The 55,986-nt window shown below is 67.5% G+C and carries 53 protein-coding genes and 1 pseudogene (2 of these 54 running past the window's edge); 33 read left to right on the top strand and 21 right to left on the bottom strand.

From position 1 onward, the window contains the following. On the top strand, positions 1–444 hold the end of the coding sequence (locus tag N792_RS04575) for a S46 family peptidase (protein ID WP_191150527.1). Its footprint begins 1,647 nt before the window's first position; the window shows 444 of its 2,091 coding nt (coding positions 1,648–2,091); its start codon lies beyond the left edge, outside the window; it ends in the stop codon at positions 442–444. 321 nt (positions 445–765) lie between these two features. Here the strand turns inward: N792_RS04575 and N792_RS04570 are convergent, their stop codons facing one another. Beyond that, positions 766–1,188: a DUF3224 domain-containing protein gene (locus N792_RS04570; RefSeq protein ID WP_036192872.1), complete on the bottom strand. Its 423-nt coding sequence runs from the start codon at positions 1,186–1,188 to the stop codon at positions 766–768. 128 nt (positions 1,189–1,316) lie between these two features. Between N792_RS04570 and N792_RS04565 the strand changes: the two genes are divergently transcribed. The 7 genes from N792_RS04565 (at position 1,317) to N792_RS04535 (ending at position 8,362) form a co-directional block, all read left to right on the top strand. Further along, the gene (locus tag N792_RS04565; RefSeq protein ID WP_036192870.1) at positions 1,317–1,958 is read left to right on the top strand and encodes a histidine phosphatase family protein; all 642 of its coding nucleotides are present in this window, start codon (positions 1,317–1,319) and stop codon (positions 1,956–1,958) included. 38 nt (positions 1,959–1,996) lie between these two features. Then, positions 1,997–3,361, top strand: coding sequence for a bifunctional tetrahydrofolate synthase/dihydrofolate synthase (folC, locus tag N792_RS04560; protein ID WP_036192869.1), 1,365 nt, complete (start codon positions 1,997–1,999; stop codon positions 3,359–3,361). 90 nt (positions 3,362–3,451) lie between these two features. After that, complete coding sequence (locus N792_RS04555) at positions 3,452–4,489, top strand: SPOR domain-containing protein (RefSeq protein WP_036192867.1); 1,038 nt, start codon at positions 3,452–3,454, stop codon at positions 4,487–4,489. Between the two features lie 19 nt (positions 4,490–4,508). Then, a complete protein-coding gene (locus N792_RS04550; RefSeq protein WP_052103441.1) occupies positions 4,509–5,129 on the top strand; it encodes a CvpA family protein in 621 nt (206 codons plus the stop codon). Between the two features lie 96 nt (positions 5,130–5,225). Then, positions 5,226–6,695 (top strand): amidophosphoribosyltransferase, encoded by a 1,470-nt coding sequence (gene purF, locus N792_RS04545; protein WP_036192866.1) that lies wholly within the window; start codon positions 5,226–5,228, stop codon positions 6,693–6,695. A gap of 331 nt (positions 6,696–7,026) precedes the next feature. Further along, a complete protein-coding gene (locus tag N792_RS04540; protein WP_084105400.1) occupies positions 7,027–7,881 on the top strand; it encodes a ferritin-like domain-containing protein in 855 nt (284 codons plus the stop codon). Between the two features lie 16 nt (positions 7,882–7,897). After that, complete coding sequence (locus N792_RS04535; protein WP_036192865.1) at positions 7,898–8,362, top strand: COG3650 family protein; 465 nt, start codon at positions 7,898–7,900, stop codon at positions 8,360–8,362. A gap of 212 nt (positions 8,363–8,574) precedes the next feature. Here the strand turns inward: N792_RS04535 and lpxH are convergent. Continuing rightward, positions 8,575–9,309: pseudogene (lpxH, locus tag N792_RS04530) on the bottom strand (UDP-2,3-diacylglucosamine diphosphatase); the annotation flags it as partial. A gap of 632 nt (positions 9,310–9,941) precedes the next feature. Between lpxH and gltX the strand changes: the two are divergent. Together gltX and N792_RS04520 are read left to right on the top strand one after the other, a co-directional pair. Further along, positions 9,942–11,348 carry a glutamate--tRNA ligase gene (gene gltX, locus N792_RS04525; RefSeq protein WP_036192864.1) on the top strand — a complete coding sequence of 469 codons (1,407 nt, stop codon included), beginning with the start codon at positions 9,942–9,944 and terminating at the stop codon, positions 11,346–11,348. Positions 11,349–11,360: 12 nt separating this feature from the next. Further along, complete coding sequence (locus N792_RS04520) at positions 11,361–11,849, top strand: transcriptional repressor (protein ID WP_036192862.1); 489 nt, start codon at positions 11,361–11,363, stop codon at positions 11,847–11,849. A gap of 188 nt (positions 11,850–12,037) precedes the next feature. On the opposite strand, the gene N792_RS04515 is transcribed toward N792_RS04520, so the two are convergent. Further along, positions 12,038–14,251, bottom strand: a complete 2,214-nt coding sequence (locus N792_RS04515; protein ID WP_036192861.1) for a TonB-dependent receptor domain-containing protein — start codon at positions 14,249–14,251, stop codon at positions 12,038–12,040. A gap of 87 nt (positions 14,252–14,338) precedes the next feature. Between N792_RS04515 and N792_RS04510 the strand changes: the two genes are divergently transcribed. Next, positions 14,339–14,746: a MerC domain-containing protein gene (locus N792_RS04510; protein ID WP_036192859.1), complete on the top strand. Its 408-nt coding sequence runs from the start codon at positions 14,339–14,341 to the stop codon at positions 14,744–14,746. Positions 14,747–14,882: 136 nt separating this feature from the next. Next, positions 14,883–15,074 carry a 30S ribosomal protein THX gene (locus tag N792_RS04505; protein WP_036192857.1) on the top strand — a complete coding sequence of 64 codons (192 nt, stop codon included), beginning with the start codon at positions 14,883–14,885 and terminating at the stop codon, positions 15,072–15,074. A 137-nt stretch (positions 15,075–15,211) separates the two neighbouring features. Here N792_RS04505 and N792_RS04500 read toward each other — a convergent pair whose 3' ends face one another. Together N792_RS04500 and hutI are read right to left on the bottom strand one after the other, a co-directional pair. Then, a complete protein-coding gene (locus N792_RS04500; protein ID WP_036192854.1) occupies positions 15,212–16,423 on the bottom strand; it encodes a dipeptidase in 1,212 nt (403 codons plus the stop codon). A 53-nt stretch (positions 16,424–16,476) separates the two neighbouring features. Beyond that, positions 16,477–17,757 (bottom strand): imidazolonepropionase, encoded by a 1,281-nt coding sequence (gene hutI / locus N792_RS04495; RefSeq protein WP_052103476.1) that lies wholly within the window; start codon positions 17,755–17,757, stop codon positions 16,477–16,479. A gap of 64 nt (positions 17,758–17,821) precedes the next feature. Here hutI and N792_RS04490 point away from each other — a divergent pair, with 64 nt between their 5' ends. Further along, a complete protein-coding gene (locus tag N792_RS04490; RefSeq protein WP_036192851.1) occupies positions 17,822–19,165 on the top strand; it encodes a formimidoylglutamate deiminase in 1,344 nt (447 codons plus the stop codon). An 85-nt stretch (positions 19,166–19,250) separates the two neighbouring features. On the opposite strand, the gene N792_RS04485 is transcribed toward N792_RS04490, so the two are convergent. The 3 genes from N792_RS04485 to N792_RS04475 form a co-directional block, all read right to left on the bottom strand. After that, entirely contained in the window at positions 19,251–19,766 is a 516-nt protein-coding gene (locus N792_RS04485; protein ID WP_036192848.1) for a methylated-DNA--[protein]-cysteine S-methyltransferase, read from the bottom strand. Between the two features lie 25 nt (positions 19,767–19,791). After that, on the bottom strand, positions 19,792–21,402 hold the full coding sequence (locus tag N792_RS04480; RefSeq protein WP_224743912.1) for a DNA-3-methyladenine glycosylase 2: 1,611 nt from the start codon (positions 21,400–21,402) through the stop codon (positions 19,792–19,794). 343 nt (positions 21,403–21,745) lie between these two features. After that, positions 21,746–23,032, bottom strand: a complete 1,287-nt coding sequence (locus N792_RS04475; RefSeq protein ID WP_052103438.1) for an alkaline phosphatase family protein — start codon at positions 23,030–23,032, stop codon at positions 21,746–21,748. A 140-nt stretch (positions 23,033–23,172) separates the two neighbouring features. Here N792_RS04475 and N792_RS04470 point away from each other — a divergent pair, with 140 nt between their 5' ends. The 3 genes from N792_RS04470 (at position 23,173) to N792_RS04460 (ending at position 25,932) form a co-directional block, all read left to right on the top strand. Further along, positions 23,173–23,562, top strand: a complete 390-nt coding sequence (locus tag N792_RS04470; RefSeq protein ID WP_036192846.1) for a hypothetical protein — start codon at positions 23,173–23,175, stop codon at positions 23,560–23,562. A gap of 165 nt (positions 23,563–23,727) precedes the next feature. After that, the gene (hutU, locus tag N792_RS04465; protein WP_036192843.1) at positions 23,728–25,407 is read left to right on the top strand and encodes a urocanate hydratase; all 1,680 of its coding nucleotides are present in this window, start codon (positions 23,728–23,730) and stop codon (positions 25,405–25,407) included. A gap of 213 nt (positions 25,408–25,620) precedes the next feature. Beyond that, entirely contained in the window at positions 25,621–25,932 is a 312-nt protein-coding gene (locus tag N792_RS04460) for a hypothetical protein (RefSeq protein ID WP_052103436.1), read from the top strand. A 130-nt stretch (positions 25,933–26,062) separates the two neighbouring features. On the opposite strand, the gene N792_RS13960 is transcribed toward N792_RS04460, so the two are convergent. Then, the gene (locus N792_RS13960; RefSeq protein WP_191150498.1) at positions 26,063–26,290 is read right to left on the bottom strand and encodes a hypothetical protein; all 228 of its coding nucleotides are present in this window, start codon (positions 26,288–26,290) and stop codon (positions 26,063–26,065) included. Positions 26,291–26,382: 92 nt separating this feature from the next. On the opposite strand from N792_RS13960, the gene N792_RS04455 reads away from it, so the two are divergent. From N792_RS04455 to N792_RS04430, 6 genes are all read left to right on the top strand, one after another. Next, entirely contained in the window at positions 26,383–26,745 is a 363-nt protein-coding gene (locus N792_RS04455; protein WP_036192840.1) for a hypothetical protein, read from the top strand. Between the two features lie 11 nt (positions 26,746–26,756). After that, entirely contained in the window at positions 26,757–26,954 is a 198-nt protein-coding gene (locus N792_RS13710) for a YodC family protein (RefSeq protein ID WP_036192838.1), read from the top strand. Between the two features lie 758 nt (positions 26,955–27,712). Further along, complete coding sequence (locus N792_RS04445) at positions 27,713–27,970, top strand: type II toxin-antitoxin system prevent-host-death family antitoxin (protein ID WP_036192837.1); 258 nt, start codon at positions 27,713–27,715, stop codon at positions 27,968–27,970. Beyond that, entirely contained in the window at positions 27,958–28,278 is a 321-nt protein-coding gene (locus tag N792_RS04440) for a type II toxin-antitoxin system RelE/ParE family toxin (protein ID WP_036192835.1), read from the top strand. Before N792_RS04445 ends, N792_RS04440 begins: the two co-directional genes overlap by 13 nt. A 215-nt stretch (positions 28,279–28,493) precedes the next feature. Further along, positions 28,494–29,174, top strand: coding sequence for an HAD family hydrolase (locus N792_RS04435; RefSeq protein ID WP_036192833.1), 681 nt, complete (start codon positions 28,494–28,496; stop codon positions 29,172–29,174). Between the two features lie 120 nt (positions 29,175–29,294). After that, entirely contained in the window at positions 29,295–29,825 is a 531-nt protein-coding gene (locus N792_RS04430; protein ID WP_036192831.1) for a tetratricopeptide repeat protein, read from the top strand. Between the two features lie 76 nt (positions 29,826–29,901). Here N792_RS04430 and N792_RS04425 read toward each other — a convergent pair whose 3' ends face one another. The 5 genes from N792_RS04425 to N792_RS04405 form a co-directional block, all read right to left on the bottom strand. Next, positions 29,902–30,264, bottom strand: coding sequence for a DUF1428 domain-containing protein (locus N792_RS04425; protein WP_036192821.1), 363 nt, complete (start codon positions 30,262–30,264; stop codon positions 29,902–29,904). 180 nt (positions 30,265–30,444) lie between these two features. After that, positions 30,445–31,128, bottom strand: a complete 684-nt coding sequence (locus N792_RS04420) for a DUF2894 domain-containing protein (protein ID WP_036192819.1) — start codon at positions 31,126–31,128, stop codon at positions 30,445–30,447. Continuing rightward, entirely contained in the window at positions 31,118–31,780 is a 663-nt protein-coding gene (locus N792_RS04415; RefSeq protein WP_036192817.1) for an OmpA family protein, read from the bottom strand. Before N792_RS04415 ends, N792_RS04420 begins: the two co-directional genes overlap by 11 nt. Beyond that, entirely contained in the window at positions 31,777–33,876 is a 2,100-nt protein-coding gene (locus tag N792_RS04410) for a DUF802 domain-containing protein (protein ID WP_052103434.1), read from the bottom strand. Before N792_RS04410 ends, N792_RS04415 begins: the two co-directional genes overlap by 4 nt. A gap of 10 nt (positions 33,877–33,886) precedes the next feature. Beyond that, positions 33,887–34,615 (bottom strand): DUF3348 domain-containing protein, encoded by a 729-nt coding sequence (locus N792_RS04405; protein ID WP_036193039.1) that lies wholly within the window; start codon positions 34,613–34,615, stop codon positions 33,887–33,889. Between the two features lie 214 nt (positions 34,616–34,829). Between N792_RS04405 and N792_RS04400 the strand changes: the two genes are divergently transcribed. Together N792_RS04400 and N792_RS04395 are read left to right on the top strand one after the other, a co-directional pair. Further along, positions 34,830–36,185: a mechanosensitive ion channel family protein gene (locus N792_RS04400; RefSeq protein ID WP_156969289.1), complete on the top strand. Its 1,356-nt coding sequence runs from the start codon at positions 34,830–34,832 to the stop codon at positions 36,183–36,185. 8 nt (positions 36,186–36,193) lie between these two features. Beyond that, positions 36,194–37,516 (top strand): hypothetical protein, encoded by a 1,323-nt coding sequence (locus N792_RS04395; RefSeq protein ID WP_156969288.1) that lies wholly within the window; start codon positions 36,194–36,196, stop codon positions 37,514–37,516. A gap of 402 nt (positions 37,517–37,918) precedes the next feature. Here N792_RS04395 and htpG read toward each other — a convergent pair whose 3' ends face one another. Next, on the bottom strand, positions 37,919–39,814 hold the full coding sequence (gene htpG / locus N792_RS04390) for a molecular chaperone HtpG (RefSeq protein ID WP_036192811.1): 1,896 nt from the start codon (positions 39,812–39,814) through the stop codon (positions 37,919–37,921). A 181-nt stretch (positions 39,815–39,995) separates the two neighbouring features. Between htpG and N792_RS04385 the strand changes: the two genes are divergently transcribed. The 3 genes from N792_RS04385 (at position 39,996) to N792_RS04375 (ending at position 42,969) form a co-directional block, all read left to right on the top strand. Continuing rightward, a complete protein-coding gene (locus N792_RS04385) occupies positions 39,996–40,547 on the top strand; it encodes a LemA family protein (RefSeq protein WP_036192809.1) in 552 nt (183 codons plus the stop codon). Then, the gene (locus N792_RS04380) at positions 40,544–42,337 is read left to right on the top strand and encodes a DUF2207 domain-containing protein (RefSeq protein WP_036192807.1); all 1,794 of its coding nucleotides are present in this window, start codon (positions 40,544–40,546) and stop codon (positions 42,335–42,337) included. Before N792_RS04385 ends, N792_RS04380 begins: the two co-directional genes overlap by 4 nt. A gap of 161 nt (positions 42,338–42,498) precedes the next feature. Continuing rightward, a complete protein-coding gene (locus N792_RS04375; protein WP_232219993.1) occupies positions 42,499–42,969 on the top strand; it encodes an MgtC/SapB family protein in 471 nt (156 codons plus the stop codon). A 48-nt stretch (positions 42,970–43,017) separates the two neighbouring features. On the opposite strand, the gene upp is transcribed toward N792_RS04375, so the two are convergent. Continuing rightward, positions 43,018–43,653 (bottom strand): uracil phosphoribosyltransferase, encoded by a 636-nt coding sequence (gene upp, locus N792_RS04370; RefSeq protein WP_036192806.1) that lies wholly within the window; start codon positions 43,651–43,653, stop codon positions 43,018–43,020. Positions 43,654–43,726: 73 nt separating this feature from the next. Further along, positions 43,727–44,152, bottom strand: coding sequence for a VOC family protein (locus tag N792_RS04365; protein ID WP_036192805.1), 426 nt, complete (start codon positions 44,150–44,152; stop codon positions 43,727–43,729). 258 nt (positions 44,153–44,410) lie between these two features. Between N792_RS04365 and N792_RS04360 the strand changes: the two genes are divergently transcribed. Together N792_RS04360 and N792_RS04355 are read left to right on the top strand one after the other, a co-directional pair. Further along, entirely contained in the window at positions 44,411–45,394 is a 984-nt protein-coding gene (locus N792_RS04360) for a hypothetical protein (RefSeq protein ID WP_036192803.1), read from the top strand. Between the two features lie 235 nt (positions 45,395–45,629). Next, positions 45,630–47,357, top strand: coding sequence for a cytochrome c biogenesis protein DipZ (locus N792_RS04355; protein ID WP_036192801.1), 1,728 nt, complete (start codon positions 45,630–45,632; stop codon positions 47,355–47,357). On the opposite strand, the gene N792_RS04350 is transcribed toward N792_RS04355, so the two are convergent. Next, complete coding sequence (locus N792_RS04350; protein ID WP_036192800.1) at positions 47,344–47,646, bottom strand: GIY-YIG nuclease family protein; 303 nt, start codon at positions 47,644–47,646, stop codon at positions 47,344–47,346. The two genes, N792_RS04355 and N792_RS04350, sit on opposite strands and share 14 nt — an antisense overlap. A 111-nt stretch (positions 47,647–47,757) precedes the next feature. Here N792_RS04350 and N792_RS04345 point away from each other — a divergent pair, with 111 nt between their 5' ends. Beyond that, on the top strand, positions 47,758–48,852 hold the full coding sequence (locus N792_RS04345) for a COG3904 family protein (RefSeq protein WP_052103431.1): 1,095 nt from the start codon (positions 47,758–47,760) through the stop codon (positions 48,850–48,852). Positions 48,853–49,001: 149 nt separating this feature from the next. Then, positions 49,002–49,685: a BON domain-containing protein gene (locus tag N792_RS13395; protein WP_198025568.1), complete on the top strand. Its 684-nt coding sequence runs from the start codon at positions 49,002–49,004 to the stop codon at positions 49,683–49,685. A 182-nt stretch (positions 49,686–49,867) separates the two neighbouring features. On the opposite strand, the gene N792_RS04335 is transcribed toward N792_RS13395, so the two are convergent. Further along, positions 49,868–50,095, bottom strand: a complete 228-nt coding sequence (locus N792_RS04335) for an RNA-binding S4 domain-containing protein (protein WP_036192799.1) — start codon at positions 50,093–50,095, stop codon at positions 49,868–49,870. A 196-nt stretch (positions 50,096–50,291) separates the two neighbouring features. Between N792_RS04335 and dbpA the strand changes: the two genes are divergently transcribed. Together dbpA and N792_RS04325 are read left to right on the top strand one after the other, a co-directional pair. Continuing rightward, positions 50,292–51,686 (top strand): ATP-dependent RNA helicase DbpA, encoded by a 1,395-nt coding sequence (gene dbpA / locus N792_RS04330; protein ID WP_036192798.1) that lies wholly within the window; start codon positions 50,292–50,294, stop codon positions 51,684–51,686. A 341-nt stretch (positions 51,687–52,027) separates the two neighbouring features. Next, complete coding sequence (locus tag N792_RS04325; RefSeq protein ID WP_036192797.1) at positions 52,028–54,601, top strand: glucose/quinate/shikimate family membrane-bound PQQ-dependent dehydrogenase; 2,574 nt, start codon at positions 52,028–52,030, stop codon at positions 54,599–54,601. Positions 54,602–54,675: 74 nt separating this feature from the next. Here the strand turns inward: N792_RS04325 and N792_RS04320 are convergent, their stop codons facing one another. After that, positions 54,676–55,071, bottom strand: coding sequence for a DoxX family protein (locus tag N792_RS04320; RefSeq protein ID WP_036192796.1), 396 nt, complete (start codon positions 55,069–55,071; stop codon positions 54,676–54,678). Between the two features lie 88 nt (positions 55,072–55,159). Beyond that, a protein-coding gene (locus N792_RS04315) for a DMT family transporter (RefSeq protein ID WP_191150501.1) crosses the window boundary here: on the bottom strand, positions 55,160–55,986 show its 3' portion. The gene runs 124 nt beyond the window's last position; 827 of the gene's 951 nt are visible here — the last part of the coding sequence; the start codon falls outside the window, past its right edge — the gene reads right to left on this strand; its stop codon occupies positions 55,160–55,162.

The raw sequence follows: 55,986 nt of genomic DNA, 5'->3' as shown, positions 1-55,986 counted from the left end.
TCGCTGCGCATCACCTTCGGCAACGTGCAGGGCTACACCAAGCCCGATGGCACGCGCCTGCCACCGTTCACGACGCTGGAACAGGTCGCCGCCAAGGCCACCGGCGTGGAGCCGTTCAATGCGCCGCAGGCGCAGCTGGATGCGATCGCGGCGAAGCGTTACGGCGGTCTGGCCAGCGAAGAGCTGGGCACGGTGCCGGTCAACTTCATGGCCGACCTGGACATCACCGGCGGCAACTCCGGTTCGCCGGTGATGGACGCGCGCGGTGAGCTGGTCGGTCTGGTGTTCGACATGAACTGGGAAAGCGTCAGCTCGAACTGGGTGTTCGATCCGGCCATGACCCGGGTGATCGCGGTCGACGGCCGCTACCTGCGCTGGGTGATGCAGGAGGCGTTCCCGGCGCCGCAGGTGCTGCAGGAGCTTGGCGTGCCCGCGCAGAAATAAGGTTCTTCTCCCATCCAAGGGGAAAGCGCGACATCTGCGGGGTGGCCGGGGTGCCGGGAGCGAATGCCCTTGTGTGCGAAATAAAGGAGGAGGCACCGGCTTCATCGGTGCCGGGGGACATTCGCACACAAGGGCATTCGCTCCCGTCGTTCCAGCATGGCGGGGGTTCTAGAAGCGAAGGCCTGCAGGTCGCGCCCCGGCCCGTCTTCCCGACTTCCCCGAAGTCGGGAGATGAACCAGAAATAAGCCTCGCAAAGGGTGATTGCACGAACGCCGGTCGAATGACCGGCGTTCTTTTTTCACTTGCCGGCCGGGCTGGACTCAGGCCGATCCGGCGGTGTCCTCGTCCCCGAACCGGTATTCAAAGGTGTACAGGTGCCTGTCTTCGGTGACCTTGATCGCCATCTTCCCGCGCAACCCGGCCAGCTGGCCGGTGCCGGTGTCGGGCACCACGGTGACCGACAGCGACGCGGCGCCGCGGTCCATCGTGCCGCTGTGCTGCAGCACGAAACTGCCGCTGCGGCCGGCGAGCGTGCCGCGGACCCGTTCCATCGCCACGTAGCCCGCCGATCCCTGCGCGTGGGCGTTCGCCGCGCTGATCATCTCGACCGAGCTGGTGGCCTGCAGGTCGCCCTCGAACCGCTTGCTGATGCGGGTGCGGCCGAGCCGGACGTCATCGCTGGAGTCGTACGGCGGCTCGCGCTCGGCACTGACCTCGAAACTGCCATGGGCGTGGTGGTTCATCGTGGACCTCGGCTGTGCCAGAAAGCCGACATCCTGCACGCTGCCTGCCGATGCCGCCAGCGGCGCGGGAGTTGGGCCAGAATGGGCGCTGATCCCCGCCGCGCCAATACGCTTCGAGAACCGATGCCATGAAGATCCTGCTCGCCCGCCACGGCGAAACCAGCTGGAACGCCGAAGGCCGTTACCAGGGCCAGGCCGACATCCCGCTGTCCGCGACCGGCGAGGCCCAGGCCCGCGCGTTGGGCGAGCGCCTGCGCGATGTCGCGATTGCGCGCGCGGTGGCCTCGCCGTTGTCGCGCGCGCGCCGCACCGCCGAACTGGCACTGGGCGATCGCGCCGGGATGCTGACGCTCGATGCGGGCCTGGCCGAGATCGCCCACGGCACCTGGGAGGGGCTGCTCGCCAGCGAGATCCACGAACGCGATCCCGCCCGCCTGCTGGCCTGGCGCCACGAGCCGCACGAGGTGCTGATGCCGGAAGGCGAGTCGTTGCAGCACGTGTTCGATCGCGCCTGGCCCGCGCTGGCCCGGGCCGCCGACGGGATGGCCGCCGACGACACCCTGCTGGTGGTCGCCCACGACGCGGTCAACCGGGTGCTGCTGTGCCACGTGCTGGGCATCCCGTTCGGCCGGTTGTGGACGTTCCGCCAGGCGCCGACCACGCTGAACCTGCTCGAAGGGCCGGATGTCGATCACCTCGACGTGGTCCGCCTGAACGACTGCAGCCACCACACCCCGTTGTTTGGCGAGGCGGTGCATCGCGCGCTGTAAGCGCGGATCATGCGCATCCCCCTTTTTGGCCCGTTGCAATGAACCTGACCCGATGGCTCGAGCGGATCGAGCAGCTGCACCCCAAGTCGATCGACATGGGGCTGGAACGCGTGCGCGAGGTCGGCGGCCGGCTTGGACTGGGTCGACCGGCCCGCCAGGTGATCACCGTGGGTGGCACCAACGGCAAGGGCTCGACGGTGGCCTTCATCGAGGCGATCGCACGCGCGGCGCACTGGAAAGTGGGCGCCTACACCTCACCGCATCTGTGGGCCTACAACGAGCGCATCCGGATCGACGGCAAGCCGGTGGACGATGCCGGCATCGTCGCCGCGTTCGAGGCGATCGAAGCCGCCCGTGGCGACACCCCGCTGACCTATTTCGAGTACGGCACGCTGGCGGCGTTGTGGCTGTTCGAGCGTGCCGGGCTGGACCTGGCGATCCTCGAGGTCGGGCTGGGCGGCCGGCTGGATGCGACCAACCTGGTCGATCCGGACGTGGCGGTGATCACCACGGTGGCGCTCGATCACCAGGACTACCTGGGCGACGACCGCGAGGCCATCGGTACCGAGAAGGCCGGCATCGCGCGCGGCTGGAAGCCGCTGGTGCTCGGGGACGACGACCCGCCGTCGAGCGTGCTGCGTCATGCCTACGCGATCGGTGCGTCGGCGGTGCGGATCGGCTGCGACTTCTTCATCGATCGCGCGGCCGACGGCGATGGCTCCGACGACCGGGATCTGGATCTGGATCAGGACCAGGACCAGGACCAGGACCAGGACCAGGACGACGTGCCACCCGGTCGCTGGCGCTGGCGCGAGGTCGGTTACCGGGTCGACCTGCCGTTCCCGCGCCTGCTGGCGCCGGTGCAGTTGCGCAACGCCGCGGTTGCGATCGCCGCGCTGCGCGCGCTGGAAACACCGCCGGCGGATGCCGCCATCGTCGCCGGCGTGGCAGCCGCGGATCTGCCGGGCCGGCTGCAGCGCTTCGACTGCAATGGCGTGGAGGTCGTGGTCGATGTCGGCCACAACCCGCAGGCCGCGCACGAGTTGGCGGCCTGGCTGGAAGCGACGCCGACCGCCGGCACCACCCATGCGGTGTATGCCGCGCTGGCCGACAAGGACGCGATCGGCGTCGTGGCCGAACTGGCCGGGGCGGTCGGCTCCTGGCATCTGGCGGGACTGGTCGAGCAGGCGCCGCGCGGGACTGGTGTCGATGCGTTCGCCGCGCGCCTTGCCGGCACCGCGGCGGCATCGGGCGGCCGTCATGCGGATGTCGCGCACGCCATCGCCGCGGCCTGCGACGGGGCGAAACCGGGTGATCGGATCCTGGTGTTCGGCTCCTTCCACACCGCCTCGGCGGCGTTGGCCTGGCTGCAGGCCGAGGGCAGCTGCCGACCGCCTGAATGACGGGTTGAGGCGCACCGGACTGCGCCCCGGCGGGCTGCCGGCACAAGGGTATAATTCGTCGGGCATTTCTCCCGTTGCCTGCGAGATCCGATGGAACCTGCCCTGAAACAGCGCCTGATCGGCGCCGCCGTGCTGGTCGCGATCGCGGTGATCTTCCTGCCGATGCTGATCAAGGGCCCCGCGCCCGAGAGCGGCGTGTCGGACATTTCGCTGGATCTGCCCAGCGCTCCCAAGAACGGGTTCGAGACCCGTGAACTGCCCCTGGTGACGCCCGGTGCCGCCAGCGGCTCCCACGTGACCGGGCCGGATGCCGGGCCTGCAGCCGATCCCGACGCATTGCCCACGGTCGATACCCGCGCCGCGCGCACGGACGGCGCTGATGCCCAGCCGGGCGAAACGGAAACGGGCCGGCTTCCGGCATCGACGGCCGCCGGTGATTACGCGGTCAGCTTCGGCAGCTACGCCAGTGCGGCGGATGCCCAGCGGGTGGTCGCTGCCTTGCAGGCTGCCAGGCTGCCGGGCTACCAGGAGGCGACCACCAACAATGGCCGCACGTTGTACCGGGTGCGCATCGGCCCGTACGAATCCCGGGCCGCGGCAGAGGCGGCGCGGCTGCAGTCCGGCCAGGTGCGCGATGACGTCGGCGCGAAAGTGGTCGTGCTCAATGCGGTTCCGGCGGATGCCGCCGGTGCCGCGTCTTCCAGCGCCACGGCATCGACGGCCCCCTTGTCCAAGCCGGTGCCGTTGCCCGAGTCCAGCCCGGCCAAGAAGCCGGACGCGCCGGTTGCCGCCAAGCCTGCGGACGCGACGCCGGTCACCCCGCCGGCCGTCGCCAAGCCTGCGCCGAAGCCCGCCGCCGTGCCGGCACCATCGAAACCCGCCGCCGCGAATGTCGGCTTCGCCGTGCAACTGGGGGCGTTCAGCAACCAGGCCGAGGCGATCGCGCTGCGCGACCGCGCGCGCAGCCTGGGCCTGAGCGCGTTCGTCGAGTCGGCGAACACGGCGGAAGGCAAGTCCCTGACCCGGGTGCAGGTCGGGCCGGTGGCCGACCGTGCCGCCGCCGACCAGCTCAAGGCGCAGGCGGCCAGCAAGCTGGGCATTTCCGGCTTCGTGCGTCCGCACCCGTGAGGCGTGGCGTGACGCGGCAATGAGTGCGATCGATTGGGTGTTGCTGGCGATCGTCGCGGTGTCGGCCCTGTTCGGATTGATGCGCGGGCTGATCGGCGTGCTGGCATCGTTGGCGGCGTGGCTGCTGGCGGGCTGGGCGGCGTTCCAGTTCGGTGCGCAGGTCGCGTTGCTGCTGGCCAGCGATGGCGAGCCGGGCGCGGGCCAGCTGTTCGGCGGCTACGCGCTGGCCTTCATCGTGGTGCTGATGGTGGTCGGGCTGGTCGGCTGGATCGTGCGCAAGCTGGCGCACTCGGTCGGCCTGTCGGGGCTGGACCGGATGTTCGGCTTGCTGCTCGGGACGGCCCGTGGGGCCTTCATCGCCTGCGCGTTGCTGTTGCTGCTGGGACTGACCGAACTCCCGCGCGAAGCCTCGTGGCAGGCGTCGCGGGTGGTGCCGCTGTTCGTGCCCGGAGCGCAGTGGATGACCATCTGGTTGCCCGACTGGGTGGCCCGGCGGGTGGATCTGCACGGCGAGGCGGAAGGTGCGGCGCTGCTGTCGCCGGCCAGCCTGCCGATGCTGCCGGGGTCGACCTTGCCTGCATCGGATTTACCAGCACCAGAATTGCCAACGCCGGCCATACCTCCCACGCCCGGCGATTGATGCTTGCCCGCCCGCAACGGCAACAACCTGCACAACAACCCCTGTCGCCAGCGCGGCGACCATTGACCAATTTCCAGCCATCCAGGACCCACCACCATGTGCGGCATTATCGGAATCGTCGGCCACCACGACGTCGCGGCCCAACTCTACGACGGCCTCATGGTGCTCCAGCATCGCGGCCAGGACGCGGCCGGCATGGCCATCGCCAACGGCAATCGCTTGTTGCTGCACAAGGGCAATGGCCTGGTCAGCGACGTGTTCGACGACGAGTCGATGCGGCGGCTGGTGGGGCACGTCGGCATCGGCCACTGCCGCTACCCGACCGCCGGCAGCGAGGGCGATGACGAGGCGCAGCCGTTCTACGTCAACTCGCCGTACGGCATCGCGCTGGCGCACAACGGCAACCTGGTCAACACCGACGCGCTGCGCAGCGAGGTGTTCCAGCAGGACCGTCGCAACATCAATACCGAGTCGGATTCGGAAGTGCTGTTGAACGTGTTCGCGCACGAACTGGGCAGTCGCGAGGCGCTGTCGCCGGAGACGGCGTTCAAGGCGGTGACCGGCGTCTACCGGCGCTGCGTGGGTGGCTACGCGGTGGTCGCCACGGTGCTGGGCCTGGGGCTGGTCGCGTTCCGCGATCCCAACGGCATCCGGCCGCTGGTGCTGGGCAAGCGCACCGGCGTGGCCGGCGACGAGTACGCGGTGGCCTCGGAGTCGGTGGCGTTCGATCTGACCGGATTCAAGCGGGTGCGCGACGTACTGCCGGGTGAGGCGATCGTGATCACCGCCGACGGTGTGCTGCATGCGCGCCAATGCATCGAGCCGGGGGTGCACACGCCGTGCATCTTCGAGTACGTGTATTTCGCGCGGCCGGATTCGCTGATCGACGACATCTCGGTGCACAAGGCGCGGATGCGGATGGGGCAGAAGCTGGGCGAGAAGATTCTGCGCCTGCGGCCCGGACACGACATCGACACGGTGATCCCGATTCCCGATTCCTCGCGCGATGCGGCGCTGGAGGTCGCCCACGTGCTGGGGGTGAAGTACCGCGAGGGCTTCATCAAGAACCGCTACGTCGGCCGCACGTTCATCATGCCGGGGCAGGACCAGCGGGTGAAATCGGTGCGTCGCAAGCTCAATCCGATTCCGCTGGAATTCCGCAACCGGGTCGTGTTGCTGGTGGACGATTCGATCGTGCGTGGCACCACGTCGCGGCAGATCGTGCAGATGGCGCGCGATGCGGGCGCGCGCAAGGTCTACCTGGCCTCGGCGGCGCCGCCGGTGCGGTATCCGAACATCTACGGCATCGACATGCCCAGTTGCGAGGAGTTGATCGCGCACGGGCGCAGCGAGGAGGAGATCGAGACGCTGCTCGGGTGCGACTGGCTGATCTACCAGGATCTGGCGGATCTGGAGGAGTCGGTGTCGGGTCCGAAGCATCGGCTGGAGCATTTCGATTCGTCGTGTTTCAACGGCGAGTACGTGACGGGTGCGGAGGCCGACTATTTCGAGCGGGTCAAGCGTCTGCGTTCGGACGAGGCGAAGACGACGCGTCGGGCTTCGTAAAAGCGCGCGGTTGGTTTCATGGGTAGCGGCTGTGGGGGCACATTCCAAGTCGCTCCGCGATATTCGCTTGGTTGGAATGCGCCCCCACAGCCGCTTGGGTGGTTCGTCGGCGTTGAGGGTTATTGAGAGCCGGGCTGGTGGCGGTGTCGGGAGTTGGGGGGAAAACGCGCGGTGGGTTTCATGGGTAGCGGCTGCGGAGGCACATTCCAGGTCGCTCCACGATATTCGCTTGGTTGGAATGCGCCCCCACAGCCGCTTGGGTGGTTCGTCGGCGTTGCGGGTTCTTTGAGAATCGGGCTGGTGGTGGAGTCGGGTTGGGCCGGAAATGACGATGAATCTGTTTGAAGCGGCCCGCGGGTGTCTGGATGCGGACACGCCTGACGGGAAGGTCGAGGCGACGCTGGCTGCGGCCGAGGCGTTCGCGCGAGGGGAGCTGGCGATCCCGGACGATGCGCCGCCGGCGGAGTTGATCGACCTGCCGGGGCGTCCGGCGCGGCCGCGGTTGGTGCATCCGCGCGAGTTGCCCAAGCGTGGCCTGGGCAGTGACGAGGGCCGGGCGGCGTTCATCCATGCGATCGCGCACATCGAGTTCAATGCGATCGATCTGGCCTGGGATGCGGTTTACCGGTTCCGCGGGTTGCCGCCGGAATTCTATGCGGACTGGATCGGGGTCGCGGTGGACGAGGCGCGGCATTTCTCGATGCTGCGGGAACGTCTGCGGCAGTTGGGCCACGACTACGGCGACGTCGATGCCCACAACGGTCTGTGGGAGATGGCGGTGAAGACCGCGCACGACGGTTTGACGCGGATGGCGCTGGTGCCGCGGGTGCTGGAGGCGCGCGGGCTGGATGTGACGCCGGGGATGATCGAGCGGTTGCGCGGGCTGGGCGACGCGGCGACGGTCGCGATCCTGGAGCTGATCCTGCGCGAGGAGGTCGCCCACGTCGCTGCGGGTTCGCGCTGGTTCCGCTGGTATTGCGAGCGCGCGGGCGTCGAGCCGGGACCGACGTTTCGCCGGTTGCTGGCCGAGTACGCGCGCGACGTGTTGTACGGCCCGTTCAATCTGGAGGCGCGAAGTGCTGCGGGCTTCGATGACGAGGAGCTGGCGATGCTGCAGGATGCGATCGAGAACCGGGCGGTCACCGCGGCGGGCGCGTTGACTGCCTTTGCTCCACTTGATCGATAGCCCCAGGGAGATACCCATGTCGAAATTCCGTTCCATTTCGGTGTTGCTGGTTTCGGCGTGCGCGATGGTCGCGTTGACGGCCTGCCAGCCGCAGCCGTCCGCCCCCGCCGTAACCGCGCCGGCAGCGGCCGATGCTGCGACCGACATGGCTGAGGGCGCGATGCAGATGGATGCGCAGGACGCGTCGATCACGCAGTTCCACGCGCGCGGCAACGAGCCGTTCTGGTCGGTGACGGTCGATGGCACCGCGCTGACCTGGACCACGCCGGAGATGCAGCCGGGCAAATTGCTGGTGGCCGAGCGCAGCGCCGATGCCGACGATGGCATCCAGTTGACCGGCAGCGATGGTGGCAAGGCGTTCACGCTCGATATCCAGCGCACGCCGTGTCAGGACTCGATGTCGGGACAGGAGTTCGAGTTCACCGCGACGTTCACCTACGACGGCGAGGCAATGAGCGGCTGCGCCGGTTCCGGCTTGTGAGTTGATGCGAAGGGCGGCGAGATATTTCGTCGCCCTGCCCTCGGCAGTCTGGCGACGCTCCTGGGGGGCAGTGACTTCAAGTCATTGAAAGCAGAGGTTCTGGGGAGCTCGCTGTACTCGCCCTTCGGGTCGCCTTTACAAGACGATCTGCGCGCTCCGTGCTTGTCCCGCGGTTGCGGGAATGCCGAGCAGAATCCTCGTTGTTCAGATCCCTGACTCAGCGATTCCAGCGTGTGGCCGTCGCGGTTCAGCCGCAATACCGAGCCCTGCTCGTACCAGTCGCCCAGCACGATGCGTTCGCGCGGCGTGCCACCGATGTCGATCGTGTGCACGGCCGGGCGGTGGGTATGGCCGTGGATCAGGGTGTCGATGCCGAAGCGGGTGAAGGTGTCCGCCACTGTCGCGGCGGCAACGTCGGTGATGGTTTCCATCGTCCCCTGCGATTGCAGGCCGGACTGGTGCGCCTTGCTCGCCGCGCGCGCCTGCTGGGCGAATGCGAGGCGGGCGGCCAGTGGCTGCGCCAGGAACTGCGCCTGCCAGGCCGGGTTGCGGGTCTGGCTGCGGAACTGCTGATAGGCGAGGTCATCGGTGCACAGGGTGTCGCCGTGCATCAGCAGCGTGGGCCGGCCGTACAGCAGGATCACGCTGGGGTCGGGCAGGATCGCCATGCCGGCGCGGCGCGCATAGCTGTCGCCGAGGAGGAAATCGCGGTTGCCATGGATGAACGACACCGGCGTCCCGGCGTCCGCCACGGCCCGCAGTTCATCGGCCACGAACGCGCCGGTCTCCGAGGGATCGTCGTCGCCGACCCAGGCTTCGAACAGGTCACCCAGGATGTACAGCGCGTCCGCGCCGCGTGCTTCCTCGCGCAGGAAACGGCCGAACAGTTCGGTGATCTGCGGCCGTTCGGCGTCCAGGTGGAGATCGGAGATGAAGAGCGTGGTCATCGGGTCATTGTAGGGGGCGGGGGTGTACGAGATGCCCCGGGTGTACCGGGTGTACGAGGCGCCGGGTGCGCGGGGTGCCCGGGTGTTCGAGGTGCCGGGTGCGCGGGGTGCCCGGGTGTTCGAGGTGCCGGGTGCGCGGGGTGCGCCGCCGACTGGGCCGCGCTGCGGCCCTTTATGCCGGCTACGCACCCCGCATACCCGGCGATGCGACCTCACTGCAACCGCAACCGCGACAAGCGACAGCAACCGCAACCGCAACAGCGGCAGCGGCAGCGACAGGGCAGGTGGGTTGGCTTCCTAACCCCCATCTTCCAGAGATGCCGCGGATGAACAACCTACTGAGAGGTCACATCCAGTCATCGCGATGGTCTTGGCGACATTCGGTGTCCATGCAACCACTGGCACGCCAACGTAGACCAGTCGGAGCCGTGGGCGTGGGGGTACGCAGCCGGCATAAAGGGCCGCGCAGCGGTCCAGCCGGCGGAGTACCCCACGCCCGCGGCAGTCCCACGAGTGTGTCGACGGGAAATTGCCACAGCAGTCCCACCCTCTCAACGGGACGCCCAGCCCCACTCCAGGCCCTGCCAGGGCGGCTCCGGTAGAATCCGCCCTTTCTGCTACGAGCCTTCCGCATGACCTGCCGCACCCGTTTCGCCCCCAGTCCCACCGGTTACCTGCACATCGGTGGTGCGCGCACCGCGTTGTATTGCTGGCTGGAGGCGCGCCACCGCGGCGGCGAGTTCATCCTGCGCATCGAGGACACCGACCGCGAGCGCAGCACCCAGGCCGCGATCGACGCGATCCTGCAGGCGATGGAATGGCTCGGACTGGATTACGACGAAGGCCCGATCTACCAGACCCATCGGCTGGAGCGTTACCGCGAGGTGGCCGAGCAGCTGGTCGCGTCCGGTCACGCCTACTACGCCTACGAGACCAAGGCCGAGCTGGAAGCGATGCGCGAGGCGGCGATGGCCGCCAACGAGAAGCCGCGCTACAACGGTGCCTACCGCGACCAGGACGCCGGCTACCGCGACGACCCCAACCGCGTTATCCGTTTCAAGAACCCGCTCGACGGCGTGGTCGCGTGGGGCGACAAGGTCAAGGGCCGCATCGAGATCGCCAACAGCGAGCTGGACGACCTGGTGATCTTCCGCTCCGACGGTTACGCGACCTACAACTTCGCGGTCGTGGTCGACGACCTGGACATGCGCATCACCGATGTCGTGCGTGGCGACGACCACGTCAACAACACCCCGCGCCAGATCAACATCTACAAGGCGCTGGGCGCGGAGGTGCCGCACTTCGCCCACCTGCCGATGATCCTCGACCCGGAAGGCGCCAAGCTGTCCAAGCGCACCGGCGCGGCGGATGTCATGGAGTACCGCGATGCCGGCTACCTGCCGCATGCGTTGCTCAACTATCTGGTGCGGCTGGGCTGGTCGCACGGCGATCAGGAGATCTTCTCGATCGACGAGATGAAATCCCTGTTCGATCTCAAGGACGTCAACGCCAAGGCATCACGGCTGGACCCGGCCAAGCTCGGTTGGCTGAACCAGCAGTACCTGAAGAACGACGACCCGACCGAGGTCGGCAAGCATCTGGAATGGCACCTGCGGCAACAGGGTTACGACCTTGCCGCGGGCCCCGCGCCGGCGGACATCGTGATCGCCTTGCGCGACCGGGTGCAGACGCTGAAAGACATGGCCGAGCGTTCGGCGGTCTGGTTCGGCCCGCTGGTCGACTACGATGAGGCGGCCGTCGCCAAACACCTCAAGCCGGCTGCGCGCGCGCCGTTGGCCGATGCGCGCGACCGCCTGGCCAGGCTCACGCAGTGGACCGCCGACAGTGTCAGCGCGGCCCTGCACGAGACCGCCGCGGCGCTGGAGCTGGGCATGGGCAAGGTCGCCCAGCCGCTGCGGGTGGCCATCACCGGCACCCAGGTCAGCCCGGACATCGCCCACACCGTGTACCTGGCCGGGCAGGCCGAAGCGGTGAAGCGGATCGACGCCGCGCTTGAAAAAGTGCCTGCCGAGGCCTAGATCACAGAGGAGATGGAACGCATGTCCGCCTGCACCGACCCGAAACACCACGTCCACGATGGCGCTGCCTTCGTGCGTGAAGTGGTGCGGATCTGCAAGCAGCGCGGGTTGCGGCTGACCCCGATCCGCGCGAATGCGCTGCAGTTGATCGCCGACGCCGGCCGGCCGATGAAGGCCTACGAACTGCTCGACCAGATGAAGGAAACCCACGACGCCGCCGCGCCGCCGACGGTGTACCGCGCGCTGGACTTCCTGTTCGAGCACGGCTTCATCCACAAGCTGGCGTCGATCAATGCGTTCGTGGGCTGCCACCATCCCGGCGGCGAGCAGCACGCGGTGCCGTTCCTGATCTGCGACACCTGCCAGTCGGCGACCGAGCTGGAGGACGATTCCATCGTCGAGGCATTGGAGGCCCGCGCCCGCGCCCAGGGCTTCGTGCCGCGCGCGCAGACACTGGAAGTCCATGGCGTGTGCGCGCAATGCGCAGCAAAGCCGGATTGATCGGCTGCCCGATTACGCCGCGGTTGTTCCTGCAGGAGCGACGCAAGTCGCGAATGCACTGACGTCCGGTTTCGCCGTGCTGTCGCGGCTTATGTCGCTCCGACAAGAGCGCGCAAGTCGCGATCCGTAACGCCGGAACGACGTACGGATCGCGTGCTGCCACGGCAATGCCAGCCGCGTTGCTGGCCTCAGAAGAACGCGCGTACGCCGAAGGCGATGCCTCGGCCGGGCAACGGCGCCAGGTCCTTCAGGAACGAGGTGTGCGGGCGGGCTTCCTGGTCGAGCAGGTTGCTGCCGTCCAGGAATATCTCCCAGGCGTTGCCGTGCGCGGAGTCCTTGTGCCACGCCAGGTGCGCGTCGACCAGGGTGTAGCCGGGAGTAGTGGTTTCGTTGGCGGCCACGTCGTCCTGCTTCATGTAACGCACCGCGCCCACCGACGCGCGCCACGGTCCCCGGTTCCAGCTCAGTTCGCTGCCGATGCGGGCCGGGGCGATGCGCGGCAGGTTGCCGTCCAGGGCGATCCGCGCCGCGTGCCGGTGGGTATGCTCGCCATGGAAGACCTCCAGGTCGACGTCGCGACTGCCGCCGCCATCCAGCCGGCCGCGCACGATGTCGCCGAACAGGCGCAGGTCCCAGCCACCGCTGGCGTTGTCGGCCAGCGCGATCGTCGCGTCGGCCTCCATGCCGCGGAAGCGGGCGTTGGCCTGGTTCCACAGATGGACCGCGGTGCCGCCATCGGTCAGCACCGAGCCCGGCTCGCCCAGCGGCTCCAGCGTGCTCTGGTAGATGAAGTCGTCGTACTTGATCGCGTACGCCGCCATGCCGAGCTGCACCCGCTCGCTGTGCCAGCGCAGGCCCAGTTCGAGCCGGTTGGCGGTTTCCACGCCGAGCGAGTCGTCGCCGATCTCGATCGTGCCGGTGGCCACATGCAGGCCATTGGAGAACAGTTCCTCGGCGGTCGGCACGCGCTGGGCGCGATCCAGTCCCAGCGAGAAGTGGAACGAGTCGTTGAGTTCCCACTTGACCGCCGCCGACGCGCTCTTGGCCTCGAATTTGCGCGCGGTGCGGCGCTGTGGCGCCAGTGCCTGCGCGGCCGAGTCGATCTCGTTGCGGTCGTGGCGGGCGCCGAGCTCCAGCTTGAGCGGCCCGAATTCGCGCTCGCCGATCCAGAACAGACCGGTGGCGCTGCCCTGGGTGGCCGGCACGAAGGCCTCGGCACCGACCGCATCGAAATCGCGCCTGGACCATTGCGCGCCGAACGCGCCGCGCCAGCCGCCCCAGGGACGGTGCACCAGTTCCACGCGCGCCTCCTTGCTGCTGTTGTCGAACACCGTGCCGACCTCATCGCCTTCGAATTCGGTGTGGGTGTAATCGGTCTGGGCGAATTTCACCCGCAGCGTTTCGAACACGCCCAGCTCGTCCAGGCCGCCGCGCAGTTCCGAGCGGCGCTGGTCCATGACGATGTGGACGCCTTCGTCGCTGTGGCCTTCCCCGTCGTGGGCGTCTGCGTGGTCGTGGTCATCTCCGGCCTCGTGGGAGTGGCCCGGCACGCCGTAGCGGGTGTTGAACAGCGAGTAGCCGACGCCGAGAAAGCCGCGGTCGCCGATCCACGACACGCCCAGCGCACCGCTGTCGGTTCGCACCGCGCTGTTGGGCAGGGTGCCGGCCGTGGCCGGATCCGGGGTCTCGTCTTCCTCGGCCAGCAGGCGCGCGCTTTCGGCGAAACCGGGAATGTCGTAGTCGCCGGTTTCGCGGTGCAGCGCGTCGAAATGGAACACCACGTTGCCCGAGGCCGAGGTGCCATCGAGCCGCAGCATCCCGGTCCTCTCATTGTTGACGCTGCCGCCGCGCAACTCGGCGCGGCCGTGCAGCGGTTCGGCGGTCGCGGCCTCGGGGATGCGGCCGTCGATCACGTTGACCGCGCCGCCGATCGCGCCGCTGCCGTAGAGCAGGGTGGACGGGCCTTTCAGGACTTCGATCTGCTCGGCCAGGAACGGCTCGATGCTGACCGCGTGGTCGGCGCTGACGGTCGACACGTCGCCCGCGCCGAGCCCGTCGCTGAGCACCTGCACGCGGGCGCCGTCGAAACCTCGGATGATCGGCCGGCCCACGCCGGGGCCGAAGTACGAGGACTGCACGCCCGGCAGCTTGTTGACCGTCTCGCCCAGTGAATTGGCCTTGGCGGCATCGAGGCGTTCACCGGCCAGCACTTCCACCGGACGCACCAGATCCTCGGTGGTGCCCGGCAACGGCGTGGCGCGCACCTGCACCGCGGTCAGGTCGACCGGCTGGTGGTCGTGGCTCTGGGGCGATGACTCCGCAAAGGCGGGCAGGGCGACGGCAAGGGTGATGACGAGCGGGAGGGGGCGGAGAACATGACGGGAAACCGGGTGTTTGGGCATGAGTTCGGATAAAGTGGCGACTTGGGTGGATCGGAATGTTATATTATAACAATCAAGTCCCACCCCTCCCGAAAGTCACCCGCCCCCATGTCCCCACGCACCCATCGCTTGCTCGACCGACTCGGCGCCTACGGCTCGCTGCTGTGCGCCATCCACTGTGCGTTGCTGCCGGTGGTGATCGCACTGCTGCCAGCGCTCGGACTGATGAGCATGGGCAGCGACCGGTTCGAGCAGGCGTTCGTGGTGTTCGCGACCCTGCTGGGCCTGTTCAGCCTGATCCAGGGCTACCGCCGGCATGGTGTCGTGCGCGCGCTGTGGCTGCTTATCCCTGGGCTGTCGGTGCTGTGGCTGGCGGTGCTGTACCCGCCGCTGCATCAATCGCTGGTGCCGCATGCGATTGCGATGACCCTCGGCGGCACCCTGGTCGGACTGGCCCATGTCGCGAACCTGCGTTTGAACCACGGCCACCTCCACGACGCCAGCTGCACGCATTGAGTCCGCGGCATCGCGGGCTGCCATGTTAAGATCCGCAGCTTCCCGCGCCACGTGCGGCCCCGGCGCACCACGCCGGCGCCCGCGCCTCGTGTGCGGGTTTTTCAACAGTCCAAGTACCTAATCCGGGAGCAAGATCATGGGCAAAGGCGACCGCAAGACCGCCAAGGGCAAGCGCTTCAATTCCAGCTACGGCAACTCCCGTTCGGCCGTGACCAAGGCCACCGGCACCGCCGCCGCGCCAGTGGTGAAGAAGTCCGCAGCCGGCAAGACCGTCAGCAAGGCACCGGCCAAGAAGGTCGTGGCCAAGAAGACCGTCGTCAAGGAATAAGCATCGGCTTCAAGCCGGTGTGAGAAAAAGCCCCGCAATGCGGGGCTTTCCTTTTGGCGGAGACCGGACTCGTGCAGGTCTGCGTGCCCGTGTCGGGTCACCGGTGCCGGAGACAGCTGCCGCCCACGCAACGCACGTTACCGGGCGCCGGCTTCGATGGCGGCCCAGACCCGCAGCAGGTTGCCGCCGAGGATCTTGCGGATGTCCGCCTCCTGGTAGCCACGCGCCTGCAAGCCGTCGATCAGGTTCGGGAAGTCGGCCACCGTGCGCAGGCCGTCGACCAGCTCGCCGCCGACGCCGTCGAAATCCGAGCCGATGCCGACATGGTCGATGCCGATCAGCTGGACGGCGTAATCGATCTGGTCGAGGACCGCATCGATCGGCGTGGACGGTGCCGGATGGGCTTCCGCCCAGGCGGCGTCGAACGCGGCCCGGTCCTGCGCGGGCTTGCCGGCGGCGCGCAGTTCCGCGTTCTTGCGATGGAATTCGTTGATTGCGCGGAAGTGCGCCTGGGTGTCGGCGGCGCCCTGGGGATCCACGAAAGCGGTGCCGAACGGAATCTGGACGACGCCGCCCCGGTCGGCGATCGACTTCGCCAGCTCGTCGCTGATGTTGCGCTCGAAGCCGGGAGTGAAGTGGCGGAAGGCGGAGTGGCTGGCGATCACCGGGACGGTGCTGAGCGCGATCGCTTCACGCGCGGCTTCGTCGGAGACGTGCGAGACATCGACCATGATCCCGAGCCGGTTCATCTCGGCCACGACCTCGCGGCCGAAGGGGCTCAGCCCATTCCAGCGGCGCTCGGCGGCGTAGGACGAGTCGGCGATCCGGTTGGCCGCGCTGTGGGCCAGGGTGATGTAGCGCACGCCGCGGTCGAAGAAGAACTGCAGGTTGGCCAGGTCATCGCCCAGCGGCGCGCCGTTCTCCATGCCCAGCGGCAGCAGGACGCGGTTGCCCGCGCGCAGGCGGTCGACATCGCCGGGCGAGCGCAGCAGCGCGAAGCGGTCGGGGTGGCGTTGCGCCAGCGCCTCGACCGAATCGATCATTTCATTGGCTGCCTGCCAGGCGGTGCCGTCATCGTCCTGTTTGGCCGAGGTGTAGATCGACATGAACGCCACGTCCAGGCCGCCTGCGCGTGATTTCGGGTAGTCGAACTCACGTCCCGGCGCGTCCACGCCCAGGTCCATCCAGCGGTCGGTCAGCATGCCGGGCGCGTCGATGTGGGTATCGACAATCACCGCGTCCTGGGCGAGGGCGCGAGCGGCGTCGCTCGCTGCGGGCGGCGAGGGAGACTGTGCAAAACCGAGTGCCGGGACGAGTGCGAGCAGCAGGAAGGGCAGGGTGCGATGCATGGTGTCTCCAGGGTTGACGGGGTGTTGCGGGATAGGCCGAATCGCCGGCCGGCTCAAGATGCCTGCGTTGCGCGGCGCTCGCCGCCGACCCAGACCGCGCCGGCCAGCGCGCCGCCCAGCCAGTAGCCCAACTCGGCGGGGTGGCGGACGCGCCATTGCACGAAGTCGGCGCGCATGCCGACTTTCAACATGCCACGGTCGGCCAGTCCGAGTGCACGCGAGGCGTGGACGGTCGCGCCGCGCAGCGCTTCTTCGGGCGTCAGGCGGAAATGGATGCAGGCCAGTTGCATCGCCTGCCGCAGCGACATCAGCGGCGAGGTGCCGGGGTTGCAGTCGGTGGCGACGGCCATGACCACCTGGTGCTCGCGGAATGCATCCAGCGGCGGCAGCCTGGTCTCGCGCAGGACATGGAATGCGCCCGGCAGCAGCACCGCGACCACGCCGGCCTGCGCCATCGCCCGCACACTGGCGTCGCTGCTGTGCTCGACGTGGTCGGCCGACAAGCCATCGAATTCGGCGACCAGTCCGGCCCCGCCGAGGTCGCTCAGCTGGTCGGCGTGCAGCTTGACCGGCAACCCGAGCGCGCGCGCGGCGTCGAACACGCGGCGGGTCTGCGCCGGGCTGAAGCCGATGCCCTCGCAGAACGCGTCCACCGCGTCGACCAGCCCTTCCTCATGCAGGCGGGGCAGCCAGTCGATCACCGCGTCGATGTAGGCGTCCGGCCGGTCGCTGAACTCCGGCGGCAACGCGTGCGCGGCCAGGTAGGTGGTGCGCACGGTGATGCCCAGCTCGACCCCGATCCGGCGGGCGACGCGCAGCATCTTGCGCTCGTTGGCGAAGTCCAGCCCGTAGCCGGACTTGATCTCCAGCGTGGTGGCGCCGTCCGCCAGCAGTGCGTGCGCGCGGGGCAGCGACTGGCGCAGCAGCTCGTCCTCGTCGGCCGCCCGCACCGCCTGCACGGTGGACAGGATGCCGCCGCCGGCGCGGGCGATCTCCTCGTAGCTGGCGCCCTGCAGCCGCAGTTCGAACTCGCGCGCACGGTCGCCGGCGAAGACCAGGTGGGTGTGGCAATCGACCAGTCCGGGCGTGATCCAGCCGTCGGACTCGATCACCTCGCGCGCCAGCGATGACGGCGGGCCCGGCAACGCATCGCGCGGTCCCGCGTAGGTGATGCGACCGTCGCGCCAGCCCAGTGCGCCGTCGATGATTTCGCCGTAACCGCGGGCGCCGGCCAATGTGGCCAGCGAGGCTCCGATGATCAAGCCATCCCACCGCTCTGGTGTTGTGGGTTGCAAAGTGGATGCGTCCGCTGGCGTGCTGGCAGGTGTGTTCATCGAATCATTGTAGGGCGGTGCGCGACGGTCGCCAGATGCCGGAAGGCACGCCACAATCGCCGCCATGAGAACCCTTCCCAACGCCAGGATCTGGCACCCCGACGGCTGGCAGGACGGCATCAGGCTCGATGTCGACGCCCACGGCCACATCGTCCGCAACCCGCGGGGCGGCACCACCGCGCAGCGCGTGTTGCCGGGCATCGCGAACCTGCATTCGCACGCGTTCCAGCGCGCTATGGCGGGCATGGCCGAACGCCAGAGCGACCCGGCCGATTCGTTCTGGACCTGGCGCGAGGCGATGTACCGCTTCGCCGGACGCTTCACGCCCGACGCGTTGCAGGCGGTCGCCGCGCAGCTCTACAGCGAGATGCTGGAGGCCGGCTACACCACCGTCTGCGAGTTCCATTACCTGCACCACGCCCCCGACGGCAGGCCCTACGCCGACCCGGCGGCGATGTCGCGCGCGCTGATCGCCGCCGCGCACGAGGTCGGCATCCGCCTGACCCTGCTGCCGGTGCTTTACATGACCGGCGGCTTCGACGGCCGCGCGCTGGACGCGCGCCAGCGGCGTTTCGCCCACGACGTGGACGGCTACCTGCGCCTGCTGGAAACGCTGCGCGCCGAACAGAACAGCATGCTGCGGATCGGCTGCGCGCTGCACAGCCTGTGCGCGGTGCCCGAGCAGGCAATGCAGGAAGTCCTGCTTGCGTTGCCGGCCGACAGCCGGATCCACATCCATATCGCCGAGCAGACCGGCGAGGTCGACGAGTGCGTGCGGCTGCGCGGCGCGCGTCCGGTGCAGTGGCTGCTTGACCACGCCCCGGTCGATGCGCGCTGGACGCTGGTCCACGCCACCCACCTGGACGACGCCGAACTGGCCGGCATCGCGCGTTCGGGCGCGACCGTCGCGCTGTGCCCGACCACCGAGGCCAATCTCGGCGACGGCCTGTTCCGGCTGCGCGACTACATCGACGCCGGCGGGCGCTGGGGTATCGGTTCGGACTCCAACATCTCGGTCTCGCCGGTGGAGGAGCTGCGCTGGCTCGAATACGGCCAGCGCCTGGTCATGCGGCGACGCAATATCGCCGTGACCGAGCACTCCCCGAGCGTGGGCGAAACCCTGTTGCACGGCGTCGTCGCCAGCGCCGCGGATTCGAGCGGCCACCGCATCGGGCAATTGGCGAATGGCGAATTCGCCGACGCGGTGGTGCTGGATGTCGCTGCGCCGCAGTTCGCCGGCGTGCGCGACGAGGACGCGATCGACCGCTGGGTGTTCAGCGGCAACCGGCCGCTGGTGCGCGAGACCTGGGTCGACGGCCGCTGCGTGGTCGAGAACGGCCGCCATTTCCACGCCGACGCGATTGCCGCGCATTGCCGCGCCGAGGTCGAGCGGATGCTGGCGGAGTAGGCGGCGCGATGTGGGCCGCGAGCTGGACATCGTCGCGCGCGTCCGGTCGGTCGCGACTGACTTCGGGACGCAAGCCTCCGCATTCCTACAACGGCAGCGACCCGGTCACGAACAGGTCGGACCGCGGCAACGCACCTTCCAGCTCCAGCAGGAACTGCTTGGTCGGCAGGCCGCCGCCGAAGCCGGTCAGGCTGCCGTCGGCGCCGATCACGCGGTGGCAGGGCAGCACGATCGGCAGCGGGTTGCGGCCGTTGGCGGCACCGACCGCGCGCATCGCGGACGGCCGGCCGACGCGGCCGGCGAGTTGCGCGTAGCTGACGGTCTCGCCGTACAGAATCGTCGCCAGGGCGAACCAGACGTCACGCTGGAACTGCGTGCCGCGCGGTGCCAGCGGCAGGTCGAAGTGCTTGCGCTCGCCGCGGAAGTATTCGTCCAGCTGTGCGCGCGTCGCATCGAATACCGCGTGCCCGCCTTCCGCCCAGTCGTCGGTGCGCTTGATGCGGTGGCGCGATTGCTGGAACTCGACCAGTCGCAGGCCGTCGTCATCGGCGGCCAGCAACAGCGGGCCGACCGGGCTATCGATGGTGGTGTAGGTGGTCATGGGGTGCCTCCGGGTTCGGTCGTGTTCAACCGTTCGTCCGCGTCGGGCGGGGACGTGGTCTGGCAGGTGTCGGCTGGGCTGCTTTCGGCTGCGGCGCTGCCGGCTCGGGCACGGTGTCGCGCCACAGGTGGATCACCGAGTACGCGCGCCACGGACGCCAGGCCTCGGCGCGCGCGAGCAGCTTGCGCGCGCTCAACGGTGTCGCGTCATCGCTGGCGACGCGGCGCAGGATCAGGTCCTCGGCCGGGAACGCATCGGGATGGCCGAGCGCGCGCATCGCGATGTAGTGCGCGGTCCACGGACCGATCCCCGGCAGCGCGACCCAGCGCGCGACGAAATCCTCCAGCGTGCGTTCGGGCCGGAAGTCGACCCGGCCGTCGAGCAGCGCGCGGGCCAGGTGGCGGATCGTTTCGGCACGCGCACGGGTCACGCCGATCGTGGACAGGTCGGCATCGGCCAAGGCCGCGGGAGTCGGGAAGACGTGCTCCAGTCCCGGCGCGAACGGCGTCTCCAGCGGCTGCCCGTAGCGGTGCGCCAGGCGCGTGGCCAGCGTGCGCGCCGCGGCCACGCTGACCTGCTGGCCGAGCACCGCGCGCACCGCGATCTCGAAACCGTCCCAGCCGCTGGGCAGGCGCAGGCCGGGACGCTTCTGCAGCAAGGGCCGCAGCTTCGGATCGGCCGACAACGTGGCGGCGATGGTCTGCGGGTCGGCGTCCAGATCGAACATCCGCCGCAGCCGCGCGACGATCGACAGCAGCCGCGTCGAACCCACGCCGTGAACCTGCAGCCGCAACGCGTGGGCGTCGCCCGGCCAGGCGCTGATCCGCAGCCAGCCCGGTGGCGCCAGCGGGGTGTCGTCAGGCGGCGCGATCACCCGCGCATAACTGTCGCCGTCGACCGCTTCCACGCCGGGCAGCGCGCGGGTGCCGAGGAACGCGAGCATCGACGCGAAGTCGTATGGCGGGCGGTAGCCCAGCCGCAAGGTCAGTACCTGGTGTTCGTTGCTGTTGTCGTGGTCATGCGGAAGCTTGCGCAGCTCGCGCGGAGCCATCCGGTAGGCCTCCCGGAACGTGGTGTTGAAGCGACGCAGGCTGCCGAACCCGGCCGCCATCGCGACCTCGGTGATCGGCAGCGTGGTTTCGGTCAGCAACTGCTTGGCGAACAGCAACCGGCGGGTGCCGTGCACGCCCAGCGGGGCCGCACCGAGGCGGTCGACGAACAACCGCCGCAACTGGCGCTCCCCCAGCCCGACCCGTGCGGCCAGGGCCGCCAGCGGCGCATCGGCCAGTGCGCCCTGTTCGATCAGCTTGAGCGCGCGGGCGAGCGTCGCATCGCCCCGGTTGCCGTCGCCGTCACCGGGCGACAGCTCGGGCCGGCATCGCAGGCAGGGCCGGAAGCCGGCCGATTCCGCCGCCGCGGCGTTGCGGTAATAGCGGACGTTCTCCCGCTTCGGCACCGGCGCTGGACACACCGGCCGGCAATAGATCCCGGTGCTGCTGACGGCGGTGAAGAACAGGCCGTCGAAGCGTGCGTCCCGACTCAGCCGCGCCTGCTCGCACAGCCGCGGATCGGGCATCAGCGAGGCATCCGCCGGGGCAGCGGCATTTGCGATGACAGACGCGGTGGGCGAGGACATGGACGCAGGCTAGCACCGGAACTGGACGCAGACTCGCCGGATTCGGACATCAATGTGAAGCGCCCCGGCAGGTGGTTCCGGTCAGGGTTTGTCCTGCTGGACTTCCTTCGGTCGCAGGAGCGGCTTCAGCCGGGACCTCTACATACCACCTCGCCGCCGAGATCCGGCTCGAACGCACGTTTGTCGCCCGAATGATGGAGCGATCAAGGGGTTGCGTTGCCTGCGCGTTCGCGGCTTACGCCGCTCCTACGGTGATGGATCCGGTCAGGATTTCGTAGGAGCGATGTCAGTCGCGACCTGTACCTGCCATCCCGTCGCGAGAAGCCGTCGCTTCCGCGCCGACTTACCTCGACATCGGTGCGCCCACCTTCAACGTGCCCATTGCGTCGTCATCGCCGTCATTCGCCGCCGGTTCCAGGCCGATCAGCTTCATCAGCAGCGGGTACACGTCGACGTTGTCGAACGCGGGCACCGTGGCGTGCTCGCGGAACGCGGGGCCGCGGGCGAGGAAGATCGCGCGCATCGACGGCAGCGCCGGGTCGAAGCCGTGGGAGCCGCGGTTCGCGGTGGTCGAGCGCGAGGCAGCCCAGGCGCGGCGGATCGCGTCCCAGCCTTCGTGCATCTGGCACACGATCGGCGGCACCCGCGGGTGGCTGCCGTAATGCCAGCGCGCGGGCAGCTCGCCCTTGCGCCAGCAGTCATAGTGCTCGTGCGCGCCGAGCAGTTGCGCTTCGGCGGCCTGGGAGCGTCCCGGCTTCGGGGCGAATCCGACCGACTGGCCGGCCGTCACCATCTTCGCGTCCGCCGGGTCGACCATGTCTTCGATCAGCACGTACTGTTCCGGCGCCACGGTCGCCATGCCGTGATCCGACACCACCACCAGGTTGACCTGCGACGCCAGCCCGCGCGCGTCCAGGCCATCGAGCAAGCGGCCGATCGCCGCATCGACCTCGCGGATCGCGGCATGCGCTTCCGGCGAATCCGGGCCGTGGGTGTGACCGGCCGTGTCCAGCGCCTCGAAGTACAGCGTGGCGAAACGCGGCCGGGTCGCGACCGGTTCGCCCAGCCAGCCCAGCACCGTGTCGACGCGCGCATCGGCCGGCATCTTGGCGTCGAACGGCAGCCAGCGGGTCGCCTGCACGCCGCCGATGGCCGCCTCGGTGCCGGGCCAGAACAGGGTCGCGGCCGGCAGCCCGGCGGTCTCGACGCTCACCCACACCGGCAGGCCGTCGTCCCACCAGCGCCCGTCGCTGACCGCCTCGCGCTTGCCCAGGCTGAAACCACCCAATTCGGTGTCCTGCATCGAGTTGTGGACGATGCCGTGACGGTCCGGGCGCAGGCCGGTGACGATGGAGTAATGATTCGGGAAGGTCAGGCTGGGGAAGGACGGATTCATCCACTCTGCCTGCACGCCTTCGACGGTGAGCCGGGCCAGGTTCGGGGTGATGCCCAGGTCCAGGTAGTCGGCGCGGAACCCGTCGATCGAGACCAGCAGCACGGGCGGCGGGGTCGCGGCGTCGGCAGTGGAGGATGGGCGGGTGTCCGTGGCCGGCAACGAGGTGCAGGCGACGAGGAACAACGTGAAAAAGGCGAGCAGGGCGGTCGTGGCCGCGGATTTGAATGAATGCATCGGGCCATCCTAATGGCTGGATGTTGCAGGCGGAACGCTGCACACCTGAAAGCGTTGTGAATGCTCGATTCCGCCCGGCCGCCGGCCACGAAGCACGGGCGTATGGTGGATTTCCGGATCGCAACCTGTTGGAGACCGCAATGAAAACCTTGCTGTTGGGCCTGTTGGTGGCCTTGCCGATGCTCGCCGTGCAGGCCGCCGAACCCGTGCCGACCCAGGACGCCCCGGTCACGACCACGCAGGCGCAGACCGACCAGCGCACCGTCAACCCGAGCGAAGCCCGCGCCGATGCCGACGCCCGCCGCGACTGCCTGCGTTACACCGGCAGCCGCATCACCCGGAGCCGCAGTGAGCGTGCCGACCGGGCCATGCGCAAGGACAAGGACGCCGTGGTGGACCGGGTCGACGAGCTGGACCGCGACGGTTGCGTCAGCGCCAGCGGCCGCGTCTACAGCCGCTCGGATCTGGAGCGAACCGGCGAGGTGGACATCGCCGATGCCCTGCGCAAGCGGGATCCCGCAATCCACTGACCGGCGCGATGACGAGGTCGCTACGACCGCCGCCATTCCGACCAACGCCCGGCACCCCGCCGGGCGTTCCTGTTCTTGGGCGGTACTGCTGGGTGGAGACCCCGGGTCCGCACCCCAAGCGCGATGCGATAATCGGGACTTTCCGTTTCCGTCCAGGAAGTCGCCATGTCCGCCCCCGTCACCCACACCCGTGTCGATCCCAGCCGCGTCATCCGCTCCCCGCGTGGCAGCCAGCTCACCTGCAAATCATGGTTGACCGAAGCGCCGTTCCGGATGCTGCAGAACAACCTGGATGCCGAGGTGGCCGAGGACCCGACCGGGCTGGTGGTCTACGGCGGCATCGGCCGCGCCGCGCGTGACTGGGAAAGCTACGACGCCATCATCGAGTCGCTGAAGAACCTGTCCGACGAGGAAACCCTGCTGGTGCAGTCCGGCAAGCCGGTCGGCATCTTCCGCACCCACGCCGACGCCCCGCGCGTGCTGATCGCCAACTCCAACCTGGTGCCGCACTGGGCCACCTGGGAGCACTTCAACGAGCTCGATAGGAAGGGCCTGATGATGTACGGCCAGATGACTGCCGGCAGCTGGATCTACATCGGCAGCCAAGGCATCGTCCAGGGCACCTACGAGACCTTCGTGGAGCTGGGCCGGCAGCATTACGGCGGCAGCCTCAAGGGCCGCTGGATCCTCACCGCCGGGCTGGGCGGCATGGGCGGCGCGCAACCGCTGGCCGCCAGCCTGGCCGGCGCGTGCAGCCTCAACATCGAATGCCAGCAGAGCCGCATCGACATGCGCCTGCGCACCCGCTACGTCGACGAGCAGGCCGCCGACCTCGACGATGCCCTGGCCCGCATCGACAAATACACCAGGGCCGGCGAAGCCAAGTCGATCGCATTGCTCGGCAACGCCGCGGTGATCCTGCCCGAACTGGTCCGCCGCGGCGTCCGCCCCGACGCCGTCACCGACCAGACCAGCGCCCACGACCCCGTGCACGGCTACCTGCCGATCGGCCTGACCGTGGCCGAATGGCTGGAAGGCCAGCGCGACAATCCCGCCGCGATCCGCGACGCCGCGATGCACTCCATGCGCAAACACGTCGAGGCGATGCTCGCCTTCCACGCCCAGGGCATCCCGACCTTCGACTACGGCAACAACATCCGCCAGATGGCGTTCGACGACGGCTGCAAGAACGCGTTCGACTTCCCCGGTTTCGTCCCCGCCTACGTGCGTCCGCTGTTCTGCAAGGGCATCGGCCCGTTCCGCTGGGTCGCGCTCAGCGGTGACCCCGAAGACATCTACAAGACCGACGCCAAGGTCAAGGAACTGATCCCCGGCGACGCCCACCTGCACAACTGGCTGGACATGGCGCGCGACCGGATCGAATTCCAGGGCCTGCCCGCGCGCATCTGCTGGGTCGGCCTGGGCCTGCGCGACAAACTCGGCCTGGCGTTCAACGAGATGGTCCGCAACGGCGAGCTCAAGGCCCCGGTCGTGATCGGCCGCGACCACCTCGACAGCGGCAGCGTCGCCTCACCCAACCGCGAGACCGAGTCGATGAAGGACGGCAGCGACGCCGTGTCCGACTGGCCGCTGCTCAACGCCATGCTCAACGTCGCCGGCGGCGCGACCTGGGTCAGCCTGCACCACGGCGGCGGCGTCGGCATGGGCTACTCGCAGCACAGCGGCGTGGTGATCGTCTGCGACGGCAGCGAGGCCGCCGACCAGCGCATCGCCCGCGTGCTGTGGAACGACCCCGCGACCGGCGTGATGCGGCATGCGGATGCGGGGTATGAGATCGCGAAGGAGTGCGCGCGGGAGAAGGGGTTGAAGTTGCCGATGGTGTGAGTGCGGACGTGGAAAGGGGCGTTACGGTCGTGGGGGGCTGCCGTAACGCTTTCCAGTTTGCTCGCGGGGTAACGCTGTAAGTGGGCTTTTCGCGAAGTCTGTAATTGCGGTGCAAAGGCCTGGAGTGTGGCCTCTGAACGCGACTTGGAAAGCGGGCATACTCGGCGTAATGCCTCGCTTAGGGGCTCTAATAAGCGTTAGGCGCGCATCATGATGCCCTGCGAGTACAAAGCAAAATCTGGCCAAGTCGTGGAGTTCGACCTCGACCGAGTCGTTGATGTCGCATTGGGGTTCAGCCTGGCTAGGCCCACTTGGACCGCCACTCTGATTTATGTTTCGGCAACGGATGCTTTTGTCGAGTTGCGCTCTTCACCTCAGGACTATCGCGGCAACTCGGCCGAGGAGTCTGAGGAGGTAGATCTGGTCTATATGAGCGCTGCCTTCGGTCTTAATTCGGAGCAGGCAGCACTCGTAAAGTCAGATCAGGCAAGCTGGCGCACCATAGATTTGCGTGGACGCGCCTAACAATTCATTCAAGCCGACGCCGCTGCGCGGCGCGGCTTAATTCTGGCGTTAGGCGGTTGCTGTTGAGAATTTCATGGCGGCTCGCTGCTTCGGACACCACATCGCAACCTGTCGGCCGGATCCGGTTACTTCATCGCACACCTTGGCTCTGCGCCTTCGCTTGTACGGGCTTCGGCCGCTCGTTCTTCGGCTGGGTTCTCGGGTGCGTTCGCACCGGCTTGCCTGACTTCGGCAACATGCTGCGCTTGTGGCTCCTGGCTTCTTCACTTTCCGGCTTCGGCGGCATCAACAACATCGCATCTGGTACTGTCTCGGCTGGCGGCAGTGTTGTGGGCTGATTCTTGGCAAATTCGTCCATCATCCGGAGCAGCACCGCCTAACAAGTCATTCAAGCCGAAGCCACTTCGTGGCTCGGCTTAATTCCGGCGTTAGGTGCTTCTGGGGAGATCCATGGAACTCAAAGAATTCGTCACAGAAGCTCTCCTTCAGATTTCCGGAGGCATCGAGGATGCACAGCGGAAGCTGCAAGAGGGCGGATCAACGACCCGTATAAACACGTCGATGACAAAGGATGACACTGGCAGCTTGGTTACCGGAGGCCGACGTCACGCCATTGAGTATGTGGATTTTGATGTGGCAATCCTTGCAAACTCGGGCACGGAGACCAAGGCAGGAGTCGGACTCACCGTTGCCTCACTTCTCAACCTAAGCGCCGGCGGCAAGAGCAACGAGTCAAAAGGCATGGAATCGCGCATTAAGTTCCGTGTACCTGTCGCCTTCCCCAAGCATCGCTACCCTGAGCAAGATCAATAAGGAGCCATCCTATGAGCCAGTCTTTTGCGGCAGGTGACATTGTCCAGTTGAAGTCCGGCGGTGAGCCTATGACCGTTGAGGAAATTAACGGCAACGAAGTCACTTGTGTTTGGTCGGAGAGCAAGAAACTCCAACGCCAGGTCTTCGTCGCCGCTACGCTCAAGCCGTATCAACGTCCAGCAATGGGCGTGCGCGTTACCCGTGCCTAGGAAGCACCTAACAATTCGTTCAAGCCGAACTTGCTTCGTTACACCAAAGCCATGGCAGGAAAAGCTTGCCATGGCTTTGGCTCCACTACGCAAGTCGGCTTAACTCAGGCGTTAGATCACATGAGGATACTCAGCACATTATGGATGAGATCTCGAGGGATGCAGATGACATCCAATCCCAACAGCCTGTCAAAGTTGACCAAGAACTATGTTCGATTGAAGGTTGGCGATCCAAGAAGGTCGCACCCTGCAGGCTGGCTGGCTACAGCTTTGGCGCGGTAACTGCGTACCTCCTCGGCCTGTCATTGGTAAACGGCATCTTATTGAGTGGCATATTTGGTTTACTCTTCGCCTATATCATCGCTCGCCGCACTGCGCCCTAACAATTCCGTAAGAAGCTTCCCGTCAACCCCGGCCGCGTAATGCCCTGACCGGATATTCGCCGGCCACCGATGGTGGTTTGTTTGTACCGCCCTGGTTACTGCATGACGTCGGTGCGGGTGGTTACAACGGTTGCCAGACTGCATTTCCGTCCCACGGGTATTCCCTCTGGCCATAAACGGTCTTGTTGGGTCTGTAATACCGACCCGGAGCAGGGTAGAAACCGCGTTCAAGCCGAACTTGCTTCGTTCCACCAATGCCATGGCAGGGATAGCTTGCCATGTTGTCAGCTACGCACTGTAATTCGGCTCAACTTGAGTGTTAGACCTTTGTCCCAATCTCTTGCGCAGACCGGAGTGGCACTGTAGTGTCACTTCATGCGTACTGAACTCGTCACCACCCTTAAGCGCCAGGCAACCGAACTCCTCTCGGACATCGAGCGGGACAAAACGCCTATTCTCATCACCCAGCATGGCCTGCCCAGTGCCTACCTCGTAGATGTGGAGAGCTATGAGCTCCTGCAGCAACGCATGACCGTTCTGGAGGGTATTGCCCGCGGTGAGCTCGCCGTTGCCGAAGGTCGCGTTGTCTCGCATGCCCAAGCCAAGACCCGCCTTACCCGATGGCTGAAATAGTCTGGACGGAACCGGCTCTGAGCGACTTGGACGCCATTGCCGACTACATTGCCATTGAGAACCCCCTGGCAGCGGCAGAGCTGGTCCGCCGCGTTATCGGCCACGTGGAACAATTGGCCGATCACCCTGAGAGTGGTAGTCGCCCCATAGAGCTCAAGCGTTCACGCTACCGACAAATCGTCGAACCGCCATGCCGTATCTTCTGCCGCCATGACGGGCGTAAAGTTTTTATCCTGCATCTCATGCGTTCGGAGCGTGTGCTCCGCAAGACGCGGCTGGCCTCCCGTGCCAAGAAGTCAAAGGGGTGAATCAACACTCCAAGTGCAACACCCCGGAGAGTTTGTGCATGCGATCCAGCGGCGGTCGGTAGCAAGCCGCACGCGACAGGGGCCTCAAGGCCGCCGTACTTCGATTTCCAGTTGTAGTACGTCGGCGTGCTGATACCGGCCTGCCGGCATCTGGCGGCCAAACACCCCGTCTACGCAGGCCCCGGCACGCTTGTTGCAATCAGAGCGGACCCGCCATGCTGAAACCCGAACCCACCCGCGACGTCGTGTTCCTGCTCGACGTCGACAACACGCTGCTCGACAACGACCGTTTCAAGGCCGATCTGGACGCGCGCCTGCGGCGGGATTTCGGCGTGGATCAGGCGCGGCGTTACTGGGCGCTTTACGACAGCGGCCGCATCGAGCTGGGTTACGCGGATTACCTCGCGACCTTGCAGGCGTTCCGCGAGGGCCTGGATGACGACCCCGACCTGCTGCAGATGTCCGGCTTCATGCTCGACTACCCGTTCGCGCAGCGGCTGTATCCGGGCGCGATGGCGGCCATCGAGCATCTGCACACGCTCGGCACGCCGGTGATCTTGTCCGATGGCGACGTGGTGTTCCAGCCGCGCAAGGTGCAGCGCTCGGGGCTGTGGGAGGCGTTGCAGGGCCGGGTGCTGATCTACCTGCACAAGCAGGACATGCTGGGTGCGGTGCAGCGCCGGTTTCCGGCCCGCCGTTACGTGATGGTCGATGACAAACCGCGCTTGTTGGCCGAGATGAAACAGGTGCTGGGCGCGCGCCTGACCACGGTGTTCGTGCGCCAGGGGCATTACGCCGAGGAGGCGGTCGGGGTCGTGATCGATCCACCGCCGGATCTCGTGATCGGGCGGATCGGTGAGCTGGCGGAGTTCGATCTGCGGCGGTTTGGTCTGTAGTTTTCGGAGCAACGCAGGCAAGGTCTGCGCGTATCGCTGCCGTGGCTGCTAAGTTGCGCCGAGCGGCCGTGGACAGAAGCGGTCGCGGGGAACAACCACCGACATCAACTGGGGAAGGGAATGAGGAATCTGAAGCTCGCTGCGGTCGTCGCGTTCGTATTCGTGGCCGGCATTGGCGTGGGTCATGGGGCCCGGCCGGAGCCGGGGCCGACGATGTATCGCGACCAGGACCCACAGGCGGCGGCGCGGGCGCTGCTGGATGTCGCCCTGGTGCAGGCGGGGAAGAACGGCAGCTGGGAGCGCATCGGCGTGGGCCGGGCGTATTACCTGGGCGGTCTCAAGGCCGAGGGCGTGGCGATCTTCGACGCGCTGCTGACCGGCAAGCACGAGGACAGCGACGTCTTCCGGATTGCCCGCGTGTACCAGGAGGCGGGCGAATGGGACAAGGCCAAGCCGTTGTTCGACCGGTACCTGCAGGCCAATCCGAAGGACGTAAAGGATCTGGCGGAAGTGGGTGCGTACTACCTGCTGAACGGTGATCGCGCGACCGCGGAACAGCTGTTCGACCGCGCGTACAAGATCGAGCGCGATGAGCTGTGGGCCACGCTCGATGTCGCCGGCGCCTACCTCGGTGTCCAGCCGCAACACTGACGCCACGCGCAAACAAGGCAGCGCCCGTGAGGTGCGGGCGCTGCCTTGGTATTCAGAGGGACGGTGACGCCGCCGGTCAGGCCGATCCCAGTTCCACCACCGGCTGGAACCCGCCATAGATCATCCGCGCGCCGTCGAACGGCATCGGATTGATCTTCGGATCCATCCGCGGGTCCTCCATCATTTTCTTGAAGGCGGCATCGCGGGTCGCCTTGTCGGGCCATTCGATCCAGGAGAAGACGATGCTCTCGTCCTCCTTGGCCTGGACGGCGCGCTGGAAGTCGGTCTGCTTGCCGGCCGGGACGTCGTCGCCCCAACACTCGACCACGCGGGTGGCGCCGTATTCCATGAACACCGCATCGCCGAGCCGGGCGTGGTCGATGAACTTCTGCTTGTTGGCGGTCGGGACTGCGATGACGAAGCCGTCGATGTAGGGCATGACGTTGTCTCCTGGTCTTTGCGGGCGGTTGTCGTGGGGCGACGGGCAACTATGACCGGTGTTGGCGGGTGCGTGAGCGGAGAGGGCAATATCCAGTTATTTCAAGTTATTGACAGCAGAGGCTCTGGGTTCCCGCTTTCGCGGGAATGACGGGCAAAAGCCGAGTTGTTCTGACCCTGACTAGGCGCGCTGCGGTTTCGCGCGCTTGCGTGTGCGCGGTTTGCCGGCGGTTTTGGAATCGGTGCTGCGGGACGTGGTGTGGGTATCCAGCACGCCGTCCTCCTGCAGCTGCTCCATCCACGACAGCGCGTCGGCGTAGGCGATGAAGTGCTGCAGGTAGCCCGGCGCGGCTTCGTGCATCAGGGTCATCGCGCGATGGAGCAGAGTGCTGGAGTGGAGCGGGCCGGCATCTTCGGGGGCCGAGTCCAGTGATTGGCGCAGCTGGCTGTCGGTGCGGATGCGGCTCCAGAGTTGCTGGAACTCGTCCAGTAACGGCAGCGATGCAGGGGTGGGTGGAGACGCGGTAGCCACGCTGTCCGCATTGGGACGCAGGCCGGGTGGGCCTTGTGAAGCGCCCAGATGGTCGAGCAAATCCTTCAACGGGCCGGAAGCCGCAAGTCGGGCTTCATCGGCGGACGGCATTTCGGCAGCCTTGCTGATGGCGTCCATTCCGGCAATTGCGCTCGTGTAGCTATCCACCAGCACTTTAAGGCGGTCCTGCAGCAGTTTCCGCACCGCGCCGTCGTGGCGGTCGGCGCGCTGCGCCAGGGCAGCGATCACGCCAAAGCGCAGCGGGTCGGCGTGGTCGGCGCCTTGTCCGCGCCAGGCATCGAGCAGCGAGCGGATGTCGGCGTTACCCGGCATCGGACCCGGTGCCCGTCTTCGGCATGTCCGTTTTCGGCCTGGGAATCGGCGCGATCTCCACCCGGCGGTTTCGGGCGCGTCCGGCTTCGTCGTCGTTGGAGCTGACCGGCTGTTCGGCGCCGAACGCTGCGGCGAATACCGAGGAAGCCGGCACGCCGGCGGCGATCAGGCGGCGGGTGACGGTCATCGCGCGGGCGGCGGAGAGTTCGAGGTTGTCGGCGAAGCGGCGGTTGCTGCCCAGCACCGGCCGGTCGTCGGTGAAGCCGCTCACCATCAGGATCTCGTCGCGCGACTGCAGGTACTCCGACAGCGGCGCGGCCAGGCTTTGCAGCAGTTCGTGGCCTTCGGTCTGGAGCTGGTCGGAGTTCAGCGCGAACAGCACGCTGCCGCTGATGCCGATGCGGCCGTTGATGACGGTGACGCGGCCCGCAGCCAGCGGTGCGGCGAGGGCCTGCTCCAGGGTTTTCAGGCGCTGCGCCTCGGCCTGGCGTTGCTTGACCGCCTCGTCCAGCTGGTTCGACAGCTGCAGCTGCACGCCGATGACGCCGGCCAGGATCAGCACGAACGCGCCCAGCAGCACCGACATCAGGTCGCCGAACGCGGCCCAGGTGGTCGCGGTGGATTCGCCTTCCAGCTCGATCTCGTCGCTCATCCGGCTTGGGTCTCGGCCGCGCGGGCGAGGTGTTGCAGCTCGCCGATGATCTGCTGCTGCGACAGCAGGCTGAGGTCGACGACTTCCCGTGCCTGCGCGACGTAGTAGGCCAACTGCTCGTCGCTGCGGGCGAGCGATTTGTCGAGCGCGGTTTCGATGTGCTGCAGGCGTTCGCCCAGCGCCTCGCTCGACTGGCCGAACGCCTGCACCGCCGCGCCGAACGCGTCGCCGAGGCTGGCCACTTCGACCGCGCCGGCGGTGACGTGCGCCGCCGCGGTGCCGAGCTTGCCGGTCTCGGTTTCGATGTGGTCGGTGAAGCGGGCGCCGACGCGCTCGAGCAGGTCGGCGGTGGTGCCGACCAGCGCGTCCACGGCGGTGCGTTGTTCGGTGGAGGCGTGGTTGACGGCGTCGAGCAGGGTTTCCAGCGTGGCCAGCAGGCGGCTGCGCTCGTCGAGCATGGCGTTGTCGCGGACCATGCTGTCGGACAGTTTTTGCCGCAGTTCGGCAATCACCTCGGCGGCGGCCCGGGGGGCTTCCGAGGCGGCTTCCACGAGACGGGAGATCTCGGCGATGGTGTCGCTCGCGTGGGCCTGCGTCTGCGCCGATATCTCGCCGGCGGTGCGCGCCAGGGTGTCGCAGATGGCCTGTTGCCGGTCGGCGACGCGCTCGCTGCTTTGTTCCCAGTGCTGACTCAGCGCGGTCGTCATCGAGCCGAACGCGTCGGACCACTGCGCCAGCCGTTGCTGGTCGCGTGACTCCAGCACCGTCTGCAGTTCGGCATGCGCCTGCTGCAGTACCTCGACCAGCGCGCCGGCGCGGTCCTCGAAACTGGCGGCGGCAGAGGCGAGTGCCTGCTCGTTGCGGGTCGCCAGCTGTTCGTTGAGGGCTTCCTGCCGCGACAGCGCGAGGTTCCAGGCGTTCGCGGTGTGGTCCGAGCTCGCGTCGAGCCGGGTCGAAACCGCATCCAGCAGGCCGGTCGAGCGTTGCTCGAAGGTGTCGGCGAACTGACTCAGTGAGCTGCGCAGGTCGTCGACGAGGCGGTCGTTGGCTTGCTGCTGCGCGGTCGCGGTCGCAGTCCAGTGGCCAGCGGCGGTCCGCGTGGCGGCTTCGATGCCGGCCGCCAGCCCGTCCAGTTGCTGCTGCACGGCCTGGGTGACGGTGGTCTGCATCGCCGCGGTTTCGCGCGCGAGGCCGGTCATCGTGGTCCCGACCACCGGATGCAGTGCCGCGACGACGGCCTGGGCGCTGTCGGCCACGCCGGTCTTCAGGGATTGCTCCAGCGAGGCGGCCAGTCGCACATGGGACGCTTCGGCGCGGGCGTGGAAGTCCTGCTGGCCGGCGGCCTGCCGTTCGCTGGCAGCCAGGTTCTGCTGCTCGATGGTGGCGACCATCGTCTGCAGCCGGTCGATCAGCGTGGGCATCAGGCTGGTCTGTTGCTGCAGCAGGCGGAAGGCTTCCTCGCGCTGCCAGGCCTGCGAATGCGGGCGCAGGGTGGTGGCGATTTCCACGTCGAGCTGCTGCACGGCCTGCAGGCGTTCGCGGCGGCACAGCGCGGACAGCAGACCGAGCATCGCGGAGCTGGCCACGCCGGCGATCGAGGTGCCGAACGCAAACGCCAGACCTTTCACGGGCGCGCCGAGTGAGCCGCGGATCGCTTCCAGATCGCTCGCGCTTTCCAGTGCCAGACCGGTGCCGCGCAGGGTCGCCATCATGCCCATCAGCGTGCCGAGCATGCCCAGCAGCACCAGCAGGCCGACCAGATACGGCGTCAGCGCCGGCCCGGGCAACGCGATGCGCTCGCCTTCGATCCGCAGCCGCACCGCGTTGCGCAGGCTCGGGTGCAGGCGGTCGAGCCAGTCGCGAAGGCCGGAAACGGCGCTGCCCGCAGTTGTCACGGCCTGCGTCAGCGTCGCGCTGGCCTGCCGGTAGCGGTGCAGTTCCAGCGCGCCGGCGAGGTAGCCGGCGGCGATCATCAAAGTGACGGCGACGCCGAGCAGGTTGGTGCCGACATAGCCGGCGCCGATCCAGCCGACGGCTGCCAGGCCGACGAGGAAGACGACCACAAGCACGACATGGAGCGGAGTATTTCTGGGCATGGGGTTCCGGCTATCGGGTACGAAGCGCTGCAAGCAGGCCTTCGACGGGGTGGAAACGGAGTTCGAGTTCGGCCAGCAGCACGCTCTGCAGGTCCTGGCGGAAGAGGTTCAGCCAGCTGCCGGGCGGGAGGGTGATTTCGCCATCGCCGGATTGCAGATCGGCCGCTGCGGTCTGCGCGGCCTCGCGCAGGCGGTCGAAGTGTTTTCCCAGCAGGACGGGCACGGTCGCCAGCAGGGTCTGCTCGCGCGGGCTCAGGGTCAGTTCCATTACCGCATCCACTTCCGCCAACCGCGCAAGCTGCGCCGATTGCTGCGTGAGCCGGTCGCGCAGCCGGCCGCGCAGGCGACCGGTCTCCGCCTGCATCGTCCGTTGCAGGTCGAGATGACGCTCGCGGAAGACGGGGTAGTCCATTGCGGCATCAGCCGGGATTTTTTCGACCAGCGCCGACACCTCGGCAATGGCATTCACCAAAGCGGTCCGGACACGCGCACATTCGTTTTCTTCATTGCGATCACAACCCGGTGCATCGTCGACCGCGTCGGGGAGACGGCCGTCCAGTGCCTTCGACAGGGCGACGGCGCGGTTCCAGTCGATCCATTGGCTGAGCCGCTGCGACAGTGCGAGTGGGGACGGGCGGACATCGACACCGGTATCGGCAAGGCGCGCCAGCAGGCGGATGAAGGCCGGGCCGGGGACGGGCGTCCGCTGGAGGGTCTTCGCCGCACCTGGCTGCGGCATGCTTCGCTGCGGCATGTTTGTCGCTGCTCGTCCGCTGCGGAAAGCCGGCGATTTTACACGCCAATGAAAAGCCGGGCCTGAAGCCGCCGGCAGCGGGGAGGGCCGGCGGCGTGCCGCGCGATTCAGGACAGGGCCGCATTGGCTGCGGTTTCGGCCCTGCTTGTATGCTCGATCGACCTCGCCGACGCTCGTACCCGCCCATGAGTACCCGCCGATGAAAGAGTGGTTGAACGCCCACGTTCCGGTCTGGATGGATGTGCTGTCCCATCCGTCGCTGTGGTGGCAGGCGGGGGCGATGCTGGCGTGTCTGCTGCTGGCGTGGGCGGTGGACCGTCGTTACGAGGTCTGGTTGAGCCGCTACCTCACCTCGGGCGACCACTCCCGCGCTGGATTGATGGCGTTGGCGGCCAGTCGCCGGCTGGCATTTCCGGCGGCGCTGTCGCTGTTCCTGCTGATCGCCTGGGGCGTGTACGCCCAACTGCAGCTGCGTGGCGCGCTGCTGTGGGTCTCGTTGAGCCTGGCGGTGGCGTTCCTGCTGGTTCGGCTGGCGGTGTACCTGCTGTCGGGTGCGTTGAAGCCCGGCTCCCTGCTGCGCGCGTCGGAGAACGCGATCGTCGCGGTGGTCTGGCTGGGCGTGGCCCTGCACCTGCTGGACTGGCTGCCGGGCGTGCTGGCCGCGCTGGACCGGGCGGCGGTCACCATCGGCGATACCCGCGTGTCGATGCTGCTGGTGCTGCGCGCGCTGTCGGTCGCGCTGCTGGTGGTGGTGCTCACCCTGTGGCTGTCGCGCCTGCTTGAGCGCCGGGTCAGCGAGTCGCGCCATCTCTCGCCCAGCGCCCAGGTCGGCATCAACAAGGTGCTGAAGCTGGTGTTGTTGACGCTGGGAACGGTCATCGCGCTGCAGGTGCTGGGCGTCAATCTGGCGGCGCTGGCGGTGATCGGCGGCACCCTGGGTCTGGGCGTCGGCCTGGGCCTGCAGCGGATTGTCAGCAACTTCATTTCCGGCTTCATCCTGCTGGTCGACGGCTCGGTCAAGCCGGGCGACGTGGTCACGGTGGAGGACATGTCCGGCACCCGCTACGGCTGGGTCCACGAGCTGCGCTCGCGCTACATCGTGATCCGCGACCGCGACGGCGTGGACACGCTGATGCCGAACGAGAACCTGATCATCAACCCGGTGATCAATTGGAGCTACGGCGGCGAAAGCGTCCGGATGAAAGTACCGATCCAGATCAGCTACGCCGATGATCCCGAGCGGGCGATGGCGCTGCTGGAGGAGTCGGCCAATGCGCACGACCGCGTGCAGGCCGACCCCGCGCCCTCTGCGCGGCTGATGGCGTTCGGTGACAACGGCATCGACCTGGAGCTGCGGGTGTGGATCAACTCGCCCGAGCTGGGGATCAACAACGTGCGCTCGGACATCAACCTGGCGATCTGGCGCGCGTTCAAGGCCAACGGCATCACCCGCCCGCTGCCGCAGCGCGAGTTGCGCCTGCCCGCGCCTGTTCCGCCGGGCGATACTGGCCGGCGACAAGGCGGCGATGACAGGAGCGTGGAATGCGGCGGATAGGGATCTGGTTGCTCTGGATTGTTGTGGGGATCGTGGGGTTGACGGTATGTCTGTGGACGGTGTCGCGCCTGCGCGGTCCTACGGCCGAGCAGGTCGAGGCCTTGGCCTTGATGCAGCAGTCGCCATTGCCAACGGAAGGCAATGCGTTCCCGGCGCTGTGGCTGTTGGCGTATGACGTCCCCGAGTCGCGCCTGCAGGCGATCGCCGATGCGGATGCGGAGTTTTTTGCCGCGACACCGATGTATCGGCTGGAAGACCACAAGGTATGGGCGAAGCTCAGTACTGCGCACGCGGATTATGCCGATCAGACGCCTTCGACCGATGACTTCGAGCGTTTTTGCAAGACCCGGCAGGAGAACTGCCTCGACAAGGTGCGCGCCGACCCCGCCGCCTACGATGCGCTGATCGAGCGCAACCGGGCCTTGCTCGACCGGGTCGCCGGCCTGTCGCGTTATTCGCACTATCGCTATACGGCGACCAACTCGACCGACATGATGCTGCCGCCATTCCAACTGGCCGGTTATGGCCTGACGCGGGTGGCGTGGCAGTTCGCGCGCGGCGATGTTGATGAAGCGCTCGCGGGAGCCTGCGACGGGGTGCGGACCTGGCGCAGGCTCGGCGCGCATTCTGACTCGCTGCTGGCCCGCATGATCGGCATTGCCTATGCCTCCGACGGGTACGCCCGCCTGCTCGCGCAGATGCTCGCCGAACTGCCCGCATCGCACGAGCTGCCGGCGTCCTGCGACAGCGCATTTTCGCCGCCGGCAGTCGCCGACCTGTCGATCTGCGAGGCGATGAAAGGCGAGTTCTCGTTGGCCGACCATGCGGTCCGGAGCCAGTTGCTGGGCGAGCTGGCGAGATCGCCCTGGATCCATCGGGCCATCGGTTCGCTGGTATTCGACGTCGACCAGACGTCCGCCATGACGGCTGTCATCAATGCCCGGCACTGTTCGGATGACACCAACGCTCAACTGCAACTCGATCAACCGATGGCGACGCCCGAGTCCTCGCTCAACCTGTGGCGTCTGGAATGCGTGGCCAACTTCGCCGGCTGTGTGCTCACCGATGTCGCCAGGCCTGCCTATGCCGACTACCAGTGGCGTGCGCAGGACTACGGGGCGCGGCTGGAGTTGATGGCGGCGCTGCTGTGGCTGCGCGAGCATGCCGATCCGGACGAACCGCTGCAGGCGCAGCTGACCCGCCGATGGGAAGCGACCCGGCGCGGTGATCGCGGGATCCGGTTTGTGGAGGACGGAAGCATGGTGGAACTGGAGGAGTTTTCCAGGCGACCCGATCGGGAATGGCGCTTGCCGCTGTTGCCATCGAGGTGAATCGGAAGGTGCTTCGCGGAAGCCGGGAGAGGCAGGTTCCGGCACGGGCGTGAAGGCGGGGCGCTTGCTTCTGCCTGATCCGTGGCGCCTTGGGGCGTCCCGTCGCGGCCGGCGGGCCTTCTCCGCTCATGTCCCCCGGCCTCCGCTGGCCGGCGGAGGCCTCCTCCTTGACTTCGCTGCGAAGGCCCGCCGGCCGCGACGGGACCCGATTTGCGGAGTCCCACTCGCCAGACGGATACCCGGCACTCGGAAATCGCCATGTGATCCAGACTGTTCCTTCGCTCCCAAAAGGGCAGGAACACCGGAGGCCACAACTCCTTTACTGTCATTCCGTAAAGAACCCGACAAAAACGCCCCGCAGCCAGTGCGGGGCGTTTCCGTTTTCCGGAATGGCTCGACCGCTTACGCGTCCATCAGCACCCGGTTCATGCGCTGCACGAAGGCGGCCGGATCGGGCAGCGGCGCACCGGCGGCGATCTCGGCCTGCTCCAGCAGCAAAGTGGCCAGATCGGTTGCCTTGGCGTCGTCGGTTTCCGCCTCGACCCGCTTGAGCAGGGCGTGCTGCGGGTTGATCTCCAGCGTCGGCTTGCTGTCGGGCATCTGCTGGCCGGCTTCGCGCAGCAGGCGGGCGAAGTGCGGGGCCATGTCGAAGTCGGCCAGGGCGAGGCAGGACGGCGAGTCGGTCAGGCGGGCGGAGACGCGCACGTCGCCGACGCGCTCGCCGAGCAGGCTCTTGAGCCGGGCGACCAGCGGTTCGGCGGCCTTGGCGGCTTCGTCCTGCCTGGCCTTGTCGGCCTCGTCCAGCGGCAGTTCGCCCTTGGCGACGTTCTGCAGCTTCTTGCCGCCGTACTCGTGCAGCGAGCCGAGCATCCACTCGTCGATGCGGTCGGACATGAGCAGCACTTCGATGTCCTTGGCCTTGAACGCTTCCAGCTGCGGGCTGCCGAACGCGGCGGCGTGGCTCTCGGCGGTGATGTACCAGATGGTGTCCTGGCCTTCGGGCATGCGCGCGATGTAGTCGTCCAGTGCGACGACCTGCTTCGCGGACGCGTCCTTGGTGGAGGCAAAGCGCAGCAGCTTGGCGATGCGCTCGCGGTTGGCGTGGTCCTCGCCGATGCCTTCCTTCAGCGTGTTGCCGAAGGCCCTGTAGAACGTGGCGAACTTCTCCGGCTCGTCGCGCGCGAGGGTCTCGATCAGGTCGAGCACGCGTTTCACGCAGGCGGCCTTGATCCGGTCCAGCTGGCGGTTCTGCTGCAGCAGCTCGCGGCTGACGTTGAGCGGCAGGTCGTCGGCGTCGATCACCCCGCGCACGAAGCGCAGGTAGTTGGGCAGCAGCTCTTCGGCGGCGTCCATCACGAACACGCGCTTGATGTACAGCTTCAGTCCCTTGCGCTCGTCGCGCCCGCCCATCATCAGGTCGAACGGCGGCTGCGACGGCAGGTACAGCAGGGTGGTGAAGCTCTGGCTGCCCTCGACCCGGTTGTGGGACCAGGCCAGCGCGTCGTTGAAGTCGTGGCCGAGCGACTTGTAGAAGCCCTGGTAGTCCTCGTCGCTGATCTCGTTCCTGGGCTTGGTCCACAGCGCGGAGGCGGCGTTGATGGTTTCCCATTCCGGCGCGTCCGCGGTGTCGGCGGCATCGTCGTCGGTGGCCGCTGCTTCCTTCGGCATCCGGATCGGGAAGGCGACGTGGTCGGAATAGCGGTTGATCAGCGAACGCAGCTTCCAGTCGGCGAGGAACTCGTCCTCGTCGGCCTTCATGTGCAGCACCACGGTGGTGCCGCGCGCGGCCAGCTCGACCGGCTCCAGGGTGTACTCGCCCTTGCCGTCGCTTTCCCATTTCACACCTTCGCTGGCGGGCGCGCCGGCGCGGCGGGTCAGGACCGTGACCTTGTCGGCCACCACGTAGGCCGAATAGAAACCCACGCCGAACTGGCCGATCAGGCGCGCGTCGGCCTTCTGCTCGTTGGCCATCGCGGCCAGGAAGCGGCGCGTGCCCGAGCTGGCGATGGTGCCGATGTTGGCGATGACTTCGTCGCGGCTCATGCCGATGCCGTTGTCGGCGATGGTGAGCGTGCGCGCGTCCTTGTCCCAGCTGATGTCGATGTGCAGTTCGCCATCACCGGCGGTCAACTGCGGATCGGCGATCGCCTCGAAGCGCAGCTTGTCGCAGGCGTCGGAGGCGTTGGAGATCAGCTCGCGCAGGAAGATCTCCTTGTGCGAATACAGCGAGTGCGTGACCAGGTGCAGCACCTGGGCGACTTCGGCTTCGAACTGGCGGGTTTCGGTGGTTGCATTCATGCGTACAGATCCATGGGTGCGATGACGGGGTTGCGAGCCATGGAGAATGGGTCTGGACGGGGCGAAATCAAGCCGGGGCATCACCGGCCGCGACCGCATGGGCACGTCATTGGCCGCTGCCTGCCGCCTGTGCCAATAATCGGCGGCTGAAAGGATCGCTGCACAAATCGGAGAGTGGCTCATGGGATGGGTGCTGATGCTGGTGGTCCTGGCCGTGCTGGCCTGGGCGGTGGTGGTCTTCAACCGCCTGGTGCGGCTGCGCAACCTGGTGCGGGCGGGCTGGGCCGACATCGACGTGCAGTTGCTGCGCCGGCACGACCTGGTGCCGATGCTGGTGGAGGCGGTGCGCGGTTACGCCAGCCATGAAAAAACCACGCTCGACAGCGTGAAGGCGCTGCGCGGGCAGGCGATGCAGACGCAGTCCCCGGCGCAGCTGGCCGGCATCGAGCAGGCGCTGGAGCAGGGTCTCGGCCGGTTGCTGCTGCTGCGCGAGGCCTATCCGGACCTCAAGGCCAGCGGGAATTTCGTGCAGTTGCAGCGTGATCTGGTGGAGGTGGAGGATCACCTCCAATACGCGCGCCGCTTCTACAACGGCGCGGTGCGCGCGCTCAACGATGCGGTGCAGAAGTTTCCGGACCTGCTGGTCGCGCGCGGGTTCGGTTTCCGCGAGGCGGAATTCTTCGAGGCCGGCGAAGGCGGCCGCATCGCGCCGAAGGTGGAGCTGTCGCCATGAGAGCGCTGCCGATGCTTGTTCTGCTGAAGCCGGCCCTGCCGAAGCCGGGTTTGTTGAAGCTCGGCGTGCCGCGCGCCGTCCTGGCATTGCTGCTGGCGCTGGTGTTGTGGCCGGCAATGGCGGTTGCGCAGGAGCGCATCCTCGCGTTCGACAGCGATATCCGGATCCACGCCGACGGCAGCATCGACGTGGTGGAGACGATCCGCGTGCGTGCGGAGGGTAAGCAGATCCGGCGTGGCATCTACCGTGATTTTCCGACCCGCTACAAAGACCGGGCCGGCAACCGGGTGGTGGTGGATTTCACGCTGCTCGGGGTCGAACGCGACGGCCGGCCGGAGCCCAATTTCACCGAGCGCATCGGCAACGGGGTGCGCATCAACACCGGCGGGGATGCGCTCCTGCCGGTGCCGGCCGACATCACCTACACGATCCGCTACCGCACCTCGCGGCAACTGGGGTTCTTCGACTCCCACGACGAGCTGTATTGGAACGTGACCGGGCTGGGCTGGGCGTTCCCCATCGAACAGGCCACCGCTCGCGTGCATCTGCCGCAGCCCGTCCCCGCTTCGCAACTGAACGCGGAGGCCTATACCGGACGTGCCGGGGCAAAGGGTCAGGACTATCTGGCGACCGTCAACGACGTCGGCGAGGCGGAATACCGCACCACCCGTGCCCTGAAGCCGGGGGAGGGCATCACCATCGTGCTGGCGTTCCCCAAGGGCATCGTTGCGGCACCGGGCACGATGCAGCGGCTGGGCTGGCTGTTGAAAGACAACCGCGGGGTATTGATCGCGCTGATCGGTCTGGTGGGTCTGGTGGCGTTCTATCTGCGCCGCTGGCATCGGCTGGGCCGTGATCCGGAGCCGGGTTCGATCTTTCCGCAGTACGGGCCGCCGGACGGCTGGTCACCGGCGGAGCTGCGTTTCCTGCGCCGGATGGGTTACGACAACCGCTGCTTCAGTGCCGACCTGGTCGACATGGCGGTGCATGGCGGGTTGAGCATCCACAACGAGGGCAAAAAGGACTGGCAGCTGAAGCGCGAGGCTGCCGGCGATATCGCGGAACTGTCGGAGGCTCAGCGCGAGCTGGGGAAAAAGCTGTTCTCGGCCGGCGACGAACTGATCCTGACCGACCGCAATGCCGGCGTGATCGGCGGTGCGCGACTGGATCACCAACGGGCCTTGATGAAGCGCCTGAAGCCCGACTATTACGTCAGCAACGCCGGCACGATCGCGCTTGGCGTTGCCACCTCGGTTGCCTATGGCGCGCTGGCGTTTCTCGTGTCGGGCGGTGGCGGGGTGTTCCTGATCGCCGGACTGCTGGCGCTGGCCCTGGGCGCGCACATCGCGGCGGGCTTTCTGATGCCGGCCCCGACCGCAAAGGGTCGGGCGTTGCTGGATCAGGTGGAAGGACTGCGCCTCTATCTGGGCGTGGCCGAGCGCGACGAACTGCGCGCCATGCCGGCACCGGGCGAGGCGCCGACGCTGGATGCGCGGCGTTACGAAGCCTTGTTGCCCTACGCATTGGCGCTGGACGTGGAGGATGCCTGGACCGCCAAGTTCACCGCGGCGGTGGGCGTGGCCGCGGCGGCAGCGGCGGCCGGCGCGATGACCTGGTACCACGACAGCCGCTCGTCGCTGGCCAATCTGGGTGACATGAACCGCGCATTGGGCAGCGCGCTGAGCCAGCAGATCTCGTCGTCCGCCACGCCACCGGGCAGCGGTTCGGGCAGTGGCGGGGGCGGTTTTTCCGGTGGTGGCGGAGGAGGTGGCGGGGGCGGTGGGCGCTGACAGACCGGTGCCCGGCTACGGTCACGCGCCCCATCGCGCGGGACCGGTAGGCTCCTGGGAGCGCCGCATGGCGAAATGCGGCTGACGACGCGTGGGGTTGAGCCATGCGGAGGCTACAGGCCCGGATGGCCCCGGCGAATGGAGAGGAAAGCATGGCGGTGATGGAAGAGATCGGTCAGGCCCTGGCGCGCGAGTTTGCGTTGCCCGATGTCGGCACCACGACCCTGATCGTCGCGCGGTTGCTCACTGCCACGATCCTGGGGGGGCTGGTGGGCATGGAGCGCGAGCGTACGGGTCACCCGGCCGGCCTGCGGACCCACATCCTGGTGTCCATCGGCTCGGCACTGTTCGTGTTGGCGCCGCTGTTGGCAGGCATCGAGACGGAGGCGGTCACGCGCGTGATGCAGGGGATCGTGCAGGGCATCGGCTTCCTCGGGGCGGGTGCCATCCTCAAGCAGGTCAACGGCGACCGCGTGGAGGGCCTGACCAGCGCCGCCGGGATCTGGATGACGGCGGCCATCGGCATGGCGGCTGGCATGGGCCAGGAAGTGATTGCCGTTGCGGCCACGGGCTTCGCGTTGGTGGTGATAGCGCTGCTGCCGCGACTGGTGTCTCCGCGCCGTCGCCGGTGACCGGAAGGGCGGCGTCCACCCACGTGTCGTCCGGCCAGGGAAGCACGATCAGTCCGCGCGGGTGCCGAAAATCTTGTCCCCGGCATCGCCCAGTCCGGGCAGGATGTAGCCGCGCTCGTTGAGGCGCTCGTCGATCGAGGCGGTGTAGATCTCCAGGTCCGGGTGCGCGGCCTCGACGGCGCGCAGGCCTTCCGGCGCGGCGACCAGGAACAGGCCCTTGATCCGGGTTGCGCCGGCGGCCTTGAGCATGTCGACGGTGGCGATCAGGGTGCCGCCGGTCGCCAGCATCGGGTCGAGGATCAGCGCGGTGCGATCGTGCATGTTGCCGACCAGCTTCTCGTAATAGGTGACCGCGCCCAGGGTCTGCTCGTCGCGCTGCAGGCCGACCACGCTGACCTTCGCGGCGGGGATCATTTCCAGTACGCCCGGCAGCATGCCGATGCCGGCGCGCAGGATCGGCACCAGGGTGATCTTGCGGCCCTTGATCCGGCGGATCCGGAGCGGCGTGCCCGCCCAGCCTTCCACCTCGACCGTCTCGGTTTCCAGGTCGGCGGTGGCCTCATAGGTCAGCAATGTGGCGACTTCGGACGACAGCTCGCGGAAGGATTTGGTGCTGTTGTCGGCGCGGCGCAGCAGGCCGAGCTTGTGCTGCACCAGCGGGTGGTGGACTTCGACGATTTTCATTCGCTGACCAAGTGTGACGGTGAGCGAAGTGTGACCGAACGGGCCGGCCGAGGCATCCGGCCGGCGGCGTAGTTCAGGCGTGGCTGCCCATGTCCTTGTTGCCTCCACTGACCATCCACGGCGTGCCGAAGCGGTCGACGCACATGCCGAAGCCCTTTGCCCAGAAGGTTTCCTCGAACGCCATCCGCACCGTGCCGCCGTCGGCCAGGGCGTTGAAGATGCGCTGGCCCTCGTCGCGGTCATCGACGGAGATTGATACCGACATGCCGCCGGCCTTCTCGAAGTGCTCCGGCGGGCTGTCGGAGCCCATCAGCAACTGGTCGCCGATGGTCATGGACACGTGCATGACCTGGTCGCGCATCCCGGCCGGCATGTCCTTGCTGCCGGGCGCTTCACCGAAGCGCATCAACATCGCGATCTTGCCGCCGAGCACGAGTTCGTAGCGCTTGAATGCGGCTTCGCATTGGCCGTTGAAGATCAGGTACGGGGTGATTTTCATCGCAGCGCTCCGGGCGGGAAACCGCAGTTTTCCCGGTCGCGGGTTGGGTTCGCGTGATTGGCGTGTTGCCAGGATGTTGGGTTGCGGCGCGTGCAGCGTTTCCCGGTGCACGTGGGCGCGCCACCGACGCGATGGCGGGAGTCGGCGGAGTGTGCCTACCATGCACCGGCCACCGGCCGGTTCGCGGCTTGTGGTTGGCCGGTAGCTGGCCGCAGGGTGGATGGCCGGGGCTGGGGCTCTCAGGCACAAGGGGGAAACATGTTGAACATGATGAGGGGCGCTCTTGTGATGCTGGCCCTGGTGGTGGGGGCGTCGGCTTCGGCCGGCTCTGTCCGGGCGTTGGATCAAGCGTCCGACCAGCCCGATCAGGCAATGCCGCGCGTACCGTTCCTGGGCGGATTCCTGCAGGAGTCACGCATCGTTTACCCCCTTCAGGTCGGGCAGTGGGAGGCGATGGGAGAGAAGCGCTACGACCACCCGGAATTGGGCGTGTCGGTACGTTATGCCCAGTCCGGTAACAGCGATGGGTGGATCGATGTGTACTTTTATCCGGCCGGGGTTTTGTCCGATGAGCAACTGGAGGCCGTGGCCCGGAGTGAACTTGACGGCATCCGCAATGCCGCTGTGCAGAGGGGCTTGGCGGAGCCCATGATCGGGGAGTTGTTGTCCGTTGCGTTGACGGTTTCGCAGGAACCTGATGCCGAACCGGTGAAGGGCCACGTTGTCGGCTTGGTTTTTACCCAGGACGGGCAGCGCATTCCTTCGGCCATGGCGATCGTTCTGGATCGCCTGTATTTCATCAAGGGGCGTTACAGCGTCAAAGGCGCACTGATGGAGGAAGCGGGAGTTCGTTTGCAGTTGCAGGAGTTCTTTGCCGACCTGGTGCCGCAGTTGCGGATTGTCAGTCGAGGAGCGTGCTGGAGCGAAATGCCGATCCAGCAGATGGAGGGTGATGTCGCGCCTGCCGAAGCGCTGATGAGCATGAGTGACGAAGACCGGTTGAACGGCTATGTGCTTCCTGATCGCATCGTCGCGCGTGATCCGGACAGCAACGAGGCGAAGGCGCTGATGCTCATGGGCATGGTGGCGACTGAACGCCTGTTCCCGGGTTGTGTGCCGGCCGAGTCGATCAATCCGGATGTCGCCGAGGGCATGCGGGAGATCCGTATCGAGTACCGGGCTGGCGAGTCGATGGGCCCACCGGTGCAGCCGGTAGGGATTGGTCGGATGTCGGAGGCCTGAACAGCACCGGGCCGATCAACTGGATTCATTGCTGCCGTGTGTCGACCCTTTCGCGCGTTGACACGAACACCGGCGCCGGGGAAGTGCTCTTCACAGTGTGTAATCCGGTCCCGCCCACTTCACGCTGACGCGAGTCAAGCGGCCCACAATCGAAGTCTTGCGCAGGAGTGGTCACTGCAGTCGAGTGGCGTCCTGTCTGTGACCAACCCCGCGTTGCCGATGCGGAGCGTTTTTCATGATCCTGCTGATTCTCGCCTACCTGGGCGGTGTGCTCACCATCGCAAGCCCGTGCATCCTGCCGGTGCTGCCGTTCGTGTTTTCCCGTGCCGACCGGCCGTTCCGGCGCAACGGGTTGCCGATGCTGATCGGGATGGGGGCGACGTTCGCGCTGGTCGCCAGCCTGGCCGCGGTCGGCGGTGCGTGGGCGGTGCATGCCAACCAGTGGGGCCGGTTCGCGGCGATGGTGGTGTTGGCGCTGCTGGGGTTGACGCTGTTGTGGCCGCGCCTGGCCGGCTGGCTCAGCCGGCCGTTGGTGGCCCTGGGCGGGAGACTGTCGCAACGCGCCGAGACCGGCGGCGATTCGGTCTGGGCGGCGGCCGGGCTGGGCGTGGCAACCGGGTTGTTGTGGGCGCCGTGCGCGGGCCCGATCCTCGGGCTGCTGCTCACCGCGGCGGCTTTGAACGGTGCGAGCGTGGCGACCACGTTGCTGATGCTCGTGTACGCCGCCGGTGCGGCGACCTCGCTGGCGCTGGCGTTGCTGGTCGGCGGGCGGGTGTTCGCCGCGATGAAGCGCTCGCTCGGCGCCGGCGAATGGATCCGGCGGGCGCTGGGCGTGCTGGTGCTGGCGGGTGTCGCCGCCATCGCACTGGGTTGGGACACCGGCGTGCTGACGCGGGTGTCGCTGGCCAGCACCGGGCCGGTGGAGCAGCGGCTGCTGGACCGCCTGTTTCCGGCTCCGGTTCCCGCCTCCACGCAGGCAACCGTCCCCGGTGAGCCCTTGCCGGTCGAAGGCGGGATGCCGTCACTGGCCGGGGCGACCGGGTGGCTGAACAGCCCACCGCTGACCACCGCGTCGTTGCGCGGCAAGGTCGTGCTGGTCGATTTCTGGACGTACTCCTGCATCAACTGCCTGCGTGCGCTGCCCTACGTGCGTGCCTGGCAGGCGAAATACGCCGACCACGGGCTGGTCGTGATCGGCGTGCACGCGCCGGAGTTCGCGTTCGAGAAGGACGTCGGCAATGTCGGGAAGGCGGTGCGCGAGCTGGACATCCGGTATCCGGTTGCGATCGACAACGACTATGCAATCTGGCGCGCCTTCCGCAACCAGTACTGGCCCGCGCATTACTTCATCGATGCGCAGGGCAGGATCCGCCACCACCATTTCGGCGAGGGCGACTACGCGCGCAGCGAGGCGGTGATCCGCGAGCTCCTGGTGGAGGCGGGCCAGACCGGCCTGCCGGCCGGCGAGGTCGAGCCGGCGGCCCGCGGGGCGATGGCGCCGGGCTCCGACGACCGCCGGCAGTCGCCGGAAACCTACCTCGGCTACGAGCGCATGGCGGGCTTCGCCGGTGGCCGGCGGGTGTTCGATGACGTGTGGACTTACCAGGCTCCGCGCCGGCTGCCACCAGGCCAGTGGGCGCTGGACGGCCGCTGGACGCTGCGGCCGCAGTTCGCCGCCTCGGCCAACGCCGGGGCGCGCATCGTGTACCGGTTCCGCGGCCGCGACCTGCACCTGGTGCTGGGGCCGGCCATCGATGGCAAGCCCGTGCGATTCCGTATCCGGCTCGATGGCCATGCGCCCGGCGTGGACCACGGCATCGACGTGGATGCCGACGGCCATGGCGTGGTGACCGGGTACCGGTTGTACCAGCTCGTGCGACAGCAGGGCGGCAGTGGTGAGCGGGAGTTCGAGATCGAGTTCCTCGATCCCGGTGTGCAGGCGTATGCGTTCACGTTTGGCTGAGGGCGCGGGCGATGTCCATCCCCGATAACAACGCCGATCCGTTTGCATCCGCGCACAACGCCCGCTTGCGTGCCGGGGACAGCTGCTTGATCGCGTACTCGGCGCGGCTGGCGGTACTGCGGTCGGGGCACGGGAACCACGCCAGCAACCGCGAGGGCGGGTGCGAACGGGTGTAGCGCGCGCCCTTGCCCGCCACGTGCTCGGCATAGCGCCGCTCGACATCGGTGGCGATGCCGGTGTAAAGGCTGCCGTCGCGGCACTCCAGCAGATAGACGTACCAGCAAGGCATCGCGGCAGTGTAGCGGCCCGCCGATCGGTGAAGAATATTCATCCGCCGTTGAGCCGTTGCGTCCGCTTGGCCCCTAGACTGTCGATTGTCCCCAGGACCCCGGCTGCACACATGTCCCCACCTTGGCGTATCGCCGCCATCTGCCTGGCGCTGTTGCTCGCGGCTTGCACTCCGCAGCCCGCGGATGTTGCCGCAACGGGCACCCGGACCCATGCCGACGCGCAGGTCGAGACGTCCAGCGGCGCGGTATCGGACGCGGATGCCGCTGCCGTCGTCGAGCCGGAACTGCCCCGCGTGACCAGCGAGCGTGCGGAGACGGACTGGCAGCCGATGGGGCTGGATTCCGGCAAGGCCTGGATCAGTTGCGATCATGATTATGCCGAGGGTGAAGGCGTCGCCCTGTCCGCACTGGGCTATTCGGAGATGCACGCCGCCCTGCTGCCATGCCGTGAGGGGGGGCTGCTGCGGCTGCGTTACGAGGGCAAGATTTCCGCCGGGTTCACCGCCTTGATCGAGCGGGTGGCGGAACTGGCCGACACGCTGGGCATCCACAAGCGCATCCTCGACATCGACTCCACCGGTGGCCAGATCGAGGAGGCGATCCGCGCCGGCGACAAGATCGGCGAGTCGGGCTGGACCCTCTGGGTCCGCGAGGGCGCGGTCTGCCACAGCTCCTGCGTGCTGGTGCTGGCGGCCGGCGACATGCGCATGATCGCCGGCAAGGTCGGCATCCACCGCATGATCCGCATCAGCTCCAAGGCCACCTCACGCGCCGAACTGCAGCAGGAGCTGCAGGCCGTCCACGCCGACGTGCGCGAGTACCTGCAACGCAACGGCGTCGCGTTCGCCATCGCCGACCTGATGATGACCGTGCCCAACCGCAGCCTGCGCCTGCTGACACCCGAGGAGATGGACCTGTACGGGCTGGACGGGCAGAACGCGGCGGAGGACGACCTGCAGCGGATCGAGCTGACCCGCAAGTGCGGGGCGGCGTTCGTGCAGCGCAAGGACGCGTTCTTCCGCGCCTTCGACCGCGAGTGCCAGAAGCCGGGGGAAGATCTCGGCGTGATGGGCGACTGCGGGCTGGAGCTGCGACAACGCTTCGGCTTCCCCGACCCGGAGTGTCCCGCGCAAAGCCCGTTGTCGGAGTTCGACTCGGCCCTGCTGATGCTGCGTGGCGCGGGTGGCGAACGCCCGACGTCCTGACTGAGTCGAGCGGCCAAGGGATGCCGCGGTGATGGTGCGCCGGTGTCGGATCACATCGTGACCACGCTGCACGCACACCGCGTTAATGCGCGGCGGCGCAGTCTTCCGGGATTGATACGGTCGCGTGTCTAACGGAAGGAGGCTTCGTCGTGAGAGACAAGATGGGTGACAAGGGCGTTGGAAACGATCTCCGGGCGATGGCCCAGGATGTAGTGGACCTGGGCGCGCAGTACATCCGCATCGGACGCCAGTGGCTGGATGCGCAGCGCGACGAGGTGACCCGCGGTTATCGACAGGCCCGTTATCGCGACGCGCCACCCCCACCGCCGCCCGGCGGGCCGGCCCATCGCGGAACGCCAGCGCCGGAGCCGGCGGTGTGGCACGGCGGTTATGGCGCCGGCATGGAGAGCTATCTGGACGAGAGCCTCATGCCCGGCTACGTGAATCCGGCCGACACCCAGTCGGCGTATCCGCCGCCGTCGCAGGGCTCCACGTCGGACTATCTGCCCCGTGGCTATTCCACCGGCGGGCGCAGCAGCTACAGCGGTGTTGGCCCGAAGAACTACGTGCGTTCCGACGAGCGCATCACCGAGGACCTGTGCGAACGGCTGACCCATGACGACCACGTCGACCCGAGCGATATCGAGGTCAACGTGTCCGGAGGCGTGGTGGTCCTGGGCGGCACCGTGCGCAACCGCTGGATGAAGCACCGGGTCGAGGACCTGGCCGCGGAATGCAACGGCGTGCGCAACGTGGAGAACAACATCCAGGTGCTGCCGCCGACGCCGCCCGCAGCGGGTGCCGACAGCGCGGGCAGTATTGCTGATGGATGACGGAAGCGGTCTCCAGCGGACTGCCAGCGGCCGCGTTGGCCGTTGTGACAATCAGGAAAGCCCGGACCGATGGATCCGGGCTTTTTCATGGCCGCTCTTTTTGCGGGGATCGTGCCGCGGGATGCCGCTCAGCTGATCGCGCATCCCGTGGAACTGGGTGTCGGCGACCACATCGCCGCGGATCAGCCGCCGGCAACCACTTGGATCACCACCTCATCGAGGGTGACCGTCTGGCCTGCGCGGATCTTGCAGGTCTTGCGCAGTTCGGTCGTTCCGTCCACCGCCACTGCGCCGCTGGCCACAATGAGCTTGCCGACACCGCCGCTGTCGCAGAGGCCGACGAGCTTCAGCAACTGGTTGAGTTCGACATGCTCGTGGGGCGGGTCGAGTTCGAAAACGAGTGATTGCATCGGCGGGCTGGCGAAAGTGGGGCGGTCAGGGTCGCAGCCGGCCCAGTCGCGCGCAAGACAAGCATGCCACCGACATGCCGGGCGGAAGTGCGGTCAGCGGGATTCGGCCGGAGAACCCCGGCCGGCTAGATCGACCAAGGCAGCCAACGACCAGCCAGCCAAGTCAGCGCGCCCGCCGAACCTGCGATCATGGCGCATGACCCAGACCGCCCCCGACCTTTCCTTCGCGTCATTGCCGTTGCCGCCCGCCTTGTTGCAGGGCGTCGATGCGCTTGGCTATCAGCAACTCACGCCGGTCCAGGCGCAGGCCTTGCCGGCGATCCTTGACGGTCGCGACGTGATCGCCCAGGCGCCCACCGGCAGCGGCAAGACCGCCGCGTTCGGACTGGGCCTGTTGAGCCGGATCGAGCCGGCGCGCATCCAGACCCAGGCGCTGGTGCTGTGCCCGACCCGGGAACTGGCCGATCAGGTCGGCCGGCAGTTACGCAAGCTCGCGCTCGGCATCCCGAACCTCAAGGTGTCGGTGTTGTGCGGCGGCATGGCGCTGGGGCCACAGCTCGCCTCGCTGGAAACCCACGACCCGCAGGTCGTGGTCGGCACCCCGGGGCGGCTGCAGGAACTGCTGCGCAGGAAGGCCTTGCACCTGCGCGGTGTGCGCACCCTGGTGCTGGACGAGGCCGACCGCATGCTCGACATGGGCTTCGAGGAGCCGATCAGGGAGATCGTCGGCAAGACCCCGAAGGAGCGCCAGAGCCTGCTGTTCTCGGCCACCTTCCCCGATGCCATCCGCACGCTGGCCAATGCGATGCTGCGCGACCCGCTGGAGGTCACGGTGGGCGCGGCGGAAAGCCAGGCGCCGATCCAGCAGTTTTTCTACGAGGTCGAGCCGGCCCGCAAGACGCCGTTGCTGGCCGCGCTGCTGCTCGAGTTCCGCCCCGAGTCCTGCGTGGTGTTCTGCAACATGCGTCGCGACACCGAGGAGGTGGTGACCTCGCTGGAGCATTACGGCTTCACCGCGCTGGCCCTGCACGGCGACATGGAGCAGCGCGACCGCGATGAGATCCTGCTGCGTTTCGCCAACCGCAGCTGCAGCGTGCTGGTCGCCAGCGACGTCGCCGCGCGCGGGCTCGATGTCGACGACCTCGCGGCGGTCGTGAACTACGAACTGCCAACCGATGCCGACACCTACGTGCACCGCATCGGCCGGACCGGGCGTGCGGGCAAGACCGGCCTGGCGCTGAGCCTGTGCGCGCCGCGCGAAGTGGCGCGTGCCAAGGCCATCGAGGAACACACGGGCATCCAGCTGGAGTGGCGACGCGCCACCCCGCTGGCCGGCAAGGCAGCCGGCGTGAAGCCCGCGGCGATGGTCACCCTGCGCATCGACGCCGGCCGCACCGACAAGTTGCGCCCCGGCGACATCGTCGGCGCCTTGACCGGCGACGCCGGCCTGCCGGTGGCGGCGATCGGCAAGATCGACGTATTCGCCACCCGCTCCTACGTCGCCATCGCCCGCGACAAGGCCGCAGCGGCATTGACCCGCCTGCGCGAAGGCAAGATCAAAGGCCGCCGGTTTCGCATCAACCGGATCTGAGGCACGCCGATTCAGCAGGGTTGGCGAGCAGCCCAAGCTGTCGACACCCGCTCGCCACCTTGGCCGGTGTTCGCACGGAGCGACTCCGTCGCAGAGGGTGGCCGCGCCGCTGACGATCACTACCTGCTGGGTGATTGGGGCGGCGCGCGTGGCCACCTCGCCGATACCGGTACCACCGTCGACATCGGATACAACCGTGGGCTGGCGCGCAACTTCAGCGGCGAGCGGCAGATCACGCGCCGAGCGCTTGTATACATTTTGCAGACGTCCGCTGCGGAAAGGTCGCAAGATCATTGCCGCAGGAAGTCACCGTGCCAGATACCAGGTCGTATCGCGCCCCCATGATCACCGGCGCCGTGTTCATGTTGATCGGGCTGGCCCTCGCGGCGGGCGGTGGATGGCTGGTACTGCTCGGGGGATCCTGGTACTACCTGCTCGCCGGCCTGGTCTTCGCTCTGGTGGGGGTGCTCCTGTGCATGGGCCGCCGGGTGGCGCTGATCCTCTATGCCTTGTTGATGCTGGCCACGCTGGTGTGGGCGTTGTGGGAATCGGGACTGGACTGGTGGCCACTGGCCAGCCGGCTTGGGGTGCCTTTCCTGCTGGGTGTCTGGCTGTTGCTGCCCCGGGTCCGCCGCGGGCTGGATCAGGGCCACTCCCGGCTCGCCGGACCTGGCGGGCAAGCGGCTCCGCGCAGTTCCTGGATACCCCTGGCGGCCGTTGTCATCGCGACCTTGTTGCTGTCGGTTGCCTCGTGGTGGAACGATCCGCATCGCATCGATGGCAATGCACCCGGTCCGCGACCCGCTGCCGGCGCCCTCGCCGAAGTCGTGCCGGCCGGCGAATGGCATGCCTACGGACGGACCCAGCAGGGCCAGCGCTACTCACCACTGGTCCAGCTCACCCCGGCCAATGTCGCCGACCTTGAGGTCGCCTGGACGTACCGGACCGGCGATTTTCGGGGCCAGCCCGGCGATCCGGTGGAAACGACCTTCGAGGTCACGCCGCTGAAGGTCGGCAATCGCCTGTTTCTTTGTACGCCGCACCAGTCCGTCATTGCCCTGGACGCCACCACCGGCGCGGAGGTATGGCGGCTGGATCCGAAGATCCAGGGCGAGCTTGCACTGCAACACCTGACCTGCAGGGGGCTGTCGTACGACTACGGCTCCGCTGACACCGGAAATGGCGTGGGTAACGCGGCCGGTGGTGCGCTCGCGGCCAATGCTGGCACTTCACCTGGGCCGGGCCCGCAAACCGGTGCCGACAATGATTCCGCCAACCCGCTGGCTCGGCAAATCCCGCCGCGGGACAAATCCGACGCGGGCCCGACGTCGCAGCGCACCTCCTCCGGCGCGCCCGTCGCCGTCACCGATCTGCCGATCGCCGACAGCTGCAGCGCACAACTGTTCATGCCGACCGCGGACGGGCGCCTGATCTCGATCAATCCCGAAAATGGCAGGATCTGCCCGGACTTCGGCAACGGCGACGGCCAGATCGACCTGTGGCACAACATGCCGAACGTCAATCCTGGTTCCTATTACTCCACCTCGCCGGTGGTGGTGACCGACTCGCTGGTCATCGTCGGCGGCACGGTGCTGGACAATGTGAGCGTCAACGAAGCGTCGGGCGTGATCCGCGCGTTCGATGTCGATACCGGCGAGCTGGTGTGGAACTGGGATTCGGGCAACCCCGACGACACCGCGCCGCTGGGCCCCGGTGAGACCTATACGCCTTCCTCGCCGAACAGCTGGGCCATCTCCAGCGTCGACGAGGCGTTGGGGCTGGTGTACGTGCCGCTCGGCAACCAGCCGCCCGACCAATGGGGCGGCGATCGCAGCGAGTCGGTCGAGCGTTTCTCCTCCAGCGTCGTCGCGCTCGATCTCGCTACCGGACAGGTGCGCTGGGTGTTCCAGACCGTGCACCACGACCTGTGGGACTACGACGTACCCGCCCAGCCGACGCTGATCGACCTCACCGTGGATGGCCGCACCGTCCCGGCGCTGGTGCAACCAACCAAACAGGGAGAACTGTTCGTGCTCGACCGCCGCACGGGCGAGCCGTTGTTGCCGGTCACCGAGACGCCCGCGCCGCAAGGTGCTGCGGAAGGCGACTGGACGGCGCCGACGCAACCGGTGTCGGCGCTGTCATTCAACCCGCCACCACTGACCGGCGCCGACATGTGGGGCGCGACCCTGTTCGACCAGCTCGCCTGCCGGATCGCGCTGCGCAAGCTGCGTTACGAGGGTCGCTACACCCCGCCTTCCGAGCAGGGATCGTTGATCTATCCGGGCAACTTCGGCGTCTTCAACTGGGGTGGCATTGCGGTGGATCCGGTGCGCCAGATCGCGTTCACCATGCCGACCTACCTGGCGTTCACTTCCACCCTGGTTCCGCGCGAAGACGACCAGACACTGTATGTGCAGTCCGGCGGCGCGCCTCCACACGGCGCGCTGCCCAGCCTGAACGAGAACTTCGGCGCACCGTTCGCGGTCGAGATGGGGCCATTCCTGTCACCCATCGGCCTGCCCTGCCAGCAGCCGCCATGGGGCTACGTGGCCGCCGCGGACCTCACCACGGGCGAAGTCATCTGGCAACACCGCAACGGCACCGTACGTGACCTCTCGCCGCTGCCGCTTCCTTTCCGCATGGGCGTGCCCGGCATCGGCGGTCCGATCATGACCGCTGGCGGCGTGGCATTCCTGTCCGGCAGCCTGGATGACTACGTGCGCGGTTACGACGTCACCACCGGCAGGCAGTTGTGGCAGCAGCGCCTGCCCGCCGGCGGACAGGCTACGCCGATGACTTACACCGGGACCGATGGACGCCAGTACCTGGTGGTGGTCGCCGGTGGGCACGGCTCGCTGGGAACCACGCCGGGTGATTACGTGATCGCCTACGCATTGCCGTCAGCCCAGTGAGGGCCAGTAACCTCGGTCCTGCCTGCCTGCGGAGACCGACACCACGCTGCTGAATCCCGATGCGTCGTTCGCGTTCAACGGCCGTTGACGCTGAAGCGGCCCGGGCCGAGGAGCGCCAATGCGACCGCGACGGTGAAGAACATGCCCTGCAGTTCCAGCGCCCAGCCGCCCTGGCCGTTGAGGCTGCCCAGTTGGCCCATGTGCATCAGCACCACGGCGACCAGCATGTTGATGGCGATCAGCAGTCCGCCGATGCGGGCGTGGAAGCCCAGCAGGACCATCAGCGGGGCGATGATCTCGCCGATCAGCACGGCGTAGCCGAGGAATCCCGGAAGCCCCTGTGCTTCCACCAGACCGACGATGCCGGCCAGGCCGCCATTGAGCTTGGCCAGTCCGTGCAGCAGGATCAGGATGCCCAGTGCGAGGCGCAGGATGAGCTTGGCGAAGTCTTGCTGGAGGGCGGGGTTCATCGGGCGATCCTCATCAGACGGTGCTGGTTGGGCGAAGGCCACGAGGATAGTCCGACTCCGGCGGGTTCGCGATCCCTCCGCTCCCCGGTTACTCGACCACGCTTTTCGCTTCCGCCGTCGCCAGCATTTCCGGGTGCTCGCTGCGCCGTGGTTTGCCGAGCAGCGGATAGACGAACACCGCGATCAGGATGATCGCCACGCCGGTGTAGAACTGCAGGCTCAGCTCGTGTTGCTCGCCCAGCAGCACGATGGCCAGGCCGATCGCGTAGACCGGCTCCAGGTTGACGGCCAGTTGCGCCGCGAACGCGCTCATGTGGCGCAGGGCGACCAGCGACAGGGCGAACGGCAGCAGCGTGCAGGCCAGCGCCAGCGCCAGCAGCAGCCAGGCGTCGCGCGCGCCGGGCAATACCAGCAGGTCGGTGCTGCCGAATATCGGCAATACCCACGGCATCAGCGGGGCCAGCGCCGTCAATGCCAGGGTGCCGGCACCCAGTTCGATCGCGGTCACCGTCAACGGGTCGGCGTGGTCGACCAGGCGCTTGTTGAGCGAGCCGAACAGCGCCACCAGCAACGCCGATACCGCACCGACCACAATGCCGATCCGCATCCCGTCGGGCACGCCGCCGACGACCAGCGCGACGCCGGGCATGACGGCCACGCCGAGCATGAAGTCGCGGCGGGAAAACCGGCTGCGCGCGAGCCAGGGTTCCACCAGTGCGGTGAACACAGTCGCCAGGGCGATGCAGGTGGCGCCGATGGAAGCGTTGGAGAGCTTGATCGCGGCGTAGAACGTCAGCCAGTGCAGGGCGACCAGCACGCCGATCCCGGCGTAGGCCCACAGCAGCCGCGCCGGCATCGCGCGCAGACCGCGCCAGACCCGCGGCACCAGCGCCAGCGCGGCAACCACCAGCAGCA

The organism is Lysobacter concretionis Ko07 = DSM 16239 (assembly GCF_000768345.1).
Lineage (GTDB): Bacteria > Pseudomonadota > Gammaproteobacteria > Xanthomonadales > Xanthomonadaceae > Novilysobacter > Novilysobacter concretionis.
This window is presented reverse-complemented; position numbering and strand designations above follow the sequence as displayed.

Excerpts from the sequence above, each read along its gene's own strand:
- N792_RS04570 (WP_036192872.1), bottom strand. The coding sequence starts at position 1,188 with ATGAACCACCACGCCCATGGCAGTTTCGAGGTCAGTGCCGAGCGCGAG.
- N792_RS04565 (WP_036192870.1), top strand. The coding sequence starts at position 1,317 with ATGAAGATCCTGCTCGCCCGCCACGGCGAAACCAGCTGGAACGCCGAA.
- folC (WP_036192869.1), top strand. The coding sequence starts at position 1,997 with ATGAACCTGACCCGATGGCTCGAGCGGATCGAGCAGCTGCACCCCAAG.
- N792_RS04555 (WP_036192867.1), top strand. The coding sequence starts at position 3,452 with ATGGAACCTGCCCTGAAACAGCGCCTGATCGGCGCCGCCGTGCTGGTC.
- N792_RS04550 (WP_052103441.1), top strand. The coding sequence starts at position 4,509 with ATGAGTGCGATCGATTGGGTGTTGCTGGCGATCGTCGCGGTGTCGGCC.
- purF (WP_036192866.1), top strand. The coding sequence starts at position 5,226 with ATGTGCGGCATTATCGGAATCGTCGGCCACCACGACGTCGCGGCCCAA.
- N792_RS04540 (WP_084105400.1), top strand. The coding sequence starts at position 7,027 with ATGAATCTGTTTGAAGCGGCCCGCGGGTGTCTGGATGCGGACACGCCT.
- N792_RS04535 (WP_036192865.1), top strand. The coding sequence starts at position 7,898 with ATGTCGAAATTCCGTTCCATTTCGGTGTTGCTGGTTTCGGCGTGCGCG.
- gltX (WP_036192864.1), top strand. The coding sequence starts at position 9,942 with ATGACCTGCCGCACCCGTTTCGCCCCCAGTCCCACCGGTTACCTGCAC.
- N792_RS04520 (WP_036192862.1), top strand. The coding sequence starts at position 11,361 with ATGGAACGCATGTCCGCCTGCACCGACCCGAAACACCACGTCCACGAT.
- N792_RS04515 (WP_036192861.1), bottom strand. The coding sequence starts at position 14,251 with ATGCCCAAACACCCGGTTTCCCGTCATGTTCTCCGCCCCCTCCCGCTC.
- N792_RS04510 (WP_036192859.1), top strand. The coding sequence starts at position 14,339 with ATGTCCCCACGCACCCATCGCTTGCTCGACCGACTCGGCGCCTACGGC.
- N792_RS04505 (WP_036192857.1), top strand. The coding sequence starts at position 14,883 with ATGGGCAAAGGCGACCGCAAGACCGCCAAGGGCAAGCGCTTCAATTCC.
- N792_RS04500 (WP_036192854.1), bottom strand. The coding sequence starts at position 16,423 with ATGCATCGCACCCTGCCCTTCCTGCTGCTCGCACTCGTCCCGGCACTC.
- hutI (WP_052103476.1), bottom strand. The coding sequence starts at position 17,757 with ATGAACACACCTGCCAGCACGCCAGCGGACGCATCCACTTTGCAACCC.
- N792_RS04490 (WP_036192851.1), top strand. The coding sequence starts at position 17,822 with ATGAGAACCCTTCCCAACGCCAGGATCTGGCACCCCGACGGCTGGCAG.
- N792_RS04485 (WP_036192848.1), bottom strand. The coding sequence starts at position 19,766 with ATGACCACCTACACCACCATCGATAGCCCGGTCGGCCCGCTGTTGCTG.
- N792_RS04480 (WP_224743912.1), bottom strand. The coding sequence starts at position 21,402 with ATGTCCTCGCCCACCGCGTCTGTCATCGCAAATGCCGCTGCCCCGGCG.
- N792_RS04475 (WP_052103438.1), bottom strand. The coding sequence starts at position 23,032 with ATGCATTCATTCAAATCCGCGGCCACGACCGCCCTGCTCGCCTTTTTC.
- N792_RS04470 (WP_036192846.1), top strand. The coding sequence starts at position 23,173 with ATGAAAACCTTGCTGTTGGGCCTGTTGGTGGCCTTGCCGATGCTCGCC.
- hutU (WP_036192843.1), top strand. The coding sequence starts at position 23,728 with ATGTCCGCCCCCGTCACCCACACCCGTGTCGATCCCAGCCGCGTCATC.
- N792_RS04460 (WP_052103436.1), top strand. The coding sequence starts at position 25,621 with ATGCCCTGCGAGTACAAAGCAAAATCTGGCCAAGTCGTGGAGTTCGAC.
- N792_RS13960 (WP_191150498.1), bottom strand. The coding sequence starts at position 26,290 with ATGGACGAATTTGCCAAGAATCAGCCCACAACACTGCCGCCAGCCGAG.
- N792_RS04455 (WP_036192840.1), top strand. The coding sequence starts at position 26,383 with ATGGAACTCAAAGAATTCGTCACAGAAGCTCTCCTTCAGATTTCCGGA.
- N792_RS13710 (WP_036192838.1), top strand. The coding sequence starts at position 26,757 with ATGAGCCAGTCTTTTGCGGCAGGTGACATTGTCCAGTTGAAGTCCGGC.
- N792_RS04445 (WP_036192837.1), top strand. The coding sequence starts at position 27,713 with ATGCGTACTGAACTCGTCACCACCCTTAAGCGCCAGGCAACCGAACTC.
- N792_RS04440 (WP_036192835.1), top strand. The coding sequence starts at position 27,958 with ATGGCTGAAATAGTCTGGACGGAACCGGCTCTGAGCGACTTGGACGCC.
- N792_RS04435 (WP_036192833.1), top strand. The coding sequence starts at position 28,494 with ATGCTGAAACCCGAACCCACCCGCGACGTCGTGTTCCTGCTCGACGTC.
- N792_RS04430 (WP_036192831.1), top strand. The coding sequence starts at position 29,295 with ATGAGGAATCTGAAGCTCGCTGCGGTCGTCGCGTTCGTATTCGTGGCC.
- N792_RS04425 (WP_036192821.1), bottom strand. The coding sequence starts at position 30,264 with ATGCCCTACATCGACGGCTTCGTCATCGCAGTCCCGACCGCCAACAAG.
- N792_RS04420 (WP_036192819.1), bottom strand. The coding sequence starts at position 31,128 with ATGCCGGGTAACGCCGACATCCGCTCGCTGCTCGATGCCTGGCGCGGA.
- N792_RS04415 (WP_036192817.1), bottom strand. The coding sequence starts at position 31,780 with ATGAGCGACGAGATCGAGCTGGAAGGCGAATCCACCGCGACCACCTGG.
- N792_RS04410 (WP_052103434.1), bottom strand. The coding sequence starts at position 33,876 with ATGCCCAGAAATACTCCGCTCCATGTCGTGCTTGTGGTCGTCTTCCTC.
- N792_RS04405 (WP_036193039.1), bottom strand. The coding sequence starts at position 34,615 with ATGCCGCAGCCAGGTGCGGCGAAGACCCTCCAGCGGACGCCCGTCCCC.
- N792_RS04400 (WP_156969289.1), top strand. The coding sequence starts at position 34,830 with ATGAAAGAGTGGTTGAACGCCCACGTTCCGGTCTGGATGGATGTGCTG.
- htpG (WP_036192811.1), bottom strand. The coding sequence starts at position 39,814 with ATGAATGCAACCACCGAAACCCGCCAGTTCGAAGCCGAAGTCGCCCAG.
- N792_RS04385 (WP_036192809.1), top strand. The coding sequence starts at position 39,996 with ATGGGATGGGTGCTGATGCTGGTGGTCCTGGCCGTGCTGGCCTGGGCG.
- N792_RS04380 (WP_036192807.1), top strand. The coding sequence starts at position 40,544 with ATGAGAGCGCTGCCGATGCTTGTTCTGCTGAAGCCGGCCCTGCCGAAG.
- N792_RS04375 (WP_232219993.1), top strand. The coding sequence starts at position 42,499 with ATGGAAGAGATCGGTCAGGCCCTGGCGCGCGAGTTTGCGTTGCCCGAT.
- upp (WP_036192806.1), bottom strand. The coding sequence starts at position 43,653 with ATGAAAATCGTCGAAGTCCACCACCCGCTGGTGCAGCACAAGCTCGGC.
- N792_RS04365 (WP_036192805.1), bottom strand. The coding sequence starts at position 44,152 with ATGAAAATCACCCCGTACCTGATCTTCAACGGCCAATGCGAAGCCGCA.
- N792_RS04360 (WP_036192803.1), top strand. The coding sequence starts at position 44,411 with ATGTTGAACATGATGAGGGGCGCTCTTGTGATGCTGGCCCTGGTGGTG.
- N792_RS04355 (WP_036192801.1), top strand. The coding sequence starts at position 45,630 with ATGATCCTGCTGATTCTCGCCTACCTGGGCGGTGTGCTCACCATCGCA.
- N792_RS04350 (WP_036192800.1), bottom strand. The coding sequence starts at position 47,646 with ATGCCTTGCTGGTACGTCTATCTGCTGGAGTGCCGCGACGGCAGCCTT.
- N792_RS04345 (WP_052103431.1), top strand. The coding sequence starts at position 47,758 with ATGTCCCCACCTTGGCGTATCGCCGCCATCTGCCTGGCGCTGTTGCTC.
- N792_RS04335 (WP_036192799.1), bottom strand. The coding sequence starts at position 50,095 with ATGCAATCACTCGTTTTCGAACTCGACCCGCCCCACGAGCATGTCGAA.
- dbpA (WP_036192798.1), top strand. The coding sequence starts at position 50,292 with ATGACCCAGACCGCCCCCGACCTTTCCTTCGCGTCATTGCCGTTGCCG.
- N792_RS04325 (WP_036192797.1), top strand. The coding sequence starts at position 52,028 with ATGATCACCGGCGCCGTGTTCATGTTGATCGGGCTGGCCCTCGCGGCG.
- N792_RS04320 (WP_036192796.1), bottom strand. The coding sequence starts at position 55,071 with ATGAACCCCGCCCTCCAGCAAGACTTCGCCAAGCTCATCCTGCGCCTC.